The 56028-nt window shown below is 57.4% G+C and carries 54 protein-coding genes, 1 pseudogene and 1 riboswitch (1 of these 56 only partly in view); of the genes and pseudogenes, 31 read left to right on the forward strand and 24 right to left on the reverse strand.

Annotated elements, in window-relative coordinates:
- The first annotated feature begins 217 nt into the window (after positions 1-217).
- The 3 genes from M5B43_RS13895 (at position 218) to M5B43_RS13905 (ending at position 3109) form a co-directional block, all read left to right on the forward strand.
- Positions 218-970 carry a hypothetical protein gene (locus M5B43_RS13895; RefSeq protein WP_248750645.1) on the forward strand — a complete coding sequence of 251 codons (753 nt, stop codon included), beginning with the start codon at positions 218-220 and terminating at the stop codon, positions 968-970.
- Positions 971-1374: 404 nt separating this feature from the next.
- Positions 1375-2196 carry a phosphodiester glycosidase family protein gene (locus M5B43_RS13900; protein ID WP_248750646.1) on the forward strand — a complete coding sequence of 274 codons (822 nt, stop codon included), beginning with the start codon at positions 1375-1377 and terminating at the stop codon, positions 2194-2196.
- A gap of 1 nt (position 2197) precedes the next feature.
- Positions 2198-3109 (forward strand): hypothetical protein, encoded by a 912-nt coding sequence (locus M5B43_RS13905; protein WP_248750647.1) that lies wholly within the window; start codon positions 2198-2200, stop codon positions 3107-3109.
- A 480-nt stretch (positions 3110-3589) separates the two neighbouring features.
- Here M5B43_RS13905 and M5B43_RS13910 read toward each other — a convergent pair whose 3' ends face one another.
- The 10 genes and pseudogenes from M5B43_RS13910 to M5B43_RS13955 all read right to left on the reverse strand — a co-directional run.
- Entirely contained in the window at positions 3590-4192 is a 603-nt protein-coding gene (locus M5B43_RS13910; RefSeq protein ID WP_248750648.1) for a DUF262 domain-containing protein, read from the reverse strand.
- 15 nt (positions 4193-4207) lie between these two features.
- Positions 4208-4468: a hypothetical protein gene (locus M5B43_RS13915; protein WP_248750649.1), complete on the reverse strand. Its 261-nt coding sequence runs from the start codon at positions 4466-4468 to the stop codon at positions 4208-4210.
- A gap of 417 nt (positions 4469-4885) precedes the next feature.
- A complete protein-coding gene (locus M5B43_RS13920) occupies positions 4886-5254 on the reverse strand; it encodes a hypothetical protein (RefSeq protein WP_248750650.1) in 369 nt (122 codons plus the stop codon).
- A 27-nt stretch (positions 5255-5281) separates the two neighbouring features.
- Positions 5282-6265, reverse strand: a complete 984-nt coding sequence (locus tag M5B43_RS13925) for a tyrosine-type recombinase/integrase (protein WP_248750651.1) — start codon at positions 6263-6265, stop codon at positions 5282-5284.
- A gap of 1591 nt (positions 6266-7856) precedes the next feature.
- On the reverse strand, positions 7857-8249 hold the full coding sequence (locus M5B43_RS13930; RefSeq protein WP_248750652.1) for a hypothetical protein: 393 nt from the start codon (positions 8247-8249) through the stop codon (positions 7857-7859).
- Positions 8246-8464, reverse strand: coding sequence for a hypothetical protein (locus M5B43_RS13935; RefSeq protein WP_248750653.1), 219 nt, complete (start codon positions 8462-8464; stop codon positions 8246-8248). Before M5B43_RS13935 ends, M5B43_RS13930 begins: the two co-directional genes overlap by 4 nt.
- Complete coding sequence (locus M5B43_RS13940; RefSeq protein WP_248750654.1) at positions 8461-10389, reverse strand: integrase; 1929 nt, start codon at positions 10387-10389, stop codon at positions 8461-8463. The genes M5B43_RS13935 and M5B43_RS13940 overlap by 4 nt, the downstream gene beginning before the upstream one ends.
- Positions 10386-12233 (reverse strand): integrase, encoded by a 1848-nt coding sequence (locus tag M5B43_RS13945; RefSeq protein WP_248750655.1) that lies wholly within the window; start codon positions 12231-12233, stop codon positions 10386-10388. The genes M5B43_RS13940 and M5B43_RS13945 overlap by 4 nt, the downstream gene beginning before the upstream one ends.
- A gap of 40 nt (positions 12234-12273) precedes the next feature.
- Complete coding sequence (locus M5B43_RS13950) at positions 12274-13692, reverse strand: site-specific integrase (RefSeq protein ID WP_248750656.1); 1419 nt, start codon at positions 13690-13692, stop codon at positions 12274-12276.
- A 960-nt stretch (positions 13693-14652) separates the two neighbouring features.
- Positions 14653-15354: pseudogene (locus tag M5B43_RS13955) on the reverse strand (mechanosensitive ion channel family protein); the annotation flags it as partial.
- 193 nt (positions 15355-15547) lie between these two features.
- On the opposite strand from M5B43_RS13955, the gene M5B43_RS13960 reads away from it, so the two are divergent.
- Positions 15548-16894 carry a DEAD/DEAH box helicase gene (locus tag M5B43_RS13960; RefSeq protein WP_248750657.1) on the forward strand — a complete coding sequence of 449 codons (1347 nt, stop codon included), beginning with the start codon at positions 15548-15550 and terminating at the stop codon, positions 16892-16894.
- A gap of 49 nt (positions 16895-16943) precedes the next feature.
- Here M5B43_RS13960 and M5B43_RS13965 read toward each other — a convergent pair whose 3' ends face one another.
- A complete protein-coding gene (locus M5B43_RS13965) occupies positions 16944-17219 on the reverse strand; it encodes a hypothetical protein (protein WP_248750658.1) in 276 nt (91 codons plus the stop codon).
- A 154-nt stretch (positions 17220-17373) separates the two neighbouring features.
- Here M5B43_RS13965 and M5B43_RS13970 point away from each other — a divergent pair, with 154 nt between their 5' ends.
- Entirely contained in the window at positions 17374-17763 is a 390-nt protein-coding gene (locus tag M5B43_RS13970) for a transcriptional regulator (protein WP_248750659.1), read from the forward strand.
- Positions 17764-17773: 10 nt separating this feature from the next.
- On the opposite strand, the gene M5B43_RS13975 is transcribed toward M5B43_RS13970, so the two are convergent.
- The 3 genes from M5B43_RS13975 to M5B43_RS13985 form a co-directional block, all read right to left on the reverse strand.
- Complete coding sequence (locus M5B43_RS13975) at positions 17774-18640, reverse strand: DUF6279 family lipoprotein (RefSeq protein ID WP_248750660.1); 867 nt, start codon at positions 18638-18640, stop codon at positions 17774-17776.
- A gap of 66 nt (positions 18641-18706) precedes the next feature.
- On the reverse strand, positions 18707-19429 hold the full coding sequence (locus M5B43_RS13980; protein ID WP_248750661.1) for a TorF family putative porin: 723 nt from the start codon (positions 19427-19429) through the stop codon (positions 18707-18709).
- A 207-nt stretch (positions 19430-19636) separates the two neighbouring features.
- The gene (locus tag M5B43_RS13985; protein ID WP_003193095.1) at positions 19637-19816 is read right to left on the reverse strand and encodes a hypothetical protein; all 180 of its coding nucleotides are present in this window, start codon (positions 19814-19816) and stop codon (positions 19637-19639) included.
- Between the two features lie 322 nt (positions 19817-20138).
- Between M5B43_RS13985 and M5B43_RS13990 the strand changes: the two genes are divergently transcribed.
- Positions 20139-20975 carry a S1-like domain-containing RNA-binding protein gene (locus M5B43_RS13990; protein WP_248750662.1) on the forward strand — a complete coding sequence of 279 codons (837 nt, stop codon included), beginning with the start codon at positions 20139-20141 and terminating at the stop codon, positions 20973-20975.
- A 346-nt stretch (positions 20976-21321) separates the two neighbouring features.
- The gene (locus tag M5B43_RS13995; RefSeq protein ID WP_248750663.1) at positions 21322-22764 is read left to right on the forward strand and encodes an NCS1 family nucleobase:cation symporter-1; all 1443 of its coding nucleotides are present in this window, start codon (positions 21322-21324) and stop codon (positions 22762-22764) included.
- Here the strand turns inward: M5B43_RS13995 and M5B43_RS14000 are convergent.
- Positions 22676-23875 carry a YbfB/YjiJ family MFS transporter gene (locus M5B43_RS14000; RefSeq protein ID WP_248750664.1) on the reverse strand — a complete coding sequence of 400 codons (1200 nt, stop codon included), beginning with the start codon at positions 23873-23875 and terminating at the stop codon, positions 22676-22678. The two genes, M5B43_RS13995 and M5B43_RS14000, sit on opposite strands and share 89 nt — an antisense overlap.
- Before the next feature lie 103 nt (positions 23876-23978).
- On the opposite strand from M5B43_RS14000, the gene M5B43_RS14005 reads away from it, so the two are divergent.
- The gene (locus tag M5B43_RS14005) at positions 23979-24872 is read left to right on the forward strand and encodes a LysR family transcriptional regulator (protein ID WP_248750665.1); all 894 of its coding nucleotides are present in this window, start codon (positions 23979-23981) and stop codon (positions 24870-24872) included.
- 160 nt (positions 24873-25032) lie between these two features.
- Positions 25033-25155 (forward strand): PA1414 family protein, encoded by a 123-nt coding sequence (locus M5B43_RS27275; protein WP_003193089.1) that lies wholly within the window; start codon positions 25033-25035, stop codon positions 25153-25155.
- A 198-nt stretch (positions 25156-25353) separates the two neighbouring features.
- On the opposite strand, the gene M5B43_RS14010 is transcribed toward M5B43_RS27275, so the two are convergent.
- The 3 genes from M5B43_RS14010 to speB all read right to left on the reverse strand — a co-directional run bounded on the left by M5B43_RS14010 (position 25354) and on the right by speB (position 28087).
- Positions 25354-26736, reverse strand: coding sequence for a sodium:solute symporter (locus M5B43_RS14010; RefSeq protein WP_248750666.1), 1383 nt, complete (start codon positions 26734-26736; stop codon positions 25354-25356).
- A gap of 200 nt (positions 26737-26936) precedes the next feature.
- On the reverse strand, positions 26937-27137 hold the full coding sequence (locus M5B43_RS14015) for a hypothetical protein (RefSeq protein WP_248750667.1): 201 nt from the start codon (positions 27135-27137) through the stop codon (positions 26937-26939).
- Positions 27137-28087: an agmatinase gene (speB, locus tag M5B43_RS14020; protein ID WP_248750668.1), complete on the reverse strand. Its 951-nt coding sequence runs from the start codon at positions 28085-28087 to the stop codon at positions 27137-27139. The genes M5B43_RS14015 and speB overlap by 1 nt, the downstream gene beginning before the upstream one ends.
- A gap of 149 nt (positions 28088-28236) precedes the next feature.
- Between speB and M5B43_RS14025 the strand changes: the two genes are divergently transcribed.
- Complete coding sequence (locus M5B43_RS14025) at positions 28237-29130, forward strand: LysR family transcriptional regulator (protein WP_034108063.1); 894 nt, start codon at positions 28237-28239, stop codon at positions 29128-29130.
- A gap of 4 nt (positions 29131-29134) precedes the next feature.
- Positions 29135-29728, forward strand: coding sequence for a DTW domain-containing protein (locus M5B43_RS14030; RefSeq protein WP_248750669.1), 594 nt, complete (start codon positions 29135-29137; stop codon positions 29726-29728).
- 82 nt (positions 29729-29810) lie between these two features.
- On the opposite strand, the gene M5B43_RS14035 is transcribed toward M5B43_RS14030, so the two are convergent.
- Entirely contained in the window at positions 29811-30959 is a 1149-nt protein-coding gene (locus M5B43_RS14035) for a glycerophosphodiester phosphodiesterase family protein (RefSeq protein ID WP_248750670.1), read from the reverse strand.
- Positions 30960-31365: 406 nt separating this feature from the next.
- Between M5B43_RS14035 and cysM the strand changes: the two genes are divergently transcribed.
- From cysM to M5B43_RS14060, 5 genes are all read left to right on the forward strand, one after another.
- A complete protein-coding gene (gene cysM / locus M5B43_RS14040; RefSeq protein ID WP_032887766.1) occupies positions 31366-32268 on the forward strand; it encodes a cysteine synthase CysM in 903 nt (300 codons plus the stop codon).
- Positions 32268-33620, forward strand: coding sequence for a 23S rRNA (uracil(1939)-C(5))-methyltransferase RlmD (rlmD, locus tag M5B43_RS14045; RefSeq protein ID WP_248750671.1), 1353 nt, complete (start codon positions 32268-32270; stop codon positions 33618-33620). The genes cysM and rlmD overlap by 1 nt, the downstream gene beginning before the upstream one ends.
- A gap of 140 nt (positions 33621-33760) precedes the next feature.
- Complete coding sequence (gene relA, locus M5B43_RS14050; RefSeq protein WP_248750672.1) at positions 33761-36004, forward strand: GTP diphosphokinase; 2244 nt, start codon at positions 33761-33763, stop codon at positions 36002-36004.
- Positions 36004-36837, forward strand: coding sequence for a nucleoside triphosphate pyrophosphohydrolase (gene mazG / locus M5B43_RS14055; protein ID WP_248750699.1), 834 nt, complete (start codon positions 36004-36006; stop codon positions 36835-36837). The genes relA and mazG overlap by 1 nt, the downstream gene beginning before the upstream one ends.
- Before the next feature lie 25 nt (positions 36838-36862).
- Complete coding sequence (locus M5B43_RS14060; RefSeq protein WP_017527556.1) at positions 36863-37408, forward strand: DUF2058 domain-containing protein; 546 nt, start codon at positions 36863-36865, stop codon at positions 37406-37408.
- Positions 37409-37625: 217 nt separating this feature from the next.
- On the opposite strand, the gene M5B43_RS14065 is transcribed toward M5B43_RS14060, so the two are convergent.
- From M5B43_RS14065 to purM, 4 genes are all read right to left on the reverse strand, one after another.
- Positions 37626-37814 (reverse strand): hypothetical protein, encoded by a 189-nt coding sequence (locus M5B43_RS14065; protein ID WP_003193064.1) that lies wholly within the window; start codon positions 37812-37814, stop codon positions 37626-37628.
- 381 nt (positions 37815-38195) lie between these two features.
- On the reverse strand, positions 38196-38909 hold the full coding sequence (locus M5B43_RS14070; RefSeq protein ID WP_248750673.1) for a DUF3108 domain-containing protein: 714 nt from the start codon (positions 38907-38909) through the stop codon (positions 38196-38198).
- A gap of 8 nt (positions 38910-38917) precedes the next feature.
- A complete protein-coding gene (gene purN / locus M5B43_RS14075) occupies positions 38918-39568 on the reverse strand; it encodes a phosphoribosylglycinamide formyltransferase (protein ID WP_248750674.1) in 651 nt (216 codons plus the stop codon).
- Positions 39568-40626 carry a phosphoribosylformylglycinamidine cyclo-ligase gene (gene purM / locus M5B43_RS14080; protein WP_248750675.1) on the reverse strand — a complete coding sequence of 353 codons (1059 nt, stop codon included), beginning with the start codon at positions 40624-40626 and terminating at the stop codon, positions 39568-39570. Before purM ends, purN begins: the two co-directional genes overlap by 1 nt.
- A 359-nt stretch (positions 40627-40985) precedes the next feature.
- On the opposite strand from purM, the gene M5B43_RS14085 reads away from it, so the two are divergent.
- From M5B43_RS14085 to M5B43_RS14105, 5 genes are all read left to right on the forward strand, one after another.
- Complete coding sequence (locus tag M5B43_RS14085; protein ID WP_248750676.1) at positions 40986-42026, forward strand: DUF2066 domain-containing protein; 1041 nt, start codon at positions 40986-40988, stop codon at positions 42024-42026.
- A 36-nt stretch (positions 42027-42062) separates the two neighbouring features.
- Positions 42063-43136 carry an AI-2E family transporter gene (locus M5B43_RS14090; RefSeq protein ID WP_248750677.1) on the forward strand — a complete coding sequence of 358 codons (1074 nt, stop codon included), beginning with the start codon at positions 42063-42065 and terminating at the stop codon, positions 43134-43136.
- A gap of 203 nt (positions 43137-43339) precedes the next feature.
- On the forward strand, positions 43340-44044 hold the full coding sequence (gene hda / locus M5B43_RS14095) for a DnaA regulatory inactivator Hda (RefSeq protein WP_017134884.1): 705 nt from the start codon (positions 43340-43342) through the stop codon (positions 44042-44044).
- A gap of 213 nt (positions 44045-44257) precedes the next feature.
- On the forward strand, positions 44258-44902 hold the full coding sequence (locus tag M5B43_RS14100) for an NlpC/P60 family protein (RefSeq protein WP_248750678.1): 645 nt from the start codon (positions 44258-44260) through the stop codon (positions 44900-44902).
- A gap of 144 nt (positions 44903-45046) precedes the next feature.
- Positions 45047-45583, forward strand: a complete 537-nt coding sequence (locus M5B43_RS14105) for a C40 family peptidase (RefSeq protein ID WP_248750679.1) — start codon at positions 45047-45049, stop codon at positions 45581-45583.
- A 46-nt stretch (positions 45584-45629) separates the two neighbouring features.
- Here M5B43_RS14105 and M5B43_RS14110 read toward each other — a convergent pair whose 3' ends face one another.
- A complete protein-coding gene (locus tag M5B43_RS14110) occupies positions 45630-46943 on the reverse strand; it encodes a sorbosone dehydrogenase family protein (protein ID WP_248750680.1) in 1314 nt (437 codons plus the stop codon).
- A 99-nt stretch (positions 46944-47042) separates the two neighbouring features.
- A riboswitch (cobalamin riboswitch) is annotated at positions 47043-47292 on the forward strand.
- A 78-nt stretch (positions 47293-47370) separates the two neighbouring features.
- Here M5B43_RS14110 and cobO point away from each other — a divergent pair.
- The 10 genes in view from cobO to M5B43_RS14160 are tightly spaced (at most 2 nt apart) and all read left to right on the forward strand, a layout consistent with a single transcriptional unit that may run on beyond the window.
- A complete protein-coding gene (gene cobO / locus M5B43_RS14115) occupies positions 47371-47982 on the forward strand; it encodes a cob(I)yrinic acid a,c-diamide adenosyltransferase (protein WP_248750681.1) in 612 nt (203 codons plus the stop codon).
- On the forward strand, positions 47979-49361 hold the full coding sequence (locus M5B43_RS14120) for a cobyrinate a,c-diamide synthase (protein ID WP_248750682.1): 1383 nt from the start codon (positions 47979-47981) through the stop codon (positions 49359-49361). The genes cobO and M5B43_RS14120 overlap by 4 nt, the downstream gene beginning before the upstream one ends.
- The gene (gene bluB, locus M5B43_RS14125; protein WP_248750683.1) at positions 49358-50008 is read left to right on the forward strand and encodes a 5,6-dimethylbenzimidazole synthase; all 651 of its coding nucleotides are present in this window, start codon (positions 49358-49360) and stop codon (positions 50006-50008) included. Before M5B43_RS14120 ends, bluB begins: the two co-directional genes overlap by 4 nt.
- Positions 50005-50913: an adenosylcobinamide-phosphate synthase CbiB gene (gene cbiB, locus M5B43_RS14130; protein ID WP_248750684.1), complete on the forward strand. Its 909-nt coding sequence runs from the start codon at positions 50005-50007 to the stop codon at positions 50911-50913. The genes bluB and cbiB overlap by 4 nt, the downstream gene beginning before the upstream one ends.
- The gene (gene cobD, locus M5B43_RS14135) at positions 50906-51895 is read left to right on the forward strand and encodes a threonine-phosphate decarboxylase CobD (protein ID WP_248750685.1); all 990 of its coding nucleotides are present in this window, start codon (positions 50906-50908) and stop codon (positions 51893-51895) included. The genes cbiB and cobD overlap by 8 nt, the downstream gene beginning before the upstream one ends.
- On the forward strand, positions 51892-53358 hold the full coding sequence (locus M5B43_RS14140; protein ID WP_248750686.1) for a cobyric acid synthase: 1467 nt from the start codon (positions 51892-51894) through the stop codon (positions 53356-53358). The genes cobD and M5B43_RS14140 overlap by 4 nt, the downstream gene beginning before the upstream one ends.
- Positions 53346-53867, forward strand: coding sequence for a bifunctional adenosylcobinamide kinase/adenosylcobinamide-phosphate guanylyltransferase (gene cobU, locus M5B43_RS14145; RefSeq protein WP_248750687.1), 522 nt, complete (start codon positions 53346-53348; stop codon positions 53865-53867). The genes M5B43_RS14140 and cobU overlap by 13 nt, the downstream gene beginning before the upstream one ends.
- Positions 53864-54919: a nicotinate-nucleotide--dimethylbenzimidazole phosphoribosyltransferase gene (gene cobT, locus M5B43_RS14150; protein WP_248750688.1), complete on the forward strand. Its 1056-nt coding sequence runs from the start codon at positions 53864-53866 to the stop codon at positions 54917-54919. The genes cobU and cobT overlap by 4 nt, the downstream gene beginning before the upstream one ends.
- Entirely contained in the window at positions 54916-55491 is a 576-nt protein-coding gene (cobC, locus tag M5B43_RS14155) for an alpha-ribazole phosphatase family protein (RefSeq protein WP_248750689.1), read from the forward strand. The genes cobT and cobC overlap by 4 nt, the downstream gene beginning before the upstream one ends.
- Positions 55492-55493: 2 nt before the next feature.
- On the forward strand, positions 55494-56028 hold the 5' portion of the coding sequence (locus M5B43_RS14160) for an adenosylcobinamide-GDP ribazoletransferase (RefSeq protein ID WP_248750690.1). It continues 194 nt past the right edge of the window; the window shows 535 of its 729 coding nt (coding positions 1-535); its start codon is at positions 55494-55496; its stop codon lies beyond the right edge, outside the window.

Genomic DNA, 56028 nt, shown 5'->3' on the forward strand with positions numbered 1-56028 from the left:
TCGGGTTAGCTGGGCGAGCTCTGAGATAAGCTCTCCGATATGTGAACGCGCAACCACTGGTTGCGTACGAAGAAGAGACCAATCTGTCTGACACAGATCCTTCAAGAAAGGTGTGATGGGCACTACTATTGCCGAATTGGCGCTTAATTGACGTACATCATTGGCGCACATGGAAGTGCTCTACTGCATGGGTGGAGCTATTACTAAGGAGCTGTTAATGCTTTCCCTATTGAAAAAATATTGCACGTATTCGGCTTTTATTGTTGCAGCAGGTGTAGTTGGTTTTTTGAGCGATATAGGTGGCGCGCTGGAAAACGTCAAAAAGCTATTTGGGCAGGATGATCCCTTGATTCTGGTAACCGCCCGACTTTCTCCTTTGGCTAGAGATCCTAGAATTCGGAATGGGAGAGATGAAGCGTCACTCAGCTTAGAGGTCAGAAACTACGGCAAAGAAATGGTGATGCTGACTTCCGCTGACTTGGAAGTGGTGCATGCCAACGGAGCAAAGGTGGGTAAGGGAGGGATCTTTGGTAGGTGCGTACTGAAGGCGGTCGACAATGAAAATACTCCCCAGACAATCGCGCCCGGCAAATCGACTAGGCTGGCGATTAGCCGAACCGTCGACCTGCCTGGTGTGTCGAAATTCCTAAGTGATGAAAAGCTGCGGTCGGTATTCGTTCACACCATCGACGGTCAGCCCTATTCGATTGCCGAATCAATTTATGTGGATGAACTGAACCAGTTTTTCTCTGATACCTATGGTCGAGATGCAGCATTGAAGGTCACTCTGTATTCGACTCAATCCGGTGACAAACATGTTTTCATTCTTCCGCTGGCACGAGGCAAAGACTTGTTTGCGAAAGACGGAAGCTTGCAACACGACTGGTTTATTGCAAACTGGAAAAACTGGGACAAACACCCTATTGCTCAAGCATCCGCCTGTGACGCTATCGTGAGTCATGATTGGTGAAGTATCCGTACCGCCGGAGAAGAGACAGTCCCTCACGACAGCCTACGTACCCGTGCTTCAACGCACGAGACTTTCATAACGTATTGGACTAGGGCCGTCTTTGTCTTAGGCCATCACCCCCAGTTTTCTCTGCTCCGCAAACATGTAGGCATATTCGCAATCCTGGAATTGATCTCACCGATGAGTGCGGCAGTCGCCCTTGGAGGGCCACGCTGCTGGCTTTGCAGATTGAGATAACGCAAAATGGCCAGTAATTAGCCACGTTCGCATAGCACATAGCTTTCCCGCTGTAGGCTGTTTGAAATGAGCATGCCTGTCGTACGTGGAATGGCTTGCGCGGTGATGTTCACGTCTGCGGTTCCTCTGTCGACGATTTTGTGCGAATGAAAGGATGTATTTGGTAAATGAAATGGATGTCAGCGTTACTGCTTTGCTTCATGTCGGCCTTTTGTTTGTCCTCTGTTTACGGCGCGAATCTGGTCTCAATTTTCGACCAAGAGCATGAAGTGTTCCACTGGCCACTTCCTCACGAGGGCGATGTCACCCTTCATCAATCAGGCGAATACCAGATTGTGGCGGTGTACATCCCAAACGGTGCCTCGACTCTCTCCGTTCATAAAATCGAGAAAAAGGGAACCGCAGAATCCCTTTACGCCCCGTTGGTTAAGAAGAACACCTTGGTGATCGCAAGTGGCGGTTTCTTTGGTTTCAAGTTAAACGGGAAAGAGCAGCCACTGGGCCTGGTTCGCTCCAATGGTAAGCGCCTGGTTAACCTGATTCCGTGGGATCACGGCGGTGTGCTGGTGTCTGACCAGAACGGAAACGCGAAAGTCATACCAGCGTCAAACAGAAACCAAGCTGGTGCCTGGTCAGACGCCCTTCAGTCCAAACCCATCATCATCAACAGCGGCAAAGTCGACGTCGCCAAAAATCTGCGCGACGCAGAATTCAATCGAGTGGCGATTGGCTTCACCCGCGAGGGAGATATCCTTCTCGTGGGGACGTTTCAAACCTTCGGGCAAGCTGCCACGTTGGTCGATTTTGCAGAGGTCTACAAAAAGATCGCTGAGGATCGTGGCCTGCATATTCACCGGGCGTTGGCTATGGACGGTGGGGCGGGTGCTCAAATCACTCTTCCAACGCTCAAACGCAGATTCGGCGATACCGGACGCTCATATTTCCCCAACGCGATGAGGATTGACTTAACGCTGGGTGGGATCAACTAGCATGCAGTGGATAAAAAAGGCTTGGGCAGGCTTATCGAAGACTGCGAAGTGGCTTGTGTTGGGCGTACCAACCGCTACGGCAGCTATAACGGCGGCTGTACCCGTAATCGAACAAACGTCGAGCCTATGGAAGAAGGCAGAGGCCCGAGTAGAGATCATCGCCCCGGAGTCCGTACATGTCGGGGACGAGTTCCCCCTCGACGTGCGTGTAGATTCTGTAGGTTCGGCAAAATCTATACCTGCTGGCACTGTTGAAATTCGTACCGATCAGAAGTACATCAAATTCACCCCATCACCGACGTTGGGTGTTCCTGCGATTGACGGCTCGACCCTGGTGCCTCTGACCACCAAGTTGAAGGCTCTCAAGGTGTCGGATGAGCCGGTGAGCCTCGTTGCTTACTATAGGTCTGGAGATATCGAGGCGACTTCGGCGATTCGGAAGATCATGATTATCCCAGCGGTGGTGATGAATTATCCCCACTTCAATAAAAGCGACACGAACCGCGTGGATTTATCCGGTGAGTGGAACATCGACTTTGGCGGCCAATCAGGAACGATGGAAATTCGACAGGCAACCAACAGCAAGATATCCGGAACGTTCCGCTTGCCTGGGTACAAATGGAGTGCCGGTAGTGTTGAGGGCTACAAGGATGGTTCGACTTTCCGAGTCGTGTTTGTACTCCCCAAATCCAAGCCTGAGCAGATGCTGCGGGTCGCTGGTGACTTCAGGCCAAATCCGCAAAATGCCTACATTGAGATTGTCGGCTGCGCGTACCATCTCAAGAAGTCGGGGAAGAGACACGCCAGCGTTGGTGGAGAGGGAGTGGATTGCACCAAACAAGTCTTCTTTGACCAGTGGGAAGTAGTGCAGGTGGCACATTTCAACGCCAGCGCAAAATTTGTACCTGAGTGAGTAATCGCCAGCTAACCCCTAGGCCGCTTCATGACTCTGCAGCACCTAGGGTATGACCTTGATGCTACCTCTTAACCAGCTCTTTATACCGCTCTCGGGCCTCAAGGATCTGATCCCTGAGTTCCTCGGGGTCAATGCGCATGCCACCGCGAGGCGTTACCTGGAGCGATTTCAGACTGTTCGCAGCCTTGATGAATTCCCGTTCCTCTGCCTGAACCCACTCGGGCCGCTTGTCTTTCCAAAATAGCCAACCCATTTGCCCGGCCTCATCTTTGATCGGATGCTCACAGCAGTATGTGGGAGCGGTAGCCAATGTCCAAGCAAGAAGGTGAGTCGGCTCGCTCTGCAAGCGGAGTGCGCAGACCATGATGGTCGAAGAGCGTAAGGATGGAAGCCCGAAGGGCCGAAACCCAGCGTAGCGGGGCTCGGTTTACGACAGCCGCTCCCGAAGGGATACGCCCGACCGCCTTGATTAAAAGGTTACCGAACAGCTCGTTGATCAAATGACCGAGGCACTACTTCCTGCGCGCAAAGATCGTATGTCCTGCGCAATGCCACCTCGTCACCAGACGACACCCTGACATGGGTAAAGATCGTCGACAGAAAGCGCTTCCTTTCGCCGTTGCCGAGCTCAGACCAAATCCTCGGCTGTCCTTGTGCATCAGGGATCGCCAGCCGGTCGAGGAGATACTCTTCCAGGCTGTGCAGACGTTGCTGACCATCGACCAGAATCTCGCTGTTCTCCGCCAATGCCCTGCCAGTGCTCGCCGGCTCGCTCCATTCGTTTGTAAGGTAGCTTCCCAAGTCTCCCCCTGACCAAACGGCGCTAATAAAACGAGCCTGCTGGCCTACGTTCCACTCCAATCCGCGCGCCCAAGTGGGTACGGGCATACCCATGACAAATCGTCCAGCCCATGGAAACCTATCGTGAGCGGAGGAGGAGCCAACCAGATACATTTCCCAGTGGCCTACCAGAACATCTATTGGGTAATGACTGACGGTTGTAGCCAGAACCCGCTGCGGCATCTGGATGCGTAATTCAGACGGTTCGTCGTCGGCATAGCGTTGAAAAATAGAAGTCATGGTACTCACTGGTGGCTACAAATAGGTAGAGGTGCGGGAGCCTGCACGGGCGCATCGCCATGCGTCGACAGTCTCGATGATCAACACATCTCGTTCGATGGAAATGTCGATCTGGTCGCTGTCGATCAGCGCATGTGCGTAGCCCTCTACATAGGCTGCAGCTTTATCAAATGCAGAAAGGGTTTCTGAAGACTTGATGACGTTGATCAGACGTTGCCAGGCAGCGTGCTGACGGTTGCCTAGGATCGTCTTGGGGAACGAAATGGCGGCACTCAAGCGCTTTGCGTAGTCATCGGTAGGTGGGATCAAAGCGATTCGCTCGAAGGGATACATACCTATGACAAACGGTTGGTTTTGGAAAACCTTGAGCTGGTGCGGAAGATTTTGTCTGCAGTCCAGGTTGAAGGCTCATCGCAACCAGCAAGCTGAGCGCGCTGGCTTAAGGATGAAAGTCCGGCAGAGTTAAGACAACGGCGAGCATTGACGGGCCTGGCTCAAGACAGTCGGCGTTACTAGCGCATGTGCTCGGGCACCATCCCGATCACACCGCGCTAAGTTACCTACAATCCAAACTTCAGGTGCATCTGTTCTGGCAGTCCTTCCTGACCTAGGATCAAGCCTCTCCAGTAGGGCCCGGTAAATACGAGGATCGGGTTTGGGCAGCGCCGATCTCGAAGCTGAATACATGGGTATTCATGCTCGGGAAAAGCTGCTCCACCGCCGCGCCATAGGGCTTGGCAAGGTTGCTGCTGATACCGAAGCAACGCCACGCTCCTGGAGCATAGCGACCGCCTCAATTGCATCGGGATATGCCTCGATGGAGTTGAGCTCGGCCTGCAGAGCGCACTCCATCTCGACTCGCCGAGATTCTGAAAGCAGGATGCCGACGTGCTCGGCGAGCTCATTCAGCTCCAAGTTCAGCATCATGATGACGTGTGCATCACCAGGGTGAGGTCGCCGGCCTTGCTTCATGCCTTCCCGCAGCAATTGGCGGTATGGGGTTGTTCTTCGACCTATTCGCACAACCGTCCCGAACGCGGCAAAAATTGCCGTCTTGGTCACCGTCACTCCCACCCTGAACGTCTCGTCTCAATCGCTGAGTTTGGAGTCCAAGCTGCTACTCAGGTAATACTTCGTCATCGACTCCGTTGGCCAGTGGCCCATTTGTTTTGCCACGATTGGGAGCGGACTACTCACAGTGGCCATCTGCATAGCCGCGTTCAACTTTAAGGACATGCGAATCGTGAGTGGACTGACTTTGGCAGGATCAATGCCAGCCTTGTGTGCCCAAGCCTTGCACAGTTTTTGAAGTGCCGAAGGAGACATAGGAGTTTCTGGGCTCCTTTTGGATTGGAACAAAAGGGCGTTTTCCGCCAGATTCGCGGTGGTGATGAAGCGGCTGATGGGTGTCCAGCATTTGCGAGGCAATGTGACTCGTGCTTTTTTGAGGCCCCGAGAAACAAAGAGGGTGCGTTCACCATCTTCAAAAAAGTCGCTGGGCCTCGCGCTTAAGTATTCCCATTTTCGAAGGCCGGCGATCATGCAGCTCATCAGTGCCTGATCTCGCAGGCTCTCCGTGGTCTCAACGGCCCGACTGAGAGACTCAAGTTCTTCCTTTGATAACTGGGAGTAGAGCTTACATGCAGAGTTCGCCATCTGAGTTCTCAAAGCGGACATGTTCGACCCAGTGGACTGTTCACCATGACGTGGCGGTAGATGAACCTTTTTCGGCACCTTGAATGCAGAGAGGGCGTTAAGGTGCAGCGAGTTGATCATCTGCGCCAGTGCCGCCTGGTCTGAGGCAAACCACTCGCTGGGTGTCATCGCCGCTTTGATTGCGAGCATCTGTGCCTGCCTCACCGCAGACTGTGGGAAGGTACCTGCTGGCATCTGCTCGCTCGTGGAAGCTGCCAGATCCTTGTAGTCCTTGTAACCAAGTCCCTGGGCAAGAAGCTCCAGGGCTGATGTGTGGGTGAGTGGGCTTGGGCCACACCACTGCTTCTGCAGATTCTTGGCGAGCTTCTTCAGGCTACTGTTGCGGATGAGGTCTTTTGGATGTACTGGAACGCGCATTGGCAGTTCTCCAATAACGTCGAGGCGTCGGCTGCCCGCTGACTATTGTCGAAATGCGTGCGTGAAGAAGGGTGTAGCAAACCTGTGGCACTGAGGCCTTCGCGAGCCGACCGCCCGATCCAGATACATCGGTCGGCGAAAGCTATCACGTCGATCTTTGAGCTGTCCAGTGAGGGGTATAAGTAGCCACTCTGGCGTTCATTACTAGAAAAGAGCACTTCCATGTGTATACCTTGAAAGGATTACTACCGGCCTTTACGAGGTCACCACTCGAGGATATAGGTGTGGATGTGGGCGAGCCGGGGATCTACACGTAAGGTAGAAGGTGCGTACTACCGGGATTGGGAGAAGTTGTTCAGGGATTGGAGACGTGGAATGGCCCACCTGGAACTCCACAGGCGTGCACGTAGAAACAGATGAGGGTAAATAGTACATGACGTGTACTTCAGAACCTACTCAATCAAAATGCCGAACTATAAATGCCTACTACGTCGTTGTCAGCTTCACGACAAGCATTCATGGCATATTGATTGAGCAGGGTATTCTGGCCTGGTACGTTAGCTTTGCAAGCTGACCGCAGGAGTCCAGGTAATCCCGTCCTTGTGGCCTCTGTGAGGCTACCCGGATATTACAGAGCTTTCAACTCAAATACCAAGATCTAGCTCAAGTTTCCATCCCCTTAAGCGGCGCGATGCACACCTTGAATTGAACAGTGTCTCAAAAAGAGCCTCGGTGAAATCATTCCACTCGCTGCCCACTGGAAGTAGCCTGTCCATGGGCCATTGTTTCGTGATCAGCTCGCGCAGCATCTCGCTAAGAATGTAGCCAGGATCGCTATTTAAGCCTGCTGTGCACTCGAATTGAAGCGCTTCTCGCCCTGTAACGGTATACACGTTCCTGTCGAATAGCGCTGACACAGTGGTTTTAGCGAGGATCGGGGAAAAAACACCCCTAATGACCGATTCTGAGAGGTGGAGCGACGATAGCTCCCATCCTTCCAGAATCAATGGACGTGTCCATCCGCGAGTCACACCCGATCTTACAACCGCCTCACTTACTGCCTTGGTGGTAATGAAAGGCTTCCGTTTACCGCCCATCACAAAGCTCCTTAAGGTTCGTCGTCATATGCTTGGATTGCCGACTCGAGATTGGTATGCCAGCCAGGTCATCGCGAGTAATGACCTTATGGCATTGCCCAACGGAGAGTGGATACCTTACAGCCCATCCTGACAGGTGATAGTCGATGTAAGTCGCTTTGCAGCTACCACGGTGCTAAGGCCATTAGCAGACTCGAGGAACTCATATCGAGCCGCCGATACACTATCCAAGCGCCTACGTGCATATCGCTGCATGAGTAGTCCAGCCTGTACGACCCCCAAGCGATGACCTATCTGTGGGGGCTTTTTATATTGCTGAGCGAAGCGGAGCAGGGGCTTCCTGGCTTCTTCAGGATCTATCGAAAGCCTACCTCGGTCAGTCACATAGTGGTTTTCCAATTTGTTGACGGCGTCCATAAACAAGCGCCCTTGCTTCTTCTCCCAGTCACTCTGCTCATCTAGCCACAAGAACATTAGGATCTCGTCCATAGTGTTCATTTCTCAGCAGCCTTGCTGTTTTTTTCCTTATGAGTGGCGATGTTGGTAACGTTACTCAATGCCGAGAGGTCTTTATTCAACTCATCGATCTGCGAGATAAGCATCAGCTCTCTGGCCAAGCTCTCGTGATAGAGGTCTTTGAAAAGCTTTTCAGCCCCCTTGCTGGGTTTCGCACTATTTTCTTTTTTTTGTTTGGCTGCGGCTGTCTTGGTCTTTTCGCGAAGCTCATCAAAGCACTCGCGATCTTTTCTGATGGAGCCTTTACCGCGCCCAGCTTCCAAGGCCACGTTGTTGATGGTGATCTTGCTGCCCAGCGGCAGGATGTTTGGCTTGTTTTCAACCAGTCGTTGAAGTGCTGTTTCATATTGAAGAATCACATCGGAAGTCATGAGTTCACGTCATCCTTAACAACCTGGACATGCTGCGCTTTATTTTCTGAAGCGCGTACTTTCGGGCGGGAAGGTTTACTGCTAGGTGAGCTCCGTTGTAATCCTGATTTAGCCACACCATTGCAGCAGATTTTCGCACCTGACGAAGCAAGTTGGTTGTTAATTAGTAGTTGAAAAGCAGCTTGGTATTGTTGTTGGATAACATCTAAGGTCATGCAATCACCTGTGAAATTTTGTCTTTAAAGAATTGCAGTATGCTGAGCTTGGTCTGCTCGGTGTTGTAGGCAAAAGTTCCTCTCGGAATACTTTCAATAACTTTGACTTGAATAAGGATGGATTGATCGAGTTTCTCCTCTTTGATGCATGCATTGCTGCAATTTAGGCAGGCGACATAGTTATGATGAGCCCGCTCATGACACTCTCCAACCTTTAAACAGCCTCCCAGCATGGTTTCTTTGTAAGAAAGTAATCCTTGCTTTACCTTTTTTAGAGTTTCAGCAAAATTAGTAGCAATGTTGCCCAAGAATGACGCTTTAATGTTGCGCTCATAAAAAGTCCCCGCTGCGCCATGAAGCGTTGCTTCTTCGATAATTACATCTTTCAAAAAAAGGCTAGCCTCCGCAGGGGTCGCTTGTTCTTTAAAGTATTTGGCAATTTCTGGATTGACGTCTTCGAAAAGATATTTGGCTGTCGCAAACCCTTTGGTGTAATAAAGTGCCATTTGGATTAAGGTGTGTTGCAGCATCCTCTTCAATGAAGGGAGTGATACTAATCCACTCTGTGCGGCATAAACGGCCATTGAGCGTCTGAATTGGTGAGTGGTTAATCGCCAATTTTCACCCGGCTGAAATTCGGGTTGGGACTGCCAGTCCCTGAGTGGATCCAGCATCACCAGTTCATTGAAATCTTCATTGTTAATAAAAGTGGCCGGGAAGGTTTCTTCCCACTTTGAAGGAGGAAGATTTGCTTGGGTTAGCTTTTTTGATTTCGACTTGTTTTTGTAATAGTTAGCTGTTGGCAAGTAGGAAACTGACAGGAAAAGTAAATCTTGGGTATTGATATGCGTAGGTAGGTATTGCTTGATTAGTTGCGTGATTCTCATGGCTGTTTCGTAAGGGTAGAGAATGTCCGCAGAGGTTACCCATTTCGCTGGTCGAGGTTCTTTCGTAAGTTTGATTGTCAGTCCATGTACTATGTAAGTATCATTTGAGATTTTTTCGATGCAGTTCTCTTTCAACAGGTACGCTTCTCGTTCACGCATTGCTGTGAATGTGTGTATAAGCATCTTGGCCGCATAATAGCAACGGTTGAGGTAGTTTCCGATGTTTGCTAGTTGATTAAAATTGTATTTATCGCTGATTTTACTAAGGCCGCAATCATCTATAGCTTGGTTAAAAGGGACGTTAGGCAGCGCAGGATTTTTTGATATCTGCTTCATCCTGCCGTAGTAGGGGTTGGCTGCGACCCGATGGTTAAGCTCTTCAATGTTGTCAGCAATTAAGTTGTATTCTGCTAGGAGCTCCTTGTAGTTCGAGATTTTCTCAAAAAGAATACGGCCTGGAATAACTGGATGCTGCTCTGACTCGTCATTGGACTCGCGAATGAGCTGGTCTATCAGTTTTAGGGCAAGTGGGGAGACCGGGTATATTGAATCCTCAACAACTTTATTGAGCATGGTTTGGAGAATTCTAAGGCCAATTAGCGATTTTACTTCTCGGATATGTTCACCGAACTCAATTGGCTTCTCAAAGATCTCTGCGATAGTTAATCCTTTCTCAGAGGCGAAGGCATGAACTTTGCGGAGAGCTCCAAGGTTTGACATTACCCCGTCGTGGCTAGGGTAGGAGCCTGTTCTCTTGGAAGGACGATGGATCTGTATACAGATGATCTTCTTTGCTTGAGCTAAGCTTGTAAGTTCTGTGTGTTTTTTTGTGCTGAATTTGGAGAAGCATATCGAAGAGGTCTTGAGATGGTGATTGCTTAGCTGAGGTGTAATCCATTTGTTGTGGGCAACGATAGAAATGATGTGTCCATCCATGTCGCGACTTATGACCGTATTGTCATTGACCTCGGATGCATCCATATTTAAATAAGCATCGTCACCACTGTTGGCGTGTTTACGCGCGTTAGTCCATTTCATTCAACCGCTCCAATGCGTACTAAGTTATCAAGAAGTGCTGCCCAGTAGTCGGTCAGAATTTCGTTGCTAAATACCTCTTGTTCAATCTTGTCTATGGAGTCGCTTATCTCTTTAGAGGTGTCTCTCAGCTTTCCAATTATGTAGTTGATTTTCTGCGCGGTCGCTCCGTTCAGTTTTTCAAATTCTTCGGCTGAAATGGACTGACATCTTATTTGCTTAAGAAAATATTGGAGGCTGAGCAGTTTTCGGATGTCATTATTCGTGGCGTGGGCAACAAAGTGCTCGCAAAACAGGCAGGTGATAAAGTTGTCGCACGATGGTTCGGCCACGGGGTGGTCGATTTCAACCAACGGAATTGCGTTTCCAGGTTCAATGCAATGCCCAGAAGGAATGCTGTTTTGTTTTCTTCTTTGCCAATTTTTCTTGTGCGCATCCGAAAGAAGATTATAAAAAGCACTAATTTCTTTCAAGGCCACATCATCAGCAGCAGTTGAATACGCTTTTGCGATTGTGCCAAAACTGCTCTGCATGATTTGGCTGGCGGCCGCAACTCCAAATTCTTTTAGTAGGTAGTTGTATTTATACAGCCGCAGTTGTCGGTAGCTTAAATAAGGAAAATTTTCATCAAAAGTTTGACGGATGGAATCTCCCAGTTTTCTTAGGGCGCCAGGCTGCAGCGGCCTCCACTGTTTTTTTGATGAAAACGGAATTTGAAGGAATAGAGATTTGCTTGGTCTACTGCTTGTAAGGAAAGCTCTTAGTTTTAAGAAAATCTCAAACTCTCTCACAAATCGGGTCGTGATAGTGAAGCTTTGCACCTTCCTACCCGCTCGCCATTTCACTGTCCTGAATCCTTGTACGCTCGGGGCGACTTCGTATTCTCCTGTTAGCCATTCCAGGTCTCTGATCTGTTGTTCATTCATGCCGGTGTTTGCTGCGAACATCAGTAAAAAACTATCATGCGCCCACTTTCCGAGGCGCTGCCTGTGAGCAGTGAGCACGTGCGGTTCTTTATTCTCATGCTCGATAGTTTCCAAGGCTCGGTAGTACCGCTTAATACGAAATTCATTGGTCTGCGGTATTAAAGTGCCTGTCTTGTAATGCCAAAGCTCTGTGATGAACCCAGGTGGCCGTGCTCGCTTCGTATGGCATAACCATTGGATAGGGAATACCCAAAGATTATCGTCCATTAAATTTACTTTAAATGGGTATTTCCATCCATTCAGCAGAGCGTCCGTAAATTCCTTGAACATTTCAGTGCATAGGCCTAGCCCATGAGCGACTTCGTCCTCGGGCGGAATAGGTGTTGGGTTGTAGTTTCGATTAACAGGAACCTTTGGGAGGGCTTGCTTGAAGTTAATGGTTGTTTCTGGAAAGAACCAATAAAGTACGGTGAAGGGAGCGCTTTGTTTTAGTGTAGCGGTATGGTAGGTGTATTTTCCGCCCATGTGTGTTTCGTAGATGTGATTTGAATATTTTGAGTAGGCTTCGTAATAAATCTCAACGTTGTCAAATAAGTCTGGGTATCCATTGTTGTAACTCCAGCAGAGAAACTGATTGAGTTCTCGTGAATTTGAGAGGAATGTAGACTGGCTGATAGCACCGGTTTTGACCGCCGTAACGGCGTTTCTGGCCCAGCCATCAAGCGCTTTACATTTGTTAGCATCTAGGTCGAATTTCTGGCACTGATAGAATGCCGTGTTTGCTATACGATAGCGGTCACGAAAGCAATGTGACCCTACATGGAACACAGCTTCATCTTTAGTCGCCAAAGCTACTTTATGTATTCCTAGCTCATCAATCTTTGCATCGATTTCCGGCAATGAGAGCTTATCAATGTCCACGACAGTGATGCCGGAGACCTGACGTAGGTAAGACTTAACCTTAACTATATACATGGTTCTCAGATATCGTCTGTAAGTGTTGCTCGAACATGCTTTGAGCTTGGAATTTCAGGTCTTTATCTTCGAGATAGTTTAGATATCTTTCAGTAGTGCTTCTCTCCGCATGCCCCATGCGCTGCTGGACTTTCCCGAGTGCTCGTGTGTAAGCAACAGAATTTACCGGTAAACCTTTAAGTTTTTCCTCGAGAAGGTTCATGCCGAAACACGCCCTCAGGTTGTGAAAGCGAAACTTGAATGATGATTCAAGTTTGTTTAAGGCAGGCTGAAGCGTCTCGGAAATAAATTTTCGAACAGAATTTCCATCTTGGATCGGGTTATCTTGTCCTCTCCTCATGTCGCTTTTCGCAATGTGAAACGGATTGCCACGAGATGTGAGAAAAACATATTGTGCGCCATCTGTTGGCTGCCCCGCCTTAGCAGCTCTTTTCTTATAGCGTTCAGAATTTACATATGTGTAAATGAGCCGGTTTAGCCATGATGGAATATAGATGTTCATTGCCTTGTTGTTTTTGTTATCAACGGCTGTGCGCTGTCCTATTCTGATGGCTACTTCTGTCCCTTTTACTGCTTCCGGATCTACTATGTCAGTTGTCCGCAGGGTGTAAGTTGCCAGCGAGCGTGCTCCGCTAGTTAGCGCAAAGAGGAAGCTAAGTACCATCTCTGTGTTTTGTGTTTCAAAAAGAACATTAATTAGTGTGCGCTGTTGCTCTTCACAATATGGGTATAGTTTGCCACCATCTACAATGTATTCACCTGTATTGACCTCTTTTGGCTGCATTATATTGAGGTTTGTGGTGATTACCTCTCTACCACTGCTAAAGCCTTGTCGATTGTTGTAGCGAACGTATTTTTTTATCTCAATCCAAAGATCTTGAGTTGGATGGTAATCGAAACGCCTTTTCATCCATCGATAAAAATTTACTACGATACTAATGCGCGAATTTGCCGTGGAAATTGCAAGTAGGTTACCGTTTATCCGTTCTTCGAGTTCGGCTCTGTAGTGATAAGTAGGCCGAAGGCTTTTTCTAAGTGGGGTTGATAGATAGTCTACTTGGTCAACGGACAAGGTATTGATGTAATCGACTAAGCCCTTTGCATACGATCTCAGCGTCTGGTCAGAGGGAGGGTTGTACTCCGACGCCCTTGAAAGAATGTAGAGAGACCCGTGGTGCCATATTGTGCCGTCTGACTTCAGAATGACCGGGACGTTCCTCAGTTCGTACTTTCCCGAATCACTCTTGAAAGGTCGGATAACGTATTTGCCTTGGATGACAGCCGCCTCAGGCAATTCATCATTGGAGGCTTCTTCTGCTTTGAATACGGAGATGAGAGGAAGAACTACAAATCGGAACTTCCTGAATGAAGTCTGGCGCTGTTTTCGGTTGACTGCTGCAGGCATGTTTAGACTGTCAGAGTGGGTTCGGGTAGAGGATTGAAAGTTTTAGAGCGGCCACTGTCAAGCATTATTCAAAGTATGCTAAAAGCATCCTCTAAGTTAGTTTTCTGAGCTCCTTTAATTAATATTTGATTAATTGACAATCCAATTTTGTGTTTGCCTGTTTTATTTTTTTTTGATCGCTTGTCTTCCAGCCCTGATGTCTCTGGGGGTTGAGGTCTTTTGACAGATGACTTATAGGTGAGAAAGGGTGGTAAATGTATATGTAGCTGGTAGATATCAAATATAAAGAGAATTAACTGAGTGTGACGTTATCTAAGATGAGTACCTTGCTTTATGAGCAGTGGTTGCCTAACCGGCAGCTGGAGAGGAGGGCTTTGAAACGTAGCCATCATGAGAATGGCGTGGCGCTGTGGGGACTGCCTCAAGACGACTCCGACCTACCAGTGGAGCGGCATCGCACACTGGCGATCTAGGCCCACGCTCACGCTGCCAGGAAGCTTCGATGTTCAAGCAACAGCTCCTAAGCGTGTACTTAATCATTCGCTAAGCAGAGCGAACTGATCGTATCCGCTTTTGAATGAGGCCAGTGATGGGTATTCCGAGGTCTCGCACAGCTCAGGTTGAAATCTGACTCACACAGCAAATCTCTCATACCCGCTGGGAAAATGGACACTGGGCCAGGGTTCTATAGCCGAAGGACTGGAACCACATACGGACTGACATTCGAGGATGTGAACTGGAAAGCCTCGGAGCACGCACCAGCCTAATTGCATTTCTGGTGACTTATAGAGGAGGGAGATCGATGGTCTATAGCCGTGATTTTGGACTATCAGCACTGCCTGCTGATGACACGAAGGAGGTGGGCACTTGCGGCCTTGCTAGTGAGCATCGTGGAGACCAGGTAGTCCATTTTTTTGAAGAATTCACAGGGATTAGTCAATCGATGAAAACTCACGGGTGATTCTGCACCTTGACGGTGTGCAGGGTGATGTCCACCACATCTCCGTCGGCGCCGACCTGGGGCATTTCGATCCAGTCACCGACCCGCAACATGTCGTTGCTGGTCAATTGCACACTGGCGACGAACGACAGCAGGGTGTCTTTGTACACCAACAGAATCACCGCCGACATCGCACCCAAGCCCGACAACAGCAACAGCGGCGAACGGTCGATCAGGGTGGCGACGATGATGATCGCGCCAAACACGAACAACACCATCTTCGCCAACTGCACATAGCCCTTGATCGAGCGGGTGCGTGCGTGTTCGGTGCGGGCGTAGATATCCAGCAGGGCGTTGAGCAGGGCGCTCATGGCCAGGACCTGGAACAGAATGGTGATCGACAGGGCCACATTGCCGATAAACAGGATCGCGGTCTTGCTCAGGTTCGGCACGAGATACAGGCCGAACTGGATCACCAGGGATGGCGTCATCTGCGCCAGGCGATGGAACACCTTGTTGTGTCGCAGGTCGTTGAGCCAGTGCAGGGCGGGTTGCCGGCCGAGCAATTTGATGGCATGCAGAATGAGATAACGTGCTGCCCGCCCGAGTAGCAGGGCCACCGCCAGCAATACCAGCAGGCCGAGGCTGGAATGCAGCAACGGGTGTTCATCGAGTGCGCCCCAGAGGTCTTGGACGTTGAGCCAAAGCTGTTTGATATCCATGGGTGAAACCGATTCTTCTGTAAGACAAGATGAGGCGATTAGAGCATTTAAGCGCAACAAAGTTGGCTTTACGGACAAATGCCTTAACAAAAAAGCAGCTGATTAGCGCTGTTCGCGTAAAGAAACTCGGTTTGGACGCCCGAAACCGTTACCCTATGCAGCTGATATTTTGTATTTCTTCGAGGTAGCACCCGTGTTTTCCCAATTCGCCCTGCACGAACGCCTGCTCAAAGCCGTGGCCGAGCTTAAATTTGTCGAGCCTACGCCTGTGCAAGCAGCGGCCATCCCGCTCGCGCTCCAAGGGCGTGACCTGCGGGTGACGGCTCAAACCGGTAGCGGCAAGACCGCCGCTTTCGTCCTGCCGATTCTGCACCGCCTGATTGGCCCGGCCAAAGTCCGCGTCAGCATCAAGACCCTGATCCTGCTGCCCACCCGTGAGCTGGCCCAGCAGACCTTGAAGGAGGTGGAACGCTTCTCGCAGTTCACCTTCATCAAGTCCGGCCTGATCACCGGTGGCGAAGACTTCAAGGTCCAGGCCGCCATGCTGCGCAAGGTGCCGGATATTCTGATCGGCACCCCTGGCCGCATGATCGAGCAACTCAACGCCGGTAACCTCGACCTCAAGGAAGTCGAAGTGCTGGTGCTCGACGAAGCCGACCGCATGCTCGACATGGGGTTTGCCGACGACGTGCAGCGCCTGGTGGCCGAATGCGTGAATCGCCAGCAGACCATGCTGTTCTCCGCCACCACCGGCGGTTCGACCCTGCGCGATATGGTCGCCAAGATCCTGAACAACCCTGAGCACTTGCAGGTCAACAACGTCAGCGACCTGAACGCGACCACGCGTCAGCAGATCGTTACCGCTGACCACAATGTGCACAAAGAACAGATCCTCAACTGGTTGTTGGCTAACGAGACCTATCAGAAGGCCATCGTGTTCACCAATACCCGCGCCGCGGCCGACCGCATCTACGGTCGCCTGGTGGCGCAGGAATACAAGGCGTTTGTGCTGCACGGCGAGAAAGACCAGAAGGACCGCAAGCTGGCCATCGACCGCCTCAAGGCCGGCGGCGTGAAAATCCTGGTCGCCACCGACGTTGCGGCCCGTGGCCTGGACGTGGAAGGCCTGGACCTGGTGATCAACTTCGACATGCCCCGCAGCGGCGACGAATACGTACACCGTATTGGCCGTACCGGGCGTGCCGGCAACGATGGCCTGGCCATCTCGCTGATCTGCCACGGCGACTGGAACCTGATGTCGAGCATCGAGCGCTACCTCAAGCAGTCGTTCGAGCGCCGTACCATCAAGGAAGTCAAAGGTACCTACACCGGGCCGAAGAAGGTCAAGGCGTCGGGCAAGGCCGTTGGCGTGAAGAAGAAAAAGACCGACGCCAAGGGTGACAAGAAAAAAGCCGGCGCCAAGTCACCGACCAAGCGCAAGATCGCCAACCGGCCGAAGACCGACAACCTGTCGCTCGTCAGCAAGGATGGCATGGCGCCGCTCAAGCGCCGCAAGCCAGAAGCACCCGCTGCCGAGTAAGGCTGGGCTGTTATGAAAAAACCGGACGTTGTCCGGTTTTTTTATGGCTTCAATTTTTCGCCTTGGCGGCGGCTTCATCCAGCTCCTTCAGGCGTTGGTCGATCAATTGGCACTTGTCCGGGAGATCCGCGCTGGCGGTATCCAGGTTCATGTGTTGCAACTCATCATTGATTTCCTTGGCTTTGGCCGGATTCTGCTGGGTGAGCTTGCTCACCTCCTTGGCCAACTGCTCGCGTTTTGCCGTGGCTTCTTCGGGTGTGCACGCCCAAGCGGGCAGGGCAGTCAGCAGGGCGGCGGCGACGGTCAGGTTCATCAGGGTTCTCATGGGGGGACCTCCTTGGCAGTGGTGTTCAGTTGAGGAGGCGAACGTCTGGAAAGTTCAGAGCAATGACGCCCGTCCATTCGGCTGAACGGCCAGTGGCAAGACGTGTCACTACCTTTGACGGGCTAATTTTCCATCGGCCTGCAGGAGGATCAGGATGACGACGTACAACTGGGATTTGATCGAGCGTCTGCTGCATGAGGTGCAGAACGGCGAGGGCAGCTTTGCTCCGCGCAAATACGCCGAGCAGGAAGCGGCGGATAAGGCCACGGCGGGTGAATCCACCGGTAATCTGGATGCGCTGAAAAAGACCGCTGCCGATTATGAGGCGTTGCTGTTCAAGCGTGGGTTTATTGAGTCACGCCCTGAGGAAGAGGGCGGCAATGGTGAGAATTTCATCTTGACCGCCCTCGGCGCACAGCTACTGGCGCTGATCGATAGTTCGATTCCGGGCAATGATCACCCGCGGCAGGTGCTGGACGACCAGGCGGATGCATTGGACCCGGCGACTTTTGCCATCGTGGCATCCAAGGCGCAGATTGCCTGAGTCAACCGTGTCACATTGCAGCGGCCTTAAGGCATTTCAGGGCCTTGAAGTCGCTGCGCACGCTGTCGATCTTCTGTGTCAGTTTCAGCCGCTGCGGCGCAGTGCTTTGAGCCATTAAGTCAACGATCAGGCTACGCGCCTCCGTTTCCGTCTGGGTGTAGGCCGCCCGATATTCCGGGGTCCACAGGCTTTCGCGATCGACCAGCAGTCGCTGGATTCTCTGCGGGAAGTCGGCACTGTGGCGTTGTTGTACGGCATCGATGAACTGCGCCTGCCAATGGGCACGGTTACCGATCCAGTGCGCGTTTTGTTCTCCCAAGGCAATCGACCAAGCCATCACGCGGTTTTGTTGGCGACTGCTCAGTGGGCCGATCCAGGCATCCAGGCGTTTGCTCATGCGCTGGGCGCGCTCCTTGATTTGCTGATCGAGGGGCGGCTTGAGGTATTCGTCCTGGCGCTTGCGCAGGTCCTTGGCCAGGGCGTCGTTCATGTCCTTGACCTGCTGGTCATCCAAGCCTTGCAGCAATTCGATCGCTGACGGGGTGACGGCCTGTGCGATCTCGGCAATGGCCTGTTTGGCTTCAAGGGTTCGGCTTTGTAGGGCGGCATCGGTGACTTGCTGGGTATCGACCATCTGTTGCAGGCGGTCGAGCCAATCCAGGTAGACGGGTAGCTGCGTCGTGCAATGCCAGGCGAGGTGTGCCTTGAGTGTGTCGTTGAACCAGCTCTTCTGCCCGGCGTGCATGTCCAGGTAGTCGTTGAGTGTCCAAGGGATGATCACATCGAGATTGCGGTAGGCCAGGCCCACGCGATTGCAGGCGGTGAGCACCAGGCTCAGGCTCAGCAGTACGACCAACAGTTTAAGCCGACGCAGCATGGGCGAATCCTTGCGCGGATGGGGTTAATGCATGTGAACCTGCGGCGTAGGCGACAGTTCAGCCCATCAATAGAACGACCGTGCGGCCTTCAAGGTCAACAGGCCGTCGCATTGCGAATTGTGTCCGGAGTAGGCCGAGCAGTCGCCGCCGCTGAGGCTGGAGTCGCTGTAGATCAGGTTCAGGTCAACGCCCATCCATTCCCGCGAGAACTGCACCGACCAGTCGTTGAAGCTGCGGATGGAGCCTCCCGCCACCGAGACTGGGGCCTGCAACTGATGCGTGGTGTACTTCATGCTGACGCCGATGCCGAAGGGCTGGGTGCCGCCAAGGTCGGCAAACAGGGTGCTGTCCTGGCGGTCGGGGTCGTTGCTGAAGGAGGCACCGAAGCGATTGCCCAGCAGGTTCAGGCCGCCGTAGAACTCCTGGCTGTCGAGCGGGCTGAGCTTGGGATAGCTGTAGTGGATCAAGCCCACTTCATAACCCAGGGTTTGGTCGAAAGGGTGTTTGAAGCCCATGTAGGAGTCGACTTCGAGGTTGTTGGCTGATGAGAGCCCCATGTTCGGTGAGAACTGGCCGACGTACAGGCCACTGTCATGGCTCAGGTCCAAGCCACCGTGAAACGAGTCGCTGCCGGGTGAGGTGGGCTTGACCAGGCCCTGTGCCATGCTGCGGCTGGGGGTGGTACCCAACTTCAGGTCGAAGTCGCCCAATTCACGCTGGAAAATTTGCGCTTCGGCCAGTGGGCTGGCGATCAATAGGCCGATCAGGAAAATGCAGTGCTTGAGCATGCTTCACTCCATGAAAAGCGAGGAGCAGTAACCGATGAGTTCGGGCAGATGCCCGTGCTAGACGTGTGCAAGCATACCGGCGAATACCAGGCGGTGAGGCCCGTTCGTCGATTCACGTCGCAGGGGATGTAGCAAGAGGGTGTTTCGGGCTCTAGTCCTAGCGCCTTGAAGGCAAGACGCTTAGGGACCAGGTGTATTGCGCGGGTATTACTTTTTGCCCAGGCTGATCTGCTTGGACGGGCCGAAAGTCTGGCCGCTCACGCCCTTGGCAATCTGCTGGATTTCGCCGCCGGACTTGAGGAAAGCCGCAATCTGGCTGTTGATCGATTCGCTGGTTTCAACGGCGGGAGCTGGCTTTGCTTTGCTGTTGGATGCTTTTACGCGCATGGCGGCCACTAACCTGTAGAAAATTAACTTGGCCAGGCATCGTACAGGAAATACTTGACAATTGCTTGGTAAATATCCTCTGAGAATAAGTTACGGCCCTCGGTAATACGCGAAGTTTATCTTTGAAATTGGCCCTAACTTGCTGTTTTAACTCGAATCCATTGGGTTCGACAGCGGTTGGGTCGCAGAAAAATTCAGTGCAGTGATCTGACGAGCGGGGCGGTGCCAGTAGAACGCCACGCCAGCCCGCGATTTTTCGGGCGTGCGCGCGTGCCGGACACAACTCGGGTAGAATGCTGCCCACGCAATGAGGGTATTGGAAATGGCTTTAGTCGGGCGCTACAACAGCTTGCAAGTGGTTAAACACACTAACTTTGGTTTGTACCTGGACGGTGCGCAAGATGGGGAAATCCTCTTGCCTAATCGGTATATTCCCAAAGATATTCCCAGTGAAGATGAAGACTGGCTCAACGTTTTCATTTATCTGGATAGCGATGACAAACTTATCGCCACCACTGAAAAACCCAAAGTTCAAGTGGGCGAATTTGCCAGCTTGAAAGTCGTGGAAGTCAACAGCATTGGCGTCTTCCTCGACTGGGGTTTGCCAAAGGATTTGCTGCTGCCGTATTCAGAAGAGAAACGTCAGTTGAGCGCCGGTGAATACTGCGTGGTGCATGTGTACCTCGACAAGCACACCAAGCGTATCACCGCCACCGCACGCCTGGATCGCTACCTGGATAAAACCCCGGCCAACTACCAGGTGGGCCAGGAAGTCGACCTGCTGGTAGCCGAAGCCACGGACATGGGCTTCAAGGCGATCATCAACAACAAGCACTGGGGCCTGATCCACAAGAACGAAGTGTTCAAGTTCCTGCGCCCGGGCAAGGAAGAGAAAGGCTTCATCAAAGAGATTCGCGCCGATGGCAACATCAGCCTGAGCCTGCAACCGGTCGGCCAGGAAGCCGCTTCCAGCTTGAACTCGAAGATCCTTGCCAAGTTGCGCGACAACCACGGCACCCTGCCGGTCAGTGATAAAAGCGACCCGGCGGTGATCAGCAACTTGTTCGGCGTGAGCAAGGGCAACTTCAAGAAGGCCATTGGTGCACTCTACAAGCAGGGTCAGATTGTGATTCATGCGGATCGCATCGAACTAAGCTGAGTGCGGTTTGCTCTTCTGTAGGAGCAATCGGGCTCCTGCAGAGGTCGCGTCAATGTCTAAGCAAACACTCTTTGCCTGCCTCGGCACCTTTCTGACCGCCAGTTGCTGCGTTGTCGACCACCTGTGTGCACATCGGGTGCAGCACTGATTGTGTACAGGATTGATGTGCACCGTTGCTGAGCGCAACACTCGCCCCTAGCCCGTCATAAAGCCCTTTGGAGCGCGGTTCCAGAGGGATTGTGTGCCATTGGCACGCATTCTGCTGAATACCTCGTATACAAACCATGCCGCCCACCGTATGCATATTGCTGCGGCAGCGCAGGCCGGTATTTCGAGGAGCCAAGCGATGACCGAACAATTGCCCAAAGGCTATAGCCCGCGCCTGTACAACCAGGACCTGGGCCCACTGCCGCAAAAGTGGACCTGGTACAACATCTTCGCCTTTTGGATGAGTGACGTGCACAGCGTGGGTGGCTATGTATTCGCTGCCAGCCTGTTCGCCCTGGGGCTGGCCAGTTGGCAGGTGTTGATTGCCCTGCTCGCGGGCATTTGCATCGTGCAATTGATCGCCAATCTGGTGGCTAAACCGAGCCAGCAAGCAGCCGTGCCCTATCCGGTGATTTGCCGGCTGGCCTTTGGTGTGTTCGGGGCGAATATTCCGGCAGTGATTCGTGGCCTGATCGCCGTGGCTTGGTACGGGATTCAGACGTACTTGGCGTCGAGTGCATTGATCATTGTGGTGCTGCGTTTTTTCCCATCCATGGCAGTGTATGCAGAGCCGCATTTTGCAGGGCTGTCCTATTTGGGCTGGTTTGGTTTCCTTGGTTTGTGGGTGTTACAAGCCGCCGTGTTCTGGGCCGGCATGGAGTCCATCCGCCGCTTTATCGACTGGGCCGGGCCGGTGGTCTATGCGGTGATGTTTGCCCTGGCAGGCTGGATTGTCTGGAAGGCTGGCTGGGCGAATATCAGCTTTACCCTGGCGGAAAAATCCCTGTCCGGCTGGCAAGCTGTGGGCCAGGTGATCGTAGCGACGGCGCTGGTGGTGTCGTATTTCTCCGGACCTACACTGAATTTCGGTGATTTCAGCCGCTACTGCCGCAGTATGCAGGACGTGCGTCGCGGCAACTTCTGGGGGTTGCCGGTGAATTTCCTGGCGTTCTCACTGGTCACTGTGGTGATCGTCTCGGGCACTTTGCCGGTGTTTGGGGAGATGCTGCATGACCCCATTGCCACGGTGTCGCGTATCGATAACAGCATGGCTGTACTGCTGGGAGCCTTTGCCTTCGTGACGGCGACCATCGGCATCAATATCGTGGCCAACTTTGTCTCTCCCGCGTTCGACTTCGCCAATGTCGCGCCGAGCAAAATCAGCTGGCGCGCCGGTGGGATGATCGCGGCAGTGGCCTCGATCTTTATTACCCCGTGGAACCTGTTCAACAACCCGCTGATGATCCACTACACCCTGGACATTCTCGCTGCCTTTATCGGACCGTTGTTTGGCATTCTGCTGGTGGACTTCTACCTGGTGAAAAAACAGCAGATCGATGTCGATGCATTGTTTGATGACAGCCCGAAAGGTCGCTATTACTTCGACGGCGGCGTGAACTGGACGGCGGTCAAAGCCCTGGTGCCGGCAACGCTGGTGGGCGTCGCGATCACGTTCACTCCGGCATTGCAGGGGATGGCCAACTTCGCCTGGTTCACCGGGTGCTTCCTGGGTGGGCTGTTTTTCCTGGTGTTGGCGCGGCGAGAACAGGTTCACGCACCGACGCCACTGGTCGCGGGCTAACCAGCACGCCTCCTGCCAGTAACAGGCCCACACCGGCGACCACCAATGCCGGTTGCAGGCCGCCGCTCAGGTGGCTGCTCACCGAGGCCAGCAATGGGCCACTCAATTGGCCGATGGCAAAACTCGCCGTCAGCAGCCCGGTGCCGCGTTGGTAGCCGTGGGGCGCGATTTCCCGCAAGCGTTGCATCACCAGCATCATGCAGGCCAGGAACGGCGTACCGCACAGCAAAACCCCCAGCGCCAGGCCCCAGCTATTGCCCAGCAAGCAGGCGAATACCCCGGCCGCTTGCAGCCACAATGTTGTCATCAGCCAACGACGGGTGGTAGGCGGGTTATTGCGGCGCAAGCTCACCACCACGACGCCGATCGCGGCAGCCAGACCAAAACATGGCCAGAACAGATCGGCCTGCCAGGCACCTTTGAACTGCGCGCTGGCCATCTGCGATAGAAAGGTCGCCGGAATGATGTAGCCCAGGCCAAACAGGAAGTAGATCCAGCATAAGTGCGTGATGCTGGCGTTATTGCCTGCGTGGGCGGCGTGTGCAACCGTGAGGGTGGGCTGCGGCAAGAAAGGCAGGATCGCCAGCAGCATCACCAGCGCGACGAGGCCATACACCAGCCACAGGGTTGCCGAGCTTTGCCCCAACAGGTTCGAGCCCAGCGCCAGCAGCCCGGTCAACAGAATCCCCAGCCCTGGCCCGGCAAACACCAACGCCCCCAACCGTGGTCGCCCGGCGGCCAGTGCCAATGGCTGGCTCAAACCGGTGATCATCACCAGCGCCCAGGCACTTGCCACTCCGGTTCCAAAGCGCAGCAGCAGATGGGGCCAGAACCCATGGGCCCAGTACGACGCCAGGGTCAGTAATACGCAGAGCCATAACCCGCCGTACAAGCGCCCACGCACGTGATGATGGCTACGGGCAAATATCGAATCCACCGCTCCGACGAAGTAACCCAGGTAATTGGCGGCCGCGATCAGCCCGGCGCCCGTCAGGTCGATCTGGCCTTCGCTGAGCAAGTGCGGCATCTGCGGGGTGAGGGCGAAACGGCCAATGCCCATGGCCATCATCAAGGCGATAAAGCTGGCGACCAAGCGAATCAAGGGGGACATGCTCAGGTTTCCTGTAAGGAAGCGAAGAGCTACAGGCTAAAGTGGATTGACTTTCTATAAAAATGAATAATAGTGAGTAACTTGTTCAGTTTTGGAGAAAGGTGTGGAGTTCAGTCAATTGCGGATTTTCCAAGCCGTGGCGGAGGAAGGCTCCATCACTCGAGCGGCTGAGCGCCTGCATCGTGTGCCGTCGAACCTGTCGACGCGACTCAAGCAGATGGAGGAACAACTGGGCGTCGAGTTGTTTGTGCGCGAACGCCAGCGCCTGCAGCTTTCCCCGGCTGGCAAAGTGTTGCTGGACTACAGCACTCGCCTGTTGGCGCTGCACGACGAGGCCCACGGCGCCGTACAAGGCGGGCAACCGGCCGGCGACTTTGTGCTGGGCAGCATGTACAGCACCGCTGCGATTCATTTGCCCCAGCTGTTGGCGCGCTATCACAAGGCTTTCCCGAGGGTGAACCTGCAGGTGCAGTCGGCGCCCAGCGGCGAACTGCTGGAGGGTTTGATCACCGGGCGCCTGGACGCGGCGTTGGTGGACGGCCCGCTGACGATCGCCACGTTGGATGGCGTACCGCTGTGCGAAGAACGCCTGGTGCTGATTTGCGAGGCCGATCATCCGCCGGTGCACGGGCCCCAGGATGTTGCGGGCCGCTCGGTGTTCACCTTCCGTCGCAGTTGTGCCTACCGCGCGCGCTTGGAAGCCTGGTTTTCCCACGAGCGGGTGGCCATGGGGCGTGCTATCGAGATCGAGTCCTATCAAGGGATGCTCGCCTGCGTCATTGCCGGTTCCGGTGTGGCGTTGATGTCTGAATCCATGCTCGAGAGCCTGCCAGGCAAGGACAGCGTGTCCGTTCATCCCTTGAACGGGCCTTTTGCCACTGCCACCACTTGGTTGATGTGGCGAAAGGGTATGCTCGGCGCTAACCTCAACGCATGGATCGACCTGCAGCAAGAGGGGGCGACCGCGCTTATGCAAGAGACACGCGCAATGGCTTGAACGAACCGTCAGGATTCGGATCAATTCAGTAATAGTTCGTTGTGGTTTCGTTCAAGCATTACGTGGGACTTAGAGCTACTATCTCTGTAGGAAACGGCGACGTTGTTCCGTAAGACAAAATGGCTACAGCCGTCCAGCACCACCCTCAAAGGGGGCAACCATGAAAGAGAAAATTCAAAACTGGCTCCATGACCTTGGCGTTGCACTGGGTTTGATCGAGCCTCCGCTGCAGCCAGTGCCGATTCGCACGGATGACGAACAGCGTCGGCCACGTCGCAGGTAACCTCGGGTCGCACAGGATTTAACAGGTGGGAGCGGGCTTGCTCGCGAATACGGTGTGTCAGTGAACGAAAATATTGACTGATCCACCGCCTTCGCGAGCAAGCCCGCTCCCACATTTGCTTTTATGCCAGGCAAAAAAAACGGGTGCGATATCCGACGTCGCACCCGCTGAAGAAAATACGCTAACGGTTGTTATCGCTCACGCTGCCCGAGCGACCGATGCCTCAGGGCGGCGCGACAACAAACTCACCACGACAAAACTCACCAGGCCAATCGCCAGGCTGTAGTAAATCGGTGTGTTCGCATCCAGCCCATCCTTGAACATAAATACCAGAGCGGTCACGAAGCCCAAGGTCATGGAGCTGATGGCCCCTGATGTGGTCGCCCGCTTCCAGAAAATCGCCCCTATCAGTGGGATCAACATCCCGCCCACGAGCAGGTTATACGCCAGGGTCAGGGCGCTGATCACATCGTTGACCACCAGGGCGATACCCAGCACGGCAAGACCTGTCAACATCGTGAACAAACGGTTGATGCGCAGGCTCGACTGCTTGCCACCGCGCAAACGCGGCAGCAGGTCTTCGGTCAGCACGGTGGAAGCGGCAAGCAAGCCGGCGCTGGCGGTCGACATCATTGCGGCCAGTGCGGCGGCGATTACCAGGCCGCGAATGCCGTCCGGCAACGATGCTTTTACGATAGCGGCGAAGGCATTGTTGACGTTGTCCAGGTTCGGCAGCAGCACATGCGCCGCCATGCCGATCAACGCACACGCCAGGCCGTAAAGAATGCAGTAGAAACCCGCGAAAGTGCCTGCGTACTGGGCGACCTTTTCGTCACGGGCAGTGAACACCCGTTGCCAGATATCCTGGCCGATCAGGATGCCGAAGAAGTAGATCATGAAATAGGTAATGATCGTGTCCCAGCCGATTTCAGTGAAGCTGAAGTTCGACGCAGGCAGCTTGGCCACCAGTTGATCCCAGCCGCCGACGCGGTACAGGCAGATCGGTAGCAAGATAAACATCAGGCCGACGGTCTTGATCACGAACTGCACGATGTCGGTGAGGGTCAGCGACCACATGCCGCCGATGGTCGAATACACCACCACCACACCACCGCCCAACAGCACCGAGACCCAGAACGGCAGGCCGAACAGCACTTGCAGCACGGTGCCGATGGCCAGGATCGACGTCACGCCGATCATCAGCGCGTAGGCCAGCATGATCACTGCGCTCGCCTGGCGGGCCATCGGGTTGTAGCGTTTTTCCAGGACCTGGGTGACGGTGAAAATCTTCAGCTTCAGCAACGGCTTGGCCAGGAACAGGTTCAGCGCGATGATCCCTGCGCCCAGTGCGGCGCACAGCCAGAACCCGGAGATGCCATGCACATAGCCCAGGCGCACCGTGCCAACGGTGGACGCACCGCCCAAGACTGTGGCGGCCATGGTGCCCATGTACAGCGACGGGCCCAGGTTACGCCCGGCCACCAGGTAGTCTTCGTGGGTCTTGGCGCGGCGCATGCCGTAATAGCCGAGCACGAGCATGCTGGCGGCGTAGATGAGTACGACGAATAAATCCAAAGCCATGACGGCGGTTCTCCGATTATTTTTTTAGGCTATTGAGGAGTTTTCTGTGGCGAGGGAGCTTGCTCCCGCCGGCCGCGAAGCAGCCCCCTGGGGCTTGCGGTACGTTCGTGGTCAGGGATCTGCTCGACCCCGTTGGTTTCTATTTTGCGAATACTGTTTTCGTTGTTTTTATTATTCATGATCAGCTCCGATCACATTGGCTAAGGGGACGGCAGCCCTTGCGGGATAGCGGACAAATGTTCGTGGCAGGCCAGCCGCAGGCCTTGTTCTTGTTGTGTGCCAGCCCCTTGCCGTTTAAAGCTGGCATCGGCCGTGAACGCGCCGAAATAGGCGGCGCGGTCATTGCGGGCAAAGGCCGCCACCAGGTCGGCGGCGGCTTTGCGCACGTCTTGCACGCTCATCAGCGGTGCGCCACGCCAGGCAGTACGCAGAGCATCTCGTACAGTAGGTTGGCGCCGAGCAGTGAGGTGTTGCCGGTGGTGTCATACGGCGGCGAAACTTCTACCAGGTCGCAACCCACCAGGTCGAGGCCCTGGCAGCCACGGATGATCTCGATCGCCTGGATGGTGGTCAGCCCGCCGATTTCCGGGGTACCGGTGCCAGGTGCCCAGGCCGGGTCGATGCCGTCGATATCGAAACTCAGGTACACCGGGCCGCCGCCGACTTTCTCACGCACCTGGGCCATCAATGGCGCCAGGGAGTGGTGCCAGCACTCTTCGGCCTGAACCACGCGAAAGCCCTGTTTGCGGCTCCAGTTGAAGTCTTCGGCGGTGTAGCCCTGGGCACGCAGGCCGATCTGCACCACGCGGTCGCAATCGAGCAAACCTTCTTCCACCGCACGGCGGAAGGTGGTGCCATGGGCGATTTTCTCGCCGAACATGTGGTCATTGACGTCGGCGTGGGCATCGATGTGAACCAGCCCGACCTTGCCGTGTTTCTTGTGGATCGCCCGCAGGATCGGCAGGGTGATGGTGTGGTCGCCGCCCAGGGTCAGTGGGATGACGTCGTGCTCGAGGATCTCATCGTAGGCCTCTTCGATGATGCGTACGGCGTCGAGCAGATTGAAGGTGTTGATTGCCACGTCGCCGATATCGGCCACCGACAGCGAGTCGAACGGTGCAGCCCCGGTAGCCATGTTGTACGGGCGGATCATCACCGACTCGGCGCGGATTTCACGCGGCCCGAAGCGGGTGCCGGCGCGCAGCGAGGTGCCGATGTCCAGCGGCACGCCGATAAAGGCGGCATCCAGGCCCTTGGCCGTTTGCAGGTGGGGAAGACGCATCATGGTGGCGATGCCGGCGAAGCGCGGCATTTCGTTGCCGCCCAGTGGTTGGTGGAAAATCTTGTCCACGGGATTGCCTCATCGTTGTTTTGTTTATTAGGGGCCGATTCTGCGAAAAGCGCAGGAAGGGAAGAATCGGCAGGGGCAAATACTTAGTTCAGATTTTTCTAAACTAATGCCGGCAGGTAGACTGCGGCGATCAACACCCGGAGCCCACCATGGCCAACGCCTTGCCCGACCTGAAACTCCTGCGCATCTTTGTCAGTGTCGTGCGCCACCAGGGGTTCGCCAATGCCCAGCACGAACTCAACCTGTCGACGTCGGCCATCAGCACTTACATGAGCCAACTGGAGTCAGCGCTGGGCCTGGTGTTGTGCCATCGCGGCCGCGGCGGGTTCAGCCTGACCAGCAAGGGCGAGTTGTTCCATCAGGAAACCCTGCGCCTGCTGGGCGAGCTGGAAGGCTTCGAGCAATACGCCGCCGCGTTGAAAGGTGAGTTGCGCGGCACCCTCAAGCTCGGCGTACTGGATTCCACCGTCAGCGACAAAGCGCTGCCGTTCGCCGAAGTGATCGGTGCCTACAGCCTCGAGCACCCGGCGGTGCACCTGCATCTGTCGGTGATGAGCCCCTACGAACTGCAACTGGGCGTGCAGGACAATCGCCTCGACCTGGCCATTGGCGCCTTTTCCAATCGCATGAGCGGGCTGATCTATATGCCGCTGTACCGCGAGCAACATTGGCTGTATTGCAGCACGCGACACCCACTGTTTAACGAGCGGCGTATCCCCGAGCAAGTGATTACCCAGCAGCGCATGGTTGGGCGTGGCTATTGGAGCCAGGCCGAACTGGCGCGCCACGGTTTCAAACACAGCGCGGCGACGGTGGAAAGTATGGAGGCGCAACTGATCCTGGTGCTGTCCGGTGCCTACATCGGTTACCTGCCCGAGCACTACGCCCAGGCGTGGGCGGACAAGGGCGACCTGCGCGTGCTGCTGCCGGCCACCTTTGGCTATCAGGCGCCGTTCTCGATGATCATGCGCCGTGGCCGCAGCCGCGAACCGCTGATCCAGACGTTCCGCGACTTGCTCAAAACCCAGCTCAACCAGGCCTGAAACCATGTCCAGACCGCAATGCCCTCGCTGCCTCAGGCCCATCACCCATTGCCTGTGCCCATTGATCCCCCGTCTCGACAGCCGTACGCGGGTGTTGTTGTTGCAGCATCCGAGCGAAGTCGGCCATGCGCTCAATACCGCACGGTTGGCGGCATTGGGCTTGAATAATGCGCAGTTGGTGGTGGGCGAGGTGTTCGAAGACCTGGCCACATTATTGAGCCCGCCCGGTTATCAGGCGCGCCTGTTGTTTCCCGCCGACGACGCCCAGCCCTTGCAAGCCTACAGGCCCAGTGATCAGCCGCTGTTACTGGTGGTGCCGGATGGCACCTGGCGTAAGGCGCGCAAACTGCTGCACCTCAATCCGTTGCTGGCGGCATTGCCCAGGGTGACGCTGGTCGAGGCCGCGGTGTCCCGCTATCGGCTGCGCAAGGCGCCGGGGCCAGGGGCGTTGTCGACAGTGGAGGCGATTGTGCAGGCGTTGCAGGTGTTGGAGGCGCCAGCGTCGTTCGAGCCATTACTCAAGCCGTTTGACGCATTGATTGAAGGCCAGATCGAGGCCATGGGCGAAGCGGTATTTCAGCGAAATCACGGTCAATAGCGAGCGCCACAGTGATGGTTGAAAGTGGTCTGCTTGTACTCGCTCCTCTCCGGCAGGAGCGAGTACGTGATACACAACGGTACTATTCAGATCCGAGCTTTGAATAGGCGATCGCTTTCTTGGCTCCGGTTTTCAGGATCGCACTATTGTCCTGTTGATCGTCAGGTCGATAGAAATAAAATGCATCGCCACCTTCTGGAGTTTTTTTGTAGAGCATCTGAATGCCTACCCCAGCCAGCAGGAGGCTGGATTCAAGTAATACTTTTCTCGCGTCATCGACGTTGTCGCATTTGAAGAAGGTTTCGGCTCTCTTGCTCAGCTCAAGCAACACGTGGGAAAAGTCGCGATTTTCAGCGTATTGCCTGAAGTCGGATGTAGAGGCATGAATGGCTTTTTTTCCTGACGCAGCAAGGTCGGCGATCGGAGCGCGTAAATCCCAGAGGATCCCGTCGTAGCCCTGAAAGCCGTTGCCCTCTACGAGGGCGCGTAGATTGTTCATGGCATTGGCCTGATACTTTGCGTTGGGATCCTTGAGGGAAAAATCCTCCTTCATATTTTCCTTGCCGAACAAATCCGCGGTTTTGATGCCGGGAGCGATATTTATTCCACTTAAGCCCCTCTGCTGAGCCTCAGTCTTCAACTCTTTGAGCGCCTCATGTTTGAAGGAGCAGAAGATGATGCTTTCTGGCGCGAGCTTTTGTGAATCACGCCCACCCTGCTCGACAAGATCAAGCATGGGAGAAACTGCTGTCTCATCTTTTAATTCGATATTGAGGATGATCGGTTTCTTGCCGTACGCAGTCAGGGTCTGGTTGGCGTCATTGACTAGCCCGATCACTTCAGACAGGGTCGGTGTGACCTCGCCATTTCTTCCGATGGGGATTTTTTGTAGCTCATCCACCGTTTTTTGCCCCACCAGATACGACGCTTTGGTTTCGCCTGCGGGTAGTCTGGCGCCGCTGCGATCAGCACCGAACGCGTTACGCCAGATCTCATCATCATGGGTGACCATCACGGTACCGTCCTTGGATTTGAAAATATCGATTTCAATCGCGTCGGCGCCTTGGAGGATCCCAGTCTTGATCGCCTGCAGGCTGTTCTCAGGGTGATACCGTTGTGGAAATGTCGAGCCGAATACGCTGGTGGGGCCTGTCCCTCGGTGGGCGGTGAGCAGCAGGTTGTGGCCCGTGCGCTCCTTGAGCAGCTCGCTGTGGCCTCGGGACTCCAGCATCTGCTGTACTTCTTCCGCGCTCAACCTACTCGGGGTGGATCTGTTTCCCTGGGGGGCGGCGTTGGGTGCAGGTTGCAGGCTGACCGTGTTGGGCGTGGTGGGCGGGAGTGGTGACGTTAGAAAGAGGGGCATGGGTTTCTCTTGCCTTTGGATAGATTGACCTCCCTGTGGGCGCGAACACCCCTCCTGCCCATGGCACCCGCGTGTAGGAGCGAGTACTGGTTCAGAGCAGTCCATGGTGTGTCTGTTGCGTAGGTGGTTTAGTCATGGCATTTAGTTCCTGGGTACCAAGGTGAAACAACAGTTGTTATAGCTTTACCTTATAAGCACCACACTTTGCGTGATATGGCCCGCCGGCCTTTCCCGGTATGATGTTCGCCCCCGCAGTCTGGATTGCGAATACGCCATGACCTTGCAGTACCCTACAATCGCCGATTGTGTCGGCAACACGCCCCTGGTCCGCTTGCAACGCATGGCGGGTGAAACCAGCAATACCCTGTTGCTCAAGCTCGAAGGGAACAACCCGGCCGGCTCCGTCAAGGACCGCCCGGCGCTGTCGATGATCACCCGTGCCGAGTTGCGTGGGCAGATCAAGCCCGGCGACACCCTGATCGAAGCCACCTCCGGTAACACCGGGATCGCCCTGGCCATGGCCGCTGCGATCAAGGGTTACAAGATGGTACTGATCATGCCCGACAACGGCAGTGCCGAGCGCAAGGCGGCAATGACCGCCTATGGCGCCGAGCTGGTCCTGGTCACCCAGGAAGAAGGCATGGAGGGCGCCCGCGACCTCGCCGAGCGCATGGCCGCCGAAGGCCGTGGCCAGGTGCTGGATCAGTTCGCCAACGGTGATAACCCCGAGGCGCACTACACCACCACCGGCCCGGAAATCTGGCGCCAGACCCAGGGCACCATCACCCATTTCGTCAGCTCCATGGGCACCACGGGCACCATCATGGGCAACTCGCGCTACCTCAAGGAGCAGAACCCGGCGATCCAGATCGTCGGCCTGCAACCGATGGAAGGCGCGGCTATCCCTGGGATTCGCCGCTGGCCCGAAGAGTATTTGCCCAAGATCTACAACGCCGCGCGCGTGGACCGCATCATCGACATGGCCCAACGTGAAGCCGAAGACACCACCCGCCGCCTGGCCCGTGAAGAAGGCATCTTCTGCGGCGTATCTTCCGGCGGTGCCGTGGCCGGCATGTTGCGTTTGTCCAAGGAAGTGGAAAACGCGGTGATCGTCGCGATCATCTGTGACCGAGGCGACCGTTACCTGTCGACCGGCATTTTCGACGAACCCAACTGATGGCCAAGCACGAGAGAGGCCTGCGCTTCCAACCGACCGGCGGCAGCCGGGCGCCGCAGATTCCGGTGGGCAAGAAGCAGCGCCTGACTATCGAGCGCCTGGCCAACGACGGCCGTGGCATTGTGTTCTTTGAAGGCCGCACCTGGTTTGTGAACGGCGCGCTGGCTGGTGAAGACGTGGAGGCGCGGGTGTTGGGCGCGCACGGCAAAGTGGTGGAGGCCCGTACCGAGCGCGTGTTCAAGGCCAGCGAACTGCGTCGCCCGGCACCTTGTGCCCACGTTGGCCGCTGCGGCGGTTGCAGCGTGCAGCACCTGCCCCATGATGAACAGCTTGCCCTGAAACAGCGCATGCTTGCCGAACAGTTGTCCCGCGTGGCCGGTGTCGAACCGCAAGAATGGGCGGCACCATTGAGTGGGCCGGAGTTTGGCTATCGGCGTCGTGCCCGGGTGGCCGTGCGTTGGGATGCCAAGGCCAAGCAGCTTGAGGTCGGCTTTCGTGCGGTGGCCAGCCAGGACATCGTCGCCATCGATGACTGTCCGGTGCTGGTACAAGCCTTGCAGCCGATCATGCAGCGCTTGCCGAACATGCTGCGTCGCTTGAGCAAGCCTCAGGCATTGGGGCATGTGGAGTTGTTCAGTGGTTCGTCCATTGCCGTATTGCTGCGGCATATGGCGCCGTTGTCGGACGCCGACCTGCTGATCCTGAAAGAATTCTGCACCTTCCATGACGCACAATTGTGGCTGCAGGGCGAAGGGCAGCCGGAACCCGTGGACCCCGAGCAAGCCCTGGGCTTTCGCTTGGATGCGTGGGATCTGGAGCTGGCTTACCGGCCAGGAGATTTTGTGCAGGTCAACGCCGGGGTCAACCAGGCGATGGTCGCCCAGGCCCTTGAGTGGCTGGCGCCGCAGCCTGATGACCGGGTGCTGGACCTGTTTTGCGGCCTGGGCAACTTTGCCCTGCCATTGGCTCGCCACGTGCGCGAAGTGGTGGCGGTGGAGGGGGTGCAGGCCATGGTAGACCGGGCTGCACTCAATGCCGTTAGTAACAACTTGCATAATGCGCGTTTTTTTCAGGCCGATTTGTCCCAGCCTTTGACTGACGCAGAATGGGCCAAACAGGGCTTTTCTGCGGTACTCTTGGACCCGCCCCGCGATGGTGCCCTGGAGGTCGTGCGCAAGCTCGCCACCCTGGGTGCCAAGCGCTTGGTATATGTGTCCTGCAACCCGGCCACGCTGGCGCGGGACACGGTTGAGTTGGTCAAGCAAGGCTACCGGCTAAAGCGTGCCGGGATCCTCGACATGTTTCCGCAGACAGCGCATGTCGAGGCCATGGCATTATTTGAAGCGGGCTAGGATGCCCGTTTAATCCGACCGGCCTGTTGTCTCCAGGGCCTGTGACCTGCCAGGGAGTCTGCAGTACGAGCTTTAGTGATAAAGCAGATCGGCGATGATTTTTGACGCATCCAAGGTGCGTCGTAGGGAAGGTAAGCAAGATGGTACAGGTGAGAGCACACCAGCCGATCAACACTGACGGCAGTATCAATCTCGAGGCATGGCTGGATCATGCCGTCAGTGTCGATCCGGCACTGGACCGTGAAGCCTTGAAGGCAGCCTGCGAGTTCGCTCGTGAGTCTGAGCAACAAGACAATGCGGCAAAAAACCTGTGGGCGGAGGGCACTTCAAGTTTCCGCACCGGGTTGGAGATCGCCGAGATCCTGGCCGATCTCAAGCTGGACCAGGATTCGCTGATCGCCGCCGTGCTCTATCGCGGCGTGCGTGAAGGGCATATTGCGTTGCCGGTGGTCAGCCAGCGTTTCGGCGTCGTGGTCGCCAAGCTGATTGATGGCGTGGCACGCATGGCGGCGATCAGCGCCAGTCTCAGTCCGCGCCAGTCCATGGTGATGGGCACCCAGGGCCAGGTGGAAAACCTGCGCAAGATGCTGGTGGCGATGGTCGACGACGTGCGCGTCGCGCTGATCAAGCTGGCCGAGCGCACCTGTGCGATCCGGGCGGTCAAGACCGCCGATGACGAAAAGCGCAACCGCGTTGCCCGTGAGGTCTTCGACATCTACGCGCCCTTGGCGCATCGCCTGGGTATCGGCCACATCAAGTGGGAGCTGGAGGACCTGTCCTTCCGCTACCTCGAACCCGACCAATACAAACAGATTGCCACGCTGCTGCATGAGCGGCGGCTCGACCGTGAGCGCTTTATCAGTGACGTGATGGGCCAGCTGCGCGCCGAGTTGCAGGCGACCGGCGTGGAGGCCGACATCAGCGGTCGCGCCAAGCACATCTATTCCATCTGGCGCAAAATGCAGCGCAAGGGCCTGGCCTTCAGCCAGATCTACGACGTACGTGCCGTGCGCGTGCTGGTGCCGGAAATGCGCGATTGCTACACCGCGCTGGGTATCGTTCATACGCTGTGGCGGCACATTCCCAAGGAGTTCGACGACTACATCGCCAACCCCAAGGAAAACGGCTATCGCTCGCTGCACACCGCCGTGATCGGTCCCGAGGGCAAAGTGCTGGAAGTGCAGATCCGCACCCACGCCATGCACGAAGAAGCGGAGCTGGGTGTGTGTGCGCATTGGCGCTACAAGGGCACCGACGTCAAGGCCGGGTCCAACCAGTACGAAGAGAAAATTTCCTGGCTGCGCCAAGTGCTGGAATGGCACGAAGAGCTCGGCGACATCGGCGGCCTGGCTGAACAGCTGCGGGTCGATATCGAGCCGGACCGGGTCTATATCTTCACGCCTGACGGCCATGCGATCGACTTGCCCAAGGGGGCCACGCCGCTGGATTTCGCCTACCGCGTGCACACCGAGATCGGTCATAACTGCCGAGGCGCCAAGATCAACGGGCGCATCGTACCGCTCAACTACAGCCTGCAGACCGGTGAGCAGGTCGAGATCATCACCAGCAAGCACGGCACACCGAGCCGCGACTGGCTGAACCCGAACCTGGGCTACATCACCACGTCGCGGGCGCGGGCGAAGATCGTACACTGGTTCAAATTGCAGGCGCGCGACCAGAACGTGGCGGCCGGCAAGACCCTGCTTGAACGCGAACTGGCGCGCCTGGGCCTGCCCCAGGTGGACTTCGACAAACTGGCCGAAAAGGCCAACATGAAGATCGCCGAAGACATGTTCGCCGCCCTGGGGGCCGGCGACCTGCGCTTGGCGCAACTGGTCAACCTGGCCCAGCAATTGGTCGAGCCGGAGCGCGGCAACGAACAGCTGGAACTGATCCCGCGCAAAGCCACCGGCTACAAGCCTGGCAAGCGTGGCGATATCCAGATCCAGGGTGTGGGCAACCTGATGACGCAAATGGCCGGGTGCTGCCAGCCGTTGCCTGGCGACGCCATTGTCGGCTACATCACCCAGGGCCGTGGCGTGAGTATTCACCGCCAGGATTGCGCCTCGGTGCTGCAACTGGGCGGGCGTGAGCCGGAGCGGATCATCCAGGTCAGCTGGGGGCCGGTGCCGGTGCTCACTTACCCGGTGGATATCGTCATTCGTGCTTACGATCGCGCAGGCTTGCTGCGTGACGTATCGCAAGTGCTGCTCAATGAGCGTATCAACGTGCTGGCGGTCAACACCCGCTCGAATAAAGAGGACAACACCGCGTTGATGTCCCTGACCATCGAGATTCCGGGGCTGGACGCGTTGGGGCGGTTGCTGGGGCGGATATCCCAGTTGCCGAACATCATCGAGACGCGGCGTAATCGCACCCCATGATGTATTCACTTGAAGACTTGCTGCACCTGATGAACCGCCTGCGGGACCCGCAATACGGGTGCCCGTGGGACATCAGGCAAACCTACGCCACGATCGTCCCGCACACCCTGGAAGAGGCTTATGAGGTTGCCGACGCCATCGAACGTGGCGACTTTGATCACCTGCAGGGGGAGTTGGGCGACCTGTTGTTCCAGGTGGTGTATTACAGCCAGTTGGCGCGCGAGGAGGGGCGTTTCGAGTTTGCCGGGGTGATCGACAGCATTACCCGCAAGCTGATCCGGCGTCATCCTCATGTGTTTCCGACCGGTGATCTCTACGCACCGGCGGATAGTCCTCGGTTGAGCGAGGAGCAGGTCAAGGAGCGCTGGGAGCAGATCAAGGCTGAGGAGCGTGCGGAAAAATCCGACGCACCAGAGCAATTATCCCTGCTGGATGACGTGCCCAGCGCTTTACCCTCGTTGTCCCGCGCCGCCAAATTGCAAAAGCGCGCTAGCCAGGTCGGTTTCGACTGGCCATCCGCCTTGCCGGTGGTGGATAACGTGCGCGAAGAGTTGGATGAAGTGCTCGAAGCCATGGCCGATAACGATTCGGTGGCGATCGCCGATGAGGTCGGTGACCTGCTGTTTGCCGCGGTCAACCTGGCTCGTCATCTGAAGGTCGACCCGGAAACCGCACTGCGTGGCGCCAATGCCAAGTTCGAGCGACGTTTCCGATTTATCGAACAGGCATTGCGCGATACCCATCGTCCCATAGAAGATTGCACCCTCGAAGAGTTGGACGCCCTGTGGGGCGAAGCCAAACGTCAGGAAAAGAATGTGTCCAGCTGCGGTTAAGCAGTTGCCTAAGTGAGTAAGCACCATGAGCCTTTCCCTTCGCGACCAGTTGCTCAAAGCAGGTCTGGTCAACCAAAAGCAGGCCAAGCAGGTCGGCAAAGAGAAGCAGAAGCAGCAGCGCCTGGTCCACAAGGGCCAAGCTGAAGTCGATGACACCCAGGCTCGCCTGGCCCAGGAAGCGCAGGCCGAGAAGGTCAAGCGTGACCAGGAGCTGAATCGCCAGCAACAGGAAAAAGCCGAGGCCAAGGCCCGTACCGCCCAGGTCAAGCAACTGATCGAGACCTCGCGCCTGCCCAAGCTGACGACCGAGGACTACTACAACTTCGTGGATGACAAGAAGGTCAAGCGCCTGTCGGTCAACACGCTGATGCGCAACAAGCTGAGCAACGGTTCCCTGGCGATCGTGCATCACGGTGGCGGCTACGAGGTGATCCCGCGGGAAGCAGCGCTGAAAATCCAGGAGCGGGCACCTGAGCGCATTGTGCAGCTCAATATCCTCACCGAAAGCCAGGTGCCGGATGAGGACGATCCGTACGCGGCCTACCAGATCCCTGATGATCTGATGTGGTAAGGCCGTAGAAACAACAAACCCCGCTCAAAAGGCGGGGTTTTTGTTTGTAGGCGGCCCCTGTGGCGAGCAGGCTTGCCCTGCGCTGGGTTGCGTAGCAGCCCCAATGCGGTGTTGGGATTCTGTCTGACGGAATGCGATGGCCTTATCAGAGCCGCTTCGCACCCCAGCGCGAACAAGCTTGCTCGCCACAACCGGGAGCCTACATAATTTCAGCGTTTCAGGAGCTTTTTGCCTGGCGTTGCAGTTCGAGAGTTTCGAGCTCGTTTTTATAATTGTGGGCGTCGCTCTCGTTGTGAAACATGCCGACCAATACGTCTTGCTGATGGACATCCCAGATGTGAATCCCGTGGCCTACTGCTTCATGGGACATATGTTCATCGTCGCGTTCAGTTACTTTTACAGTCATCTGCTTGCTCCAATCTCTGGTTGATCTGCGGCAAGTCGTCGCAGGTCTTTGTTATATGTTTTGTTAGCTTGCTAAGTAAATGGCTTTTGCACGCAACAATTCCTTGCAGGAAACGCAACAATCCCGCAGGCCGCGTAAAACCTGGCGTTACGCTGCAAGGGCATGAGTTTTATGACAAAAGTTTCATGTTCTATTTTGATCTCGAGCCTTTTATCGACCCTTCTGCTGGGGGGGCACTCGAATCGCCACTGGGGAATGTGACGGTCTTCAAAAGGTGCGTAGATAGCTATGCCTCGATGGCACCAGAAGTGTCGCAGCAAAATGTCCAGGCAAAAAAAAGCCCCGCATTCAGCGAGGCTCTTTTCCAGCTCATCAGCGCAATCAGCTGCCCTTGACGGCCTGGCCGTCAACGGTGCCATCCAACAGCATGATGTTGTATTCCTTGCCGTCGGTTTCCACCTGGCGCAGGGCAACCAGGATGCCGCCCCAATCCTTGGCGAACCACATCTGTGTGATGCGCTTGGTCTGCGACGGGTCGCGCACGCGCTCGACTTTGATCGCATCGATGGAGCCGGCCTTGGTCTGGACTTTTTCCGGGCCGATTACACGGAAGTCGTAGGTGTCGGTATCGGTGCCTTCGACCACGCGGTAGCTCATGCTTTTCTTGCCAGCGGCAACGTCACGTTGCAGGGCAAGCTGGTAAGTGGACTTGTCGAGCATGCCACTTTCGAGGGTGACATTGACCGGGTCTTTGTTTTCGAAGCCGGTGACCTTGTTGGCGGAGTGGTCAAAGTCCAGGTTGATCTTCTTCGCCTTGCCCAGGCCGCCGCGTTCGAAGGTGTAGCTCTTCGGTTGCAAGGCGTCCTTGTCAAATTTGATCACGCTGGTTTCGGTGAGGCTGGCGATGAGCATGGAAGCCTTGAAGTTCAAGGTCCAGGTGCCGTCACCGTTCTTGACCAGGCTGCGTTCGGCCGAGCCGCTCATGGGCAGCTGTTTCCAGTCGGCGGTGTAGCTGGCGGAGAAAGGGTGTAAATCTGCTGCTTGCACGGCAGGCAAGGCAAACAGAGCAAAAGCGAAGAGCAGGGCGCGACGCATAAAATCTCCTAGGTTCGAATCAAGTGGCCGCTGGCCGCAAGTAACTGACCGTCCAATAATGCACCCTGTTCACCAAGAATCAACCGACCCTCGGCAAACCAGCGAACAGCCAGCGGGTAAATCCTGTGTTCCTGGGTATGAACCCGTTGCGCAAGCGTCTGCGCCGAGTCCCCCGACTCTACCGGAACCACTGCCTGTACGACCAGAGGCCCGCCATCGAGTTCCTCGGTAACAAAGTGCACGCTGCAACCGTGCTCGCTGTCGCCGGCGTCGAGGGCGCGCTGATGGGTGTGCATGCCTTTGTATTTGGGCAGCAGGGAAGGGTGGATGTTGAGCAGACGCCCTTCGTAGTGCCGTACGAAACCAGCGCTGAGAATGCGCATGAAGCCGGCAAGGACCACCAGTTTGGGGTTGAAGGCGTCGATCAGTTCGATCAAGGCGCTGTCGAAGGCCTCGCGACCTTCGAAAGCCTTGTGATCCAGCGAGCGGGTTTCGATTCCCGCGTCCCTGGCGCGTTGCAGACCGTAGGCGTCGCTGCGGTTGGAAATCACCGCAGCGATGCGCACCGGGCTGTCGCCGGTACGCGTGCTGTCGATCAGGGCCTGCAAGTTACTGCCGGTGCCGGAAAGCAGCACCACGACATCACAGGTTGCAGGCATCAGTGCGCCTTAAGGTTCTTCAGTTCAACCTGGGCCGCGCCTTCCGGGGCGGTTGCGATCTGGCCGATGACCCATGGCTGTTCGCCGGCTTCACGCAATACGTTCAGGGCCGTTTCCACGTGCTCTTGGGCCACGCAGATCACCATGCCCACGCCGCAGTTCAGTACGCGGTGCATTTCGGTTTCGTTGACGTTGCCTTTTTCTTGCAGCCAATCGAATACCGCAGGGCGCTGCCAGCTGGCCACGTCGACAATCGCCTGGGCGCCTTTTGGCAGTACGCGCGGGATGTTGTCCAGCAGGCCGCCACCTGTGATGTGGGCCATGGCTTTGACTGCGCCCGTGTCCTTGATCAGCTTGAGCAGTGGCTTGACGTAGATGCGGGTCGGGGCCATCAGCAGGTCGGTCAGTGGCTTGCCGTCAAGCTGGGTGTTCTCGATGTCGGCGCCGGACACTTCGATGATCTTGCGGATCAGCGAGTAGCCGTTGGAGTGCGGACCGGACGATGGCAGGGCGAGCAGGGCGTCACCGGCCGCCACTTTGGAGCCGTCGATGATCTCGGCTTTTTCTACAACGCCGACGCAGAAACCGGCCAGGTCGTAGTCTTCGCCTTCGTACATGCCTGGCATTTCAGCGGTTTCGCCGCCGACCAGGGAGCAACCCGACAGTTCGCAGCCGGCGCCAATGCCGGTCACGACTTGGGTCGCGGTTTCGACGTTGAGCTTGCCGGTGGCGTAGTAGTCCAGGAAGAACAGCGGCTCGGCACCACACACCACCAGGTCGTTGACGCACATGGCGACCAGGTCGATGCCGATGCTGTCGTGCTTGTTCAGGTTCAGTGCCAGGCGCAGCTTGGTGCCCACGCCGTCGGTGCCGGAAACCAGTACAGGCTGCTTGTAGCCGGCCGGGATTTCGCAGAGGGCGCCAAAACCGCCCAGGCCGCCCATGACTTCAGGGCGCGCAGTGCGCTTGGCGACGCTCTTAATGCGTTCGACCAATGCTTCACCGGCGTCGATGTCTACACCGGCGTCCTTGTAGCTCAGGGAGGGTTGCTTGCTCATGATCCAGGCCTTTAGGGGGGATTCAGGGGTAACGACCGAGCGGGCAGGCACTTTTGGTAAAAGGCCCAGCCGTTGACGGTCTGCGAAGGCGCGCGATTTTATCAGGCTTGAGGGGCAGCGGCCATCCTCGGGCCGACGGGCAGGGCCATATAGGTTAAAAAAAGCGGGTTAAAAAAATGCTGATCGGCTCTGCCAAGGGGCGTATTAAGGTATAGCCTTTAACTCGCTATCGTTATGACAGTACGAAAACTTACCAAGACCCTGTGAATGTTTTACCGGCTGCTGTGGTCACAGCCTTGCCAAGCCGAGTTCGCGCGGTCTGTTCCAGCCGCTAAATTTGTCGTTCGGGAATACCTTTCATGCGTCTGTGTAAATTCTTTTTTGTGGGCTGCTTGTCATTGGTCAGCCTGGCGAGTCATGCCGAAACCCTCAGTGGCCTCTATCAAGTGCTTGAACCGGTCAGCAGCCAGTCGCCCCAGGAGCGCGACCAGGCCACCCAGCGTGCCGTGCAAACCCTGGTGATCCGCCTGACTGGCGACGCCAAGGCTGCCGATGGCCCGGGCCTGGCGGCAATCGGCAAGGATCCGCAACAAATCATCAGCCAATATGGTTACGACGCCGGCCCGCCGGAAAGCCTGCAAGTGGACTTCGACCCCGTCAGCACCGACCGTGCCTTGCGTCAGGCGGGCCTGCCGATCTGGGGCAGCAATCGGCCGTCTATTCTCGGCTGGTGGCTGAACGACTCTACCGAAGGCAGCAGCCTGGTCGGTGACGGCCAGTCTGTTGCCCAAGCGCTGCGCCGCGCGGCGCAACACCGTGGTTTGCCGTTGCGCCTGCCGCTGGGTGATCTGGATGAGCAGGTTGTCGCCACGGCGCCTAATCTCGAAAGCGCGGATGCGACGCCATTGCGCGCGGCCTCGGAACGCTACGGTGCCGACGCTTTGCTCGCCGTGCATGCGCGTCAGGAAGGTAATCAGTGGCAGGCCAAATGGCGCCTGTGGCTGGGCGACAAGAGTGAGCAGGGCACCGCCCAAGGGGCGGACACGGCGGCTGTGGCGGATGCCGTATTGCTTGCTGTCAGCCAGAAGCTGGCGCCGCGCTTTGCCGTCAAGCCAGGTGCCAGCACCGAGCAATTGCTCGAAGTGCAAGGCATGAACCTGGAGCGCTATGCCGCCTTGGGGCACTTGCTGGAGCCGTTTGGTGGCCAGCCGCTGCGCGTGGACGGTAGCCGTATCGTGTATCGCGTCAATGGCAGTGCCGATCAGTTGCGTACCCAGTTGAACCTGGCCAAGTTGCAGGAGGTTCCCGCGGGTGAAGCCGCCATCCAGCAACCTGTGGTTGATGGCACGCAACCGGCTGTGGCACCTGAACCTCAGGCGCAGCTACGGTTTCGTTGGTAAATGTTCTTCCTTATATAGAAGAGAATGGAGTGGTTTATGGCGGATACGCGTCGTTGGGTGTGGCTGGGTGGGATAGTCCTGCTGTGCGGTTTTGTGTTCTTGCTGCATTCGATCCTGACGCCGTTTCTGGTTGCGTTGCTGCTCGCCTATCTGTTCGATCCCGTGGTGGATCGTTTGGAGAAGGTCGGCATGTCGCGCACCTGGGGCGTGGTGACGGTGTTTGCGTTGTTCACACTGATCATTACGGCACTGGTATTAGTGTTGGTGCCGATGCTGGCCAAGCAATTGTTCCGCCTCTATGAGCTGGCGCCGCAGATGCTCGACTGGCTGCAGCACACGGCTATGCCGTGGGCGCAGGCCAAGTTGGGGCTGGCGGATGGCTTTTGGAAGTTCGACAAGGTCAAGGCGGCGATCAGCGAACATATGGGCCAGACCACCGATATCGTCGGGGTTGTGCTCAGCCAGGCTACCGCTTCCGGCCTGGCGCTGATCGGTTGGTTGACCAACCTGGTGCTGATTCCGGTAGTGGCGTTCTATCTGCTGCGTGACTGGGACATCATGATGGCCAAGATCCGTAGCCTGCTGCCGCGCAACCGCGAAGAGCGCATCGTCTCCCTGGCCGAAGAGTGTCATGAGGTGTTGGGCGCATTCGTGCGGGGGCAACTGCTGGTGATGCTGGCCTTGGGGATCATCTATGCCGCCGGCCTGATGGCGATCGGCCTGGAGTTGGGGCTGTTGATCGGCTTGATCGCGGGCTTGGCTGCCATCGTGCCTTATATGGGGTTTGTGATTGGTATCGGTGCGGCGCTGGTGGCCGGGCTGTTCCAGTTTGGCGGCGATCTCTACCCCATGCTGGGGATTGTCGCGGTATTCATGGTCGGCCAGGCCCTGGAGGGCATGGTGCTGACACCACTGTTGGTGGGGGATCGAATTGGCCTGCACCCGGTGGCGGTGATCTTTGCGATCCTGGCGGGCGGTGAGCTGTTTGGAGTTACAGGCATTTTACTGGCTCTGCCGGTGGCGGCAGTGATCATGGTGCTGGTGCGTCATGTGCACGACTTATACAAAGACTCGGATGTGTATACGGGTGTGGATGAGCTCGATTTGTAGTCGCTGTGTCACAAACCCGGCCTTGGCCGGGTTTGTTGTTTATGGCGCGGTGGCGTCAAACAATCTGCGCAAATCCTGCAAGTTAACGCAAACCTTTGATTTTGCTTGTGGTCTGCTGCATTGTGCGCCCGGCGTCACGGGTATAAACTTTGCAAACTTTACACAGAGGCCACTAACGGTTCGATGGGAGCCGTTCAGTCAGCATGAAACCGATTCAGCTGCCCCTAGGTGTGCGTCTGCGTGATGACGCTACCTTTATCAATTACTACCCAGGCGCCAATGCCGCTGCACTCGGCTATGTCGAGCGGCTCTGCGAAGCCGACGCCGGGTGGACTGAAAGCCTGATCTATCTGTGGGGCAAGCACGGCGTGGGGCGTACGCACTTGCTACAGGCGGCGTGCCTGCGTTTCGAACAAATGGGTGAGCCGGCGGTTTACTTGCCGCTGGCTGAGTTGATGGACCGCGGCATCGGGATCTTCGACCACCTGGAGCAATACGAACTGGTCTGCCTGGACGACCTGCAGGCGATTGCCGGCAAGGCGGACTGGGAAGAGGCGTTGTTCCATCTGTTCAACCGGCTGCGTGACAGTGGTCGACGCCTGTTGATCGCCGCGTCCACGTCGCCGCGTGAATTGCCGGTGAAGTTGGCCGACCTCAAGTCGCGCCTGACGCTGGCGCTGATCTTCCAGATGCGTCCATTGTCCGATGAGGACAAATTGCGCGCCCTGCAGCTGCGCGCATCGCGTCGCGGCCTGCACCTGACCGACGAAGTCGGGCATTTCATTCTCACCCGTGGCACTCGCAGCATGAGCGCCTTGTTCGATTTGCTCGAACAGCTCGATCAAGCCTCTTTGCAGGCCCAGCGCAAGTTGACCATTCCCTTCCTCAAGGAAACCCTCGGCTGGTAGCCAGCCCTTATATTTCGGGGCTTTCGGCAAATTTCAGGCGCCAGAAAACCTGCGTTTGGGCCGCTTTGGCCACGCAAAAGGCGCGTATAGGGTGTTAAGGGCTTAGATGTCATAGTCCAAACAAGAAGTCACATAGATTGCGATTGAATTTGCAAATCGATGTGATAGAAGGCATAGTCTCGACTTCTTTACACATCAGCCACGGTCGTGCCCATGCTAAATCGCTTCGCACCCCTCGTGCCTCTCGCACTCGTTACCCTGTTGTTTGGTTGCGCCACCCACACTCAAAACGTGGCTGAGCAGCAAAAGACTCAACAACAGTCCCAGGCAAAATTCGTTGCTTCGCAGTCTTCCACTGCTTATCAGGAAGCTCTTTATAAAGAAGAGCAGGCAACCGAAAAAGAACTGGCCAACTTTGCCGGCAGCAAGCCTTACCAGCTTCCAGTTCTGGCCGACAGCATCCTCGAACGCGGTATGTCTCTGATTGGTACCCGTTACCGTTTTGGCGGCACCTCCGAAGCCGGTTTCGACTGCAGCGGTTTCATCGGCTACCTGTTTCGTGAAGAAGCCGGCATGAACCTGCCTCGCTCGACACGCGAAATGATCAACGTGGATGCACCGTTGGTCGCACGCAACAACCTCAAGCCCGGTGATCTGCTTTTCTTTAGTACCAGTGGCCGCGGTCGTGTCAGCCACGCCGGTATCTACTTGGGCGATAACCAGTTTATCCACTCCAGCAGCCGTCGCAGTGGCGGTGTTCGAGTCGACAATCTGGGTGACAGCTACTGGAGCAAAACCTTCATCGAAGCCAAGCGCGCACTCGCCATGGCCCCGACTACGGTTACCGCTAGTAAGTAAAGTTAAAGTGATACTTGAAGTTTGACGTGTAAGCGCTAGAATCCCTGGACATTGTTGTAATCCGTTCGCGCGAGCTTTGCTTGCGCGTTCTGGTTTTCAGCGTTCGGCAGCGAAAGCCGCATCCAGATCAGGATTGTTCTGCCCATGTCGACCTCAGCCCGCCTCATTCTCCTGGTTTGTGCTGCGCTCCTCAGCGCCTGCGCAAGCCGCCCGCCGCCTGCCCCCGTAGCGGTCAAGCCCAAGCCAGTGTTCAACTATTCCAGCCAGAGTTTCTCGCCTGCTGCCGAAGATGTGCTCTTCCGTGCGCTGGGCCTGGTGGGCACGCCTTATCGTTGGGGCGGCAACACGCCGGACTCGGGTTTTGATTGCAGTGGCCTGATTGGCTTTGTTTACCGTGATGCCGCAGGTATCAGCCTGCCGCGCACGACGCGCGAACTGATCGTGATGCGTGCCCAGGACGTCAGCGAAAACAACCTGCAGACCGGTGACTTGATCTTCTTTGCCACGGGCGGTGGTTCGCGGGTGAGCCACGCCGGCATCTACGTCGGTGAGGGGCGATTCGTGCATGCTCCGCAAACCGGCGGGACGGTGAAGCTCGACACCTTGTCCAAGGCTTATTGGCAGAACGCCTACCTCAGCGCCAAGCGCGTGTTGCCAGCAAACCTGGCGCGTAACCCTTAAATGACTAGATGAATGTGGGAGCCAATGGCTCCCACATTCGTTTCGGCTATTTGGCCGCCGACACCCGCCAGACCTTATTCCCCACATCATCCGCCACCAGCAAGTCTCCCTGCTGATCAATCACGACACCGACCGGCCGGCCCATGGCTTTTTCGTCGCTGTTGAGGAACCCCGTCAGCACATCGATCGGCTGCCCCTTGGGCTGGCCACCTTCGAACGGTACAAAGATGACCTTGTAGCCACTGTGCGGCTTGCGGTTCCACGAGCCATGTTGGCCGATGAAGGCACCGTTACTGAACGGCGCCGGGAGTTTGCTGCCCTCGGCGAAGGTCAGCCCCAGCGACGCCGTATGCGGGCCCACGGCGTAGTCGGGAGCGATGGCCTTGGCGACCAGGTCCGGGTTTTGCGGTGAGACGCGCACGTCCACATGCTGGCCGTAGTAGCTGAAGGGCCAGCCGTAGAACGCGCCATCCTTGACCGAGGTGATGTAGTCCGGCACCAGGTCGCTGCCGATCTCGTCGCGCTCATTAACGGCCGTCCACAACTTACCGCTCTGTGGTTCCCAGGCCATCCCATTAGGATTGCGCAGGCCGGAGGCGAAGATACGGTGCTGGCCCGTAGCGCGATCCACTTCCCAGATCGCTGCCCGACCCTGCTCCGCCTCCAGGCCGTTTTCGCCGACATTGCTGTTAGAGCCGACGCTCACATACAACTTGCTGCCATCCTTGCTGGCCACCACGTTTTTCGTCCAGTGATGGTTGATGCTGCCGCCCGGTAAATCGACCACCTTGGTGCCGGCTTCCTTGATTGCGGTTTCGCCGGGTTGATAGGGGAAGCGCAACAACTTGTCCGAATCCGCCACATACAGGTCGTTACCGACCAGGGCCATGCCAAACGGCGAGTTGAGGTTCTCCAGAAACACCGTGCGGGTTTCGGCGATACCGTCGTGGTCGGCATCGCGCAGCAGCGTGATGCGGTTAGGGCTCGGCACTCCGGCCCCCGCGCGGCCCATGACCTGCTCCATCACCCAGCCACGAATGCCTTTGGCATCGTCCGGCTTGGGCGGCGCGTTAGTCTGCGCCACCAGTACATCACCGTTAGGCAATACATACAGCCAGCGCGGGTGATCCAGGCCCTCGGCAAATGCCGCGACGTGGGTGCCGGCGGCGGCTGTCGGCTTTGCACCTTCAGGCCAGCCGATGGCCGGGGCAATGTTTACGGTGGGGATCAGAGTTTTGTTGGGTTCCGGCAGCTTGGGCGAAGGCCCGGTGCCGTCGGAGACCTGCAGGGTAGAGCTTTCACCGCAGGCGGCGAGCGCGCCTGCGGCCATGATCAGTAAGGCGAGTCTGGTTTTATGCATGGTTTTCTCCTTGATACCTGTAAGGGTAGAGGAGTGCGGCTGTCCGATGGTTCAAGTGCAAGCTCAGCTTTAATTGACGCTCCACCCCCAACCCACTAACCTTCGCGGCTTGTTCCAGGTGCTCTGTGGCGCACGCGCCGACAGAGTGAAACAGGGAAGCCGGTGAGTGAGCGCACTTGTACACAGTGCTGCCGCAATTCCGGCGCTGCCCCCGCAACGGTAAATGAGTCAAGACGGTGCTGTTTGCCACTGTATCGCCCGCGATATGGGAAGGCGCTCCGTCGGCCTGCTTTCTCTACAGGAGCGCCACTCATGAGTCCGGAGACCGGCCTGGATCATCCAACAGCATCACGGTGGGCGATGCTTGGCTGTCTGTTTTTTCTTTTTCCTGCCCGCCGTTTTTGTCCAGCCCCAACGGAGAGCTGCCATGACTGATTCCCCCGACCGCGACGAACGCCACCTGGCGCGCATGCTGCGCAAAAAAGCCGTGATCGACGAGCGTATCGCCAATTCCCCGAACGAGTGTGGCTTGCTGCTGGTGTTGACCGGCAACGGTAAAGGCAAGAGCAGTTCGGCGTTTGGCATGTTGGCTCGCGCCATGGGTCACGGCATGCAGTGCGGTGTGGTGCAGTTCATCAAGGGGCGTAACAGTACCGGCGAGGAGTTGTTCTTCCGCCGCTTCCCCGAACAGGTGCGATTCCACGTGATGGGCGAAGGCTTTACCTGGGAAACCCAGGATCGCCAACGTGACATAGCCGCTGCCGAAGCCGCGTGGGCGGTATCTCGCCAATTGCTGCAAGACCCTTGCGTTGGCCTGGTGGTGCTGGACGAGTTGAACATCGCCCTCAAGCACGGTTACCTCGACCTGGACCAGGTACTCAGCGACCTGCAAGCCCGGCCGCCGATGCAACATGTGGTCGTCACTGGCCGTGGCGCCAAGCCTGAATTGATCGAAATGGGCGACACCGTCACCGAAATGGGCATGCTCAAGCACGCGTTTCAGGCCGGTATCAAGGCACAGAAGGGCGTCGAACTTTGAACCAGCCCCGTCATTGCCCGGCCGTATTGATCGCCGCACCGGCGTCCGGCCAGGGCAAAACCACGGTCACCGCCGCGCTGGCCCGTTTGCACCGTAACTTGGGGCGAAAGGTACGCGTGTTCAAATGCGGGCCGGACTTTCTCGACCCGATGATTCACGAGCGCGCCAGCGGTGCGCCGGTGTATCAGTTGGACATGTGGATGGTGGGCGAGCAGGAAAGTCGCCGCCTGTTGTGGGAAGCTGCGGGGGAAGCCGACCTGATCCTGATCGAAGGGGTGATGGGGCTGTTCGACGGCACGCCGTCCAGCGCCGACCTGGCGCGACACTTTGGCGTGCCGGTACTGGGCGTGATCGATGGCACCGCCATGGCCCAGACTTTTGGCGCACTGGCCCTGGGCCTGGCGCGCTATCAACCGGACCTGCCTTTTGCGGGGGTGCTGGCCAACCGCGTCGGCACCCTGCGCCATGCGCAATTGCTGGAAGGGAGCCTCACCGAGGGGCTGCGCTGGTACGGCGCACTGTCCCGCGAGACCGGCATTGAATTACCCAGTCGCCACCTGGGGCTGGTGCAAGCCAGTGAGTTGAATGACCTCGACGTGCGTCTGGATGCTGCGGCCCAAGCATTGGGCAGCAGCTGCGAAGTCGCCTTGCCGCCAGCGGTGACCTTTGCCGCGCCCGAAGTGAGCGAGGCTGAGCCGTTGCTTGCCGGCGTGCGCATTGCCGTGGCTCGCGACGAAGCCTTCGCCTTCACCTACGGTGCCAACCTCGATCTACTGCGAGCGATGGGCGCCGAGTTGCGGTTTTTTTCGCCGATTCATGATCGCCAGTTGCCCGACGTCGACAGCCTCTACTTGCCCGGCGGCTATCCGGAATTGCACCACCAGGCACTGTCGGCAAACACCCCGATGCTTGACGCCATCCGTGCACATCATGCCGCCGGCAAACCGCTGCTCGCTGAATGTGGCGGCATGCTTTATCTGCTCGATTCGCTCACCGACGTCGGCGGCACACGTGCCGAACTGGTCGGCCTGCTCCAGGGCGATGCCGTGATGCAAAAGAAACTCGCGGCCCTGGCGCTGCAAAGCGTCGAGCTGCCGGAAGGCGTATTGCGCGGCCACACCTATCATCATTCCCTGACCAGCACCGAATGGGCACCGATCGCCCGTGGCCTGAGCCCCAACGGCGGGCGCGGTGCCGAGGCGGTCTACCGGCAAGGGCGGATGACGGCGTCCTACGTGCACTTTTATTTCCCGTCCAACCCGCGCGCGGTGGCGGCACTGTTTGCGCCATGCCCAGACACCGCTATCGGGAACAGGCCCCCTCCCACAAGCGCATGCCATCCAAATGTGGGAGGGGGCTTGCTCCCGATGAGGCCATGACCGTCAACGCATTCCCCCAGGCTGACCGCGACGCCGTCTACCGTGCCATCGCAGAGCGCCGTGATATGCGCCACTTCATCGGCGGCGATGTCACCCCTGAGCTACTGCAGCGCCTGCTCCAGGCCGCGCACCAGGCGCCGAGCGTTGGCCTGATGCAACCGTGGCGCTTTATTCGCATCAGCGACCGTGCACTGCGTGGGCAGATTCAGCACCTGGTAGAAGAAGAGCGCGTGCGCACCGCCGAAGCCCTGGGCGAGCGCTCCGACGCGTTCATGAAGCTCAAAGTCGAGGGCATCAACGATTGCGCCGAAGTGCTGGTGGCGGCGTTGATGGATGATCGCGAGCGCCACATCTTCGGGCGGCGTACCTTGCCGGAAATGGACATGGCTTCGTTGTCCTGCGCGATCCAGAACCTATGGCTGGCGGCGCGTGTGGAAGGCTTGGGGATGGGCTGGGTTTCATTGTTCGAGCCCCAGGCCCTGGCTGACTTGCTGGGTTTGCCGCCCGGCGCGAAGCCCCTGGCGGTCTTGTGCCTGGGGCCGGTCGCGGCGTTCTACCCGGCGCCGATGTTGCAGCTCGAAGGCTGGGCTGAGCCACGGCCGCTGAGTGACATGTTGTATGAGAATGTGTGGGGAGTGAGTCAATGAGTGTGGCCTTGCTATGCGTCGCGGCGGTGGCGCTGGATGCGCTGCTGGGTGAGCCCAAGCGCTGGCATCCGCTGGTGGCATTCGGCAATTTCGCCGGGCGCATCGAGCAACGTTTCAATACGGGTGGCCGTGGCTGGCGCAGCCATGGCGTGACGGCGTGGTTTATCGCGGTAGTACCGCTGACCCTGCTGGCCACCGCTTTGTCGTGGGCGCCTTACATCGGTTGGCTGCTGGAGGTTTTGGCGTTGTACTGCGCCCTCGGCATGCGCAGCCTGGGCGAACATGTGACCCCGGTGGCCCAGGCGCTGCGGGCTGATGATTTGGACGAGGCGCGCAAGCGGGTGAGTTATCTGGTCAGTCGCCAGACCAGCGAGCTGGACCGTACCGAAGTCGCCCGGGCTGCCACTGAGTCGGTGCTGGAGAACGGCAGCGATGCGGTATTTGCTGCGCTGTTCTGGTTTGTGGTCGCCGGCGTGCCTGGCGTGGTGCTCTATCGTCTGAGCAACACCCTCGATGCCATGTGGGGTTACCGTAACGAACGCTTCGAGCGCTTTGGCTGGGCCGCCGCCAAGATCGACGATGTGCTCAACTATATTCCTGCGCGCCTGGTGGCGTTGACCTACGCGTTGCTGGGCAAAACTGGCCTGGCCCTCAAATGCTGGCGCAACCAGGGCCCGACTTGGGACAGCCCTAACGCCGGCCCGGTGATGGCCGCTGGCGCAGGTGCGTTGGGCGTCGAACTGGGGGGCGCGGCGATTTATCACGGCGAGCTGCATCAGCGCCCGCAACTGGGCGAAGGCCCGCCGGCGGATGCTGACGCCATCGACCGAGGCTGGCAACTGGTGCAGCGCGGCGTATGGTTATGGCTGCTGATCCTATGCCTGGGGGCGCAACTTTATGCTTGAGCACGGTGGTCGGCTGCGTAAGGCCGCGATTGAGTACGGGATTGCCGAGGCCGATTGGCTTGACCTGTCCAGCGGCCTGGCGCCCTGGCCGTGGCCGATCCCCGAGATCCCATTGCGTGCCTGGGCACGCTTGCCGGAAACCGATGACGGCCTGGAGAAGGCCGCCAGCGAGTATTACGGCGCCACTCATGTGTTGCCGGTGCCCGGCTCCCAGGCGGCGATCCAATTGCTGCCGCGCCTGCGTCGTGCCGGCAAGGTGGGTGTGCTGTCGCCCTGTTATGCCGAGCATGCCGAAGCCTGGCGCCGTGCCGGTTACGTGGTGCGTGAAGTGCAGGAGCAGGAAGTCGACTTTTTTCTCGACGGCCTCGACGTGCTGGTGGTGGTCAACCCCAATAACCCCACCGGCTTGAGCCTGACCCCACAGCGTCTGCTGGACTGGCACGCACGGCTGGCCCAGCGCGGTGGCTGGTTGGTGGTGGACGAAGCGTTTATGGACGTTACCCCTCATTTGAGCTTGGCGAGCCACGCCCATCAAGTTGGCTTGGTCGTGTTGCGCTCGTTCGGCAAGTTCTTCGGGTTGGCCGGCGCGCGCCTGGGCTTTGTGCTGGCTGAGCGCAAGTTGCTCAAGCTGCTGGCCGAACAGGTCGGGCCATGGGCCGTCAGTGGGCCCACACGGGTGCTCGGCCAGGCGTGCCTGCGCGATACTGTCGGGCACACGCATCAACGCAATCGTTGTATCGACGCGGGCCGGCGCCTGTTTGAACTGCTTGAGCGTCGGGGCTTTCAACCCCACGGGGGCTGCGCGCTGTTTCAGTGGCTGATCACCCCGCACGCCGAGCGGCTCTACCAATTCATGGCCCAACGCGGCATTTTGTTGCGCCTGTTTGTGCACGACAGCAGCGTACGTTTCGGCTTGCCCGACACCGAAGCTGATTGGCTGCGACTCGATGAGGCCCTGGTTGCCTACAAGGAAGCGGCATGAGGACGCTGATGGTGCAGGGCACCACCTCCGACGCCGGTAAAAGTACGCTGGTGACCGCACTGTGCCGCTGGCTGGTGCGCCAGGGCGTTGCGGTGGTGCCGTTCAAACCGCAGAACATGGCGCTCAACAGCGCGGTGACGGCCGAAGGCGGTGAGATCGGCCGTGCCCAGGCGGTGCAGGCCCAGGCCGCCCGCCTCGCGCCCCACACCGACATGAACCCGGTACTGCTCAAACCCAACAGCGATACCGGTTCCCAAGTGATCATCCATGGCCGCGTCGTGACCAGCATGAACGCGGTGGCTTATCACGACTACAAAGCTATCGCGATGCACGCGGTGCTGGCCTCCCATCAGCGCTTGAGCGAAGCCTACTCGGTGGTGATGGTCGAAGGCGCGGGCTCACCGGCCGAGATCAACCTGCGCGCCAATGACATCGCCAATATGGGGTTTGCCGAAGCGGTGGATTGCCCGGTGCTGTTGATCGCCGATATCAATCGCGGCGGTGTGTTCGCCCATCTGGTCGGCACCTTGGAACTGCTGTCGCCCAGCGAACAGGCGCGGGTCAAGGGTTTCATCATCAACCGCTTTCGCGGCGATATCGCGCTGTTGCAGCCTGGGCTGGATTGGCTCGAGGCCCGTACCGGCAAGCCGGTGGTGGGCGTATTGCCCTATGTGATGGACCTGCATCTGGAAGCGGAAGATGGCATCGACCAACGCCAGGTCGACAAGAGCGCCCAAGTGCTCAAGGTGGTGGTGCCGGTACTGCCACGCATCAGCAACCATACCGATTTTGACCCGCTGCGCCTGCATCCCCAGGTGGACTTACAGTTTGTCGGCCCTGGCCAGCCGATGCCTGCCGCTGACTTGATCATCCTGCCGGGCTCGAAAAGCGTGCGCAGCGACCTGGCATTCCTGCGCGCCAATGGCTGGGACACGGCCGTGGCGCGGCACCTTCGCTATGGCGGCAAGGTGCTGGGTATTTGCGGCGGTTTGCAGATGCTGGGCCAGCACGTGCATGACCCGCTCGGCCTGGAAGGCCCGGCCGGTTCCAGTGATGGCCTGGGGTTGCTGGCGTTCAGTACGACGCTGGAGCAAGAGAAGCAACTGCGCAATGTGCGTGGGCGTTTGCTGTTGGAGGACGCCGAGGTCAGTGGCTATGAGATCCACGCGGGCGTGACCAGCGGCGCCGCCCTGGAGCGCGCCGCCGTGCGGCTGGAGGATGGCCGCAGTGACGGCGCCCTGAGTGCGGACGGGCAAGTTCTCGGCACGTATTTGCATGGGCTCTTTGAGGCGCCCGCGGCGTGCACGGCCTTGCTGCGTTGGGCCGGATTGCAGGAGGTGCAGGCGGTGGATTATCACGCCTTGCGCGAACGCGATATCGAGCGCCTGGCCGATCTGGTAGAGCACCACTTGGATACCGATCTATTGCGTACCTTGTGTGGGGTCGCGCCATGCACCAATTGATCCTCGGCGGCGCTCGCTCGGGCAAAAGCCGCCTGGCCGAAAAGCTCGCTGGCGACAGCGGTTTGCCCGTCATCTATATCGCCACCAGCCAACCGCTGGACGGCGAGATGAACGCGCGTGTCGCCCTGCATCGCCAGCGCCGGCCTGACGATTGGGGGCTGATTGAAGAGCCGATCGAGCTGGCGCGAGTGCTGCGCGAACACGCCGCTCCCGAGCGCTGCCTGCTGGTGGACTGCCTGACCCTGTGGCTCACCAATCTATTGATGCTGGAAGACCCGGATCGCCTGGCCTTGGAACGTGATCAACTGCTCCAGACCTTGGCGTCGTTGCCGGGTGAAATCATTTTTGTCAGCAACGAGACCGGTCTGGGTGTCGTGCCGCTGGGCGAATTGACTCGCCGCTATGTCGATGAAGCCGGTTGGCTGCATCAAGCCTTGGCCGAGCGATGTCAGCGCGTTGTCCTGACGGTTGCCGGCCTGCCCCTGACTTTGAAAGGTACTGCGTTATGACTGACACCTGGTGGCTCAACCCCTGCAAGGCCATCGACGCCTCTGCCCACGAACAGGCGCTGGCGCGCCAGCAGCAACTGACCAAGCCGGCCGGTTCCCTGGGCCAACTGGAGGCGCTGGCAGTGCAACTGGCCGGCTTGCAAGGCCGGCTCAAGCCATCGGTGGATCAGCTGTGGATCGCGATATTTGCCGGTGACCATGGTGTGGTGGCCGAAGGCGTGTCGGCGTTTCCCCAGGAAGTGACCGGGCAGATGCTGCATAACTTTGTCACCGGTGGCGCGGCTATCAGCGTGTTGGCGCGGCAACTGGATGCGCAGCTGGAAGTGGTCGACCTCGGTACGGTGACACCGTCGCTGGACCTGCCCGGCGTGCGTCACCTGAATATCGGCGCGGGCACGGCCAATTTTGTCAACGGCCCGGCGATGACTGAGGCGCAGGGGCGATTGGCCCTGCAAGCCGGTCGCGACAGTGCACGCCGCGCCTTGGACAGTGGCGCGCAGTTGTTTATCGGCGGCGAGATGGGCATTGGCAATACCACCGCGGCCAGTGCGTTGGCGTGTGCACTGCTCGATTGCCGGGTGAGTGACCTGACGGGCCCGGGCACCGGTTTGAATGCCCAGGGCGTCAGCCACAAAGTGGCGGTCATCGAGCGCGCGCTGGCGTTGCACGCGGGTCAGCGCCATGACGCGTTGCGCAGTCTTTTCAACCTCGGTGGTTTTGAAATCGCGGCGCTTGTCGGCGCCTATCTGGCCTGTGCCCAAGAGGGCATTGTCGTGCTGGTGGATGGGTTTATCTGCACCGTCGCTGCGCTGGTGGCCACGCGCTTGAATCCGGCGTGCCGCGCATGGCTGGTGTTTGGCCATCGTGGCGCCGAGCCTGGCCATCGTCATGTGCTGCAAAGCCTCGACGCCGAACCTTTGCTGGAACTCGGCCTGCGCCTGGGTGAAGGCAGCGGTGCCGCGCTGGCAGTACCGCTGGTGCGCCTGGCCTGTGCGCTGCACGGGCAGATGGCGACATTTGCCGAAGCGGCTGTGGCAGACCGTCCCGCATGACCTTGCACCTGGACCTGCTGCGTCACGGTGAAACCGAGCGAGGTGGCGGTTTGCGCGGTAGCCTGGACGATGCGTTGACCGCCAAGGGCTGGGAGCAGATGCGCGCCGCCGTGGTGGGGCAGGGGCCCTGGGATCGAGTGGTCAGCTCACCGCTGCAACGTTGCGCACGTTTTGCCAGCGAATTGGGTGCACGGCTTGATCTGCCCGTGAGCCTGGAGCGGGACCTTCAAGAACTTCACTTTGGTACCTGGGAAGGGCGGAGCGCGGCCGCGTTGATGGAGACTGACGCCGAAGGGCTGGGCTTGTTCTGGGCCGATCCCTACCGTTTTACGCCGCCGCAGGGCGAGCCCGTCAGCGAATTTTCCGAGCGGGTTCTGTCAGCTGTCTCACGTCTGCATCAGGCTTATGCGGGGCAGCGCGTGTTGTTGATCAGCCATGGCGGCGTGATGCGACTGCTACTGGCCCGGGCGCGGGGGTTGCCGCGTGAACAACTGCTGAATGTCGAAGTGGGTCACGGTGCGGTGTTCAATCTGCAGGTTGCGGCCGATGGCGTATTGAAGGAAGGAACCTGACGATGCTGCCATTCTGGATCGCCCTGCAATTTCTGAGCAGTCTGCCGGTGCGTTTGCCGGGTATGCCGCAACCGCAGGAGCTAGGGCGTTCGTTGCTGTTTTATCCGCTGGTAGGGCTGCTGTTCGGGCTGTTGTTATGGGGCCTGAACCTGGTCTTGATGGGCGCGCCGTTGCTGCTGCACGCGGCGCTGCTGTTGACGGGCTGGGTGTTGCTCAGTGGTGGCTTGCACCTGGACGGCCTGGCGGACAGCGCCGACGCCTGGCTGGGGGGCTTTGGTGATCGCGAACGTACGCTCACCATCATGAAGGACCCCCGCAGTGGGCCGATTGCCGTGGTGACTTTGGGCTTGGTATTGCTGCTCAAGTTCAGCGCGTTGGTGGCCTTGATTGAACAGCATAACAGCGCCGCGCTGATACTGGCGCCCCTGATCGGGCGTGCTTCGATGTTGGCGCTGTTTCTCACCACGCGTTACGTCCGCGCAGGAGGGCTGGGCCAGGCGCTGTCGGATCATTTACCGAGAGTCGTCGGCCAACAGG

The sequence above is a fragment of the Pseudomonas sp. MWU15-20650 genome (genome assembly GCF_023242475.1).
Classification (GTDB): domain Bacteria; phylum Pseudomonadota; class Gammaproteobacteria; order Pseudomonadales; family Pseudomonadaceae; genus Aquipseudomonas.

What these genes read in the sequence shown, in the direction of transcription:
- M5B43_RS13895 (WP_248750645.1), top strand. Translation starts at nt 218, where the DNA reads ATGCTTTCCCTATTGAAAAAATATTGCACGTATTCGGCTTTTATTGTT.
- M5B43_RS13900 (WP_248750646.1), top strand. Translation starts at nt 1,375, where the DNA reads ATGAAATGGATGTCAGCGTTACTGCTTTGCTTCATGTCGGCCTTTTGT.
- M5B43_RS13905 (WP_248750647.1), top strand. Translation starts at nt 2,198, where the DNA reads ATGCAGTGGATAAAAAAGGCTTGGGCAGGCTTATCGAAGACTGCGAAG.
- M5B43_RS13910 (WP_248750648.1), bottom strand. Translation starts at nt 4,192, where the DNA reads ATGACTTCTATTTTTCAACGCTATGCCGACGACGAACCGTCTGAATTA.
- M5B43_RS13925 (WP_248750651.1), bottom strand. Translation starts at nt 6,265, where the DNA reads ATGCGCGTTCCAGTACATCCAAAAGACCTCATCCGCAACAGTAGCCTG.
- M5B43_RS13930 (WP_248750652.1), bottom strand. Translation starts at nt 8,249, where the DNA reads ATGACTTCCGATGTGATTCTTCAATATGAAACAGCACTTCAACGACTG.
- M5B43_RS13935 (WP_248750653.1), bottom strand. Translation starts at nt 8,464, where the DNA reads ATGACCTTAGATGTTATCCAACAACAATACCAAGCTGCTTTTCAACTA.
- M5B43_RS13940 (WP_248750654.1), bottom strand. Translation starts at nt 10,389, where the DNA reads ATGAAATGGACTAACGCGCGTAAACACGCCAACAGTGGTGACGATGCT.
- M5B43_RS13950 (WP_248750656.1), bottom strand. Translation starts at nt 13,692, where the DNA reads ATGCCTGCAGCAGTCAACCGAAAACAGCGCCAGACTTCATTCAGGAAG.
- M5B43_RS13965 (WP_248750658.1), bottom strand. Translation starts at nt 17,219, where the DNA reads ATGAGAACCCTGATGAACCTGACCGTCGCCGCCGCCCTGCTGACTGCC.
- M5B43_RS13970 (WP_248750659.1), top strand. Translation starts at nt 17,374, where the DNA reads ATGACGACGTACAACTGGGATTTGATCGAGCGTCTGCTGCATGAGGTG.
- M5B43_RS13975 (WP_248750660.1), bottom strand. Translation starts at nt 18,640, where the DNA reads ATGCTGCGTCGGCTTAAACTGTTGGTCGTACTGCTGAGCCTGAGCCTG.
- M5B43_RS13980 (WP_248750661.1), bottom strand. Translation starts at nt 19,429, where the DNA reads ATGCTCAAGCACTGCATTTTCCTGATCGGCCTATTGATCGCCAGCCCA.
- M5B43_RS13985 (WP_003193095.1), bottom strand. Translation starts at nt 19,816, where the DNA reads ATGCGCGTAAAAGCATCCAACAGCAAAGCAAAGCCAGCTCCCGCCGTT.
- M5B43_RS13990 (WP_248750662.1), top strand. Translation starts at nt 20,139, where the DNA reads ATGGCTTTAGTCGGGCGCTACAACAGCTTGCAAGTGGTTAAACACACT.
- M5B43_RS13995 (WP_248750663.1), top strand. Translation starts at nt 21,322, where the DNA reads ATGACCGAACAATTGCCCAAAGGCTATAGCCCGCGCCTGTACAACCAG.
- M5B43_RS14000 (WP_248750664.1), bottom strand. Translation starts at nt 23,875, where the DNA reads ATGTCCCCCTTGATTCGCTTGGTCGCCAGCTTTATCGCCTTGATGATG.
- M5B43_RS27275 (WP_003193089.1), top strand. Translation starts at nt 25,033, where the DNA reads ATGAAAGAGAAAATTCAAAACTGGCTCCATGACCTTGGCGTTGCACTG.
- M5B43_RS14010 (WP_248750666.1), bottom strand. Translation starts at nt 26,736, where the DNA reads ATGGCTTTGGATTTATTCGTCGTACTCATCTACGCCGCCAGCATGCTC.
- M5B43_RS14015 (WP_248750667.1), bottom strand. Translation starts at nt 27,137, where the DNA reads ATGAGCGTGCAAGACGTGCGCAAAGCCGCCGCCGACCTGGTGGCGGCC.
- M5B43_RS14025 (WP_034108063.1), top strand. Translation starts at nt 28,237, where the DNA reads ATGGCCAACGCCTTGCCCGACCTGAAACTCCTGCGCATCTTTGTCAGT.
- M5B43_RS14030 (WP_248750669.1), top strand. Translation starts at nt 29,135, where the DNA reads ATGTCCAGACCGCAATGCCCTCGCTGCCTCAGGCCCATCACCCATTGC.
- M5B43_RS14035 (WP_248750670.1), bottom strand. Translation starts at nt 30,959, where the DNA reads ATGCTGGAGTCCCGAGGCCACAGCGAGCTGCTCAAGGAGCGCACGGGC.
- cysM (WP_032887766.1), top strand. Translation starts at nt 31,366, where the DNA reads ATGACCTTGCAGTACCCTACAATCGCCGATTGTGTCGGCAACACGCCC.
- rlmD (WP_248750671.1), top strand. Translation starts at nt 32,268, where the DNA reads ATGGCCAAGCACGAGAGAGGCCTGCGCTTCCAACCGACCGGCGGCAGC.
- relA (WP_248750672.1), top strand. Translation starts at nt 33,761, where the DNA reads ATGGTACAGGTGAGAGCACACCAGCCGATCAACACTGACGGCAGTATC.
- mazG (WP_248750699.1), top strand. Translation starts at nt 36,004, where the DNA reads ATGTATTCACTTGAAGACTTGCTGCACCTGATGAACCGCCTGCGGGAC.
- M5B43_RS14060 (WP_017527556.1), top strand. Translation starts at nt 36,863, where the DNA reads ATGAGCCTTTCCCTTCGCGACCAGTTGCTCAAAGCAGGTCTGGTCAAC.
- M5B43_RS14065 (WP_003193064.1), bottom strand. Translation starts at nt 37,814, where the DNA reads ATGACTGTAAAAGTAACTGAACGCGACGATGAACATATGTCCCATGAA.
- M5B43_RS14070 (WP_248750673.1), bottom strand. Translation starts at nt 38,909, where the DNA reads ATGCGTCGCGCCCTGCTCTTCGCTTTTGCTCTGTTTGCCTTGCCTGCC.
- purN (WP_248750674.1), bottom strand. Translation starts at nt 39,568, where the DNA reads ATGCCTGCAACCTGTGATGTCGTGGTGCTGCTTTCCGGCACCGGCAGT.
- purM (WP_248750675.1), bottom strand. Translation starts at nt 40,626, where the DNA reads ATGAGCAAGCAACCCTCCCTGAGCTACAAGGACGCCGGTGTAGACATC.
- M5B43_RS14085 (WP_248750676.1), top strand. Translation starts at nt 40,986, where the DNA reads ATGCGTCTGTGTAAATTCTTTTTTGTGGGCTGCTTGTCATTGGTCAGC.
- M5B43_RS14090 (WP_248750677.1), top strand. Translation starts at nt 42,063, where the DNA reads ATGGCGGATACGCGTCGTTGGGTGTGGCTGGGTGGGATAGTCCTGCTG.
- hda (WP_017134884.1), top strand. Translation starts at nt 43,340, where the DNA reads ATGAAACCGATTCAGCTGCCCCTAGGTGTGCGTCTGCGTGATGACGCT.
- M5B43_RS14100 (WP_248750678.1), top strand. Translation starts at nt 44,258, where the DNA reads ATGCTAAATCGCTTCGCACCCCTCGTGCCTCTCGCACTCGTTACCCTG.
- M5B43_RS14105 (WP_248750679.1), top strand. Translation starts at nt 45,047, where the DNA reads ATGTCGACCTCAGCCCGCCTCATTCTCCTGGTTTGTGCTGCGCTCCTC.
- M5B43_RS14110 (WP_248750680.1), bottom strand. Translation starts at nt 46,943, where the DNA reads ATGCATAAAACCAGACTCGCCTTACTGATCATGGCCGCAGGCGCGCTC.
- cobO (WP_248750681.1), top strand. Translation starts at nt 47,371, where the DNA reads ATGACTGATTCCCCCGACCGCGACGAACGCCACCTGGCGCGCATGCTG.
- bluB (WP_248750683.1), top strand. Translation starts at nt 49,358, where the DNA reads ATGACCGTCAACGCATTCCCCCAGGCTGACCGCGACGCCGTCTACCGT.
- cbiB (WP_248750684.1), top strand. Translation starts at nt 50,005, where the DNA reads ATGAGTGTGGCCTTGCTATGCGTCGCGGCGGTGGCGCTGGATGCGCTG.
- cobD (WP_248750685.1), top strand. Translation starts at nt 50,906, where the DNA reads ATGCTTGAGCACGGTGGTCGGCTGCGTAAGGCCGCGATTGAGTACGGG.
- M5B43_RS14140 (WP_248750686.1), top strand. Translation starts at nt 51,892, where the DNA reads ATGAGGACGCTGATGGTGCAGGGCACCACCTCCGACGCCGGTAAAAGT.
- cobU (WP_248750687.1), top strand. Translation starts at nt 53,346, where the DNA reads ATGCACCAATTGATCCTCGGCGGCGCTCGCTCGGGCAAAAGCCGCCTG.
- cobT (WP_248750688.1), top strand. Translation starts at nt 53,864, where the DNA reads ATGACTGACACCTGGTGGCTCAACCCCTGCAAGGCCATCGACGCCTCT.
- cobC (WP_248750689.1), top strand. Translation starts at nt 54,916, where the DNA reads ATGACCTTGCACCTGGACCTGCTGCGTCACGGTGAAACCGAGCGAGGT.